This window comes from Paenibacillus vandeheii (assembly GCF_030433635.1).
In the GTDB taxonomy this organism is placed as follows: Bacteria; Bacillota; Bacilli; order Paenibacillales; family Paenibacillaceae; genus Paenibacillus; species Paenibacillus vandeheii.
The window spans coordinates 1-52322 of record NZ_JAROCD010000025.1; the positions used below are offsets into that span (position 1 = coordinate 1).

47 protein-coding genes, 1 tRNA gene, 1 other RNA gene and 1 riboswitch are annotated in these 52322 nt (G+C 46.8%); of the genes, 37 read left to right on the plus strand and 12 right to left on the minus strand.

All coding sequences use genetic code 11. The features are described 5' to 3' along the window. Positions 1–395 precede the first annotated feature (395 nt). From guaB to serS, 5 genes are all read left to right on the plus strand, one after another. Positions 396–1853: an IMP dehydrogenase gene (gene guaB, locus P5G61_RS30595; RefSeq protein ID WP_024628817.1), complete on the plus strand. Its 1458-nt coding sequence runs from the start codon at positions 396–398 to the stop codon at positions 1851–1853. 422 nt (positions 1854–2275) lie between these two features. Further along, entirely contained in the window at positions 2276–3664 is a 1389-nt protein-coding gene (locus P5G61_RS30600) for a D-alanyl-D-alanine carboxypeptidase family protein (RefSeq protein WP_435874310.1), read from the plus strand. Positions 3665–3908: 244 nt separating this feature from the next. Then, entirely contained in the window at positions 3909–4790 is an 882-nt protein-coding gene (pdxS, locus tag P5G61_RS30605) for a pyridoxal 5'-phosphate synthase lyase subunit PdxS (protein ID WP_301249907.1), read from the plus strand. Positions 4791–4807: 17 nt separating this feature from the next. Then, positions 4808–5398 (plus strand): pyridoxal 5'-phosphate synthase glutaminase subunit PdxT, encoded by a 591-nt coding sequence (gene pdxT, locus P5G61_RS30610; RefSeq protein ID WP_301249908.1) that lies wholly within the window; start codon positions 4808–4810, stop codon positions 5396–5398. A gap of 260 nt (positions 5399–5658) precedes the next feature. Then, a complete protein-coding gene (gene serS / locus P5G61_RS30615; protein ID WP_063567620.1) occupies positions 5659–6942 on the plus strand; it encodes a serine--tRNA ligase in 1284 nt (427 codons plus the stop codon). A 153-nt stretch (positions 6943–7095) separates the two neighbouring features. On the opposite strand, the gene P5G61_RS30620 is transcribed toward serS, so the two are convergent. Then, entirely contained in the window at positions 7096–8925 is a 1830-nt protein-coding gene (locus tag P5G61_RS30620; RefSeq protein ID WP_301249909.1) for a YheC/YheD family protein, read from the minus strand. Positions 8926–9151: 226 nt separating this feature from the next. On the opposite strand from P5G61_RS30620, the gene P5G61_RS30625 reads away from it, so the two are divergent. The 5 genes from P5G61_RS30625 to P5G61_RS30645 all read left to right on the plus strand — a co-directional run bounded on the left by P5G61_RS30625 (position 9152) and on the right by P5G61_RS30645 (position 11520). Then, positions 9152–9240 (plus strand) — tRNA-Ser (locus tag P5G61_RS30625). Positions 9241–9433: 193 nt separating this feature from the next. After that, a complete protein-coding gene (locus P5G61_RS30630) occupies positions 9434–9775 on the plus strand; it encodes a hypothetical protein (protein ID WP_024628811.1) in 342 nt (113 codons plus the stop codon). A 25-nt stretch (positions 9776–9800) separates the two neighbouring features. After that, entirely contained in the window at positions 9801–9977 is a 177-nt protein-coding gene (locus P5G61_RS30635; protein WP_173405207.1) for a hypothetical protein, read from the plus strand. Positions 9978–10001: 24 nt separating this feature from the next. Next, positions 10002–10154, plus strand: coding sequence for a small acid-soluble spore protein P (locus P5G61_RS30640; protein WP_024628810.1), 153 nt, complete (start codon positions 10002–10004; stop codon positions 10152–10154). A 271-nt stretch (positions 10155–10425) separates the two neighbouring features. Beyond that, positions 10426–11520, plus strand: a complete 1095-nt coding sequence (locus P5G61_RS30645) for a hypothetical protein (RefSeq protein ID WP_301249910.1) — start codon at positions 10426–10428, stop codon at positions 11518–11520. 84 nt (positions 11521–11604) lie between these two features. Here the strand turns inward: P5G61_RS30645 and P5G61_RS30650 are convergent, their stop codons facing one another. Both P5G61_RS30650 and tadA read right to left on the minus strand, forming a co-directional pair. Then, positions 11605–12174: a GNAT family N-acetyltransferase gene (locus P5G61_RS30650; protein ID WP_301249911.1), complete on the minus strand. Its 570-nt coding sequence runs from the start codon at positions 12172–12174 to the stop codon at positions 11605–11607. Between the two features lie 34 nt (positions 12175–12208). Continuing rightward, positions 12209–12709: a tRNA adenosine(34) deaminase TadA gene (tadA, locus tag P5G61_RS30655; protein WP_301249912.1), complete on the minus strand. Its 501-nt coding sequence runs from the start codon at positions 12707–12709 to the stop codon at positions 12209–12211. A gap of 334 nt (positions 12710–13043) precedes the next feature. Between tadA and P5G61_RS30660 the strand changes: the two genes are divergently transcribed. Together P5G61_RS30660 and rluF are read left to right on the plus strand one after the other, a co-directional pair. After that, the gene (locus P5G61_RS30660; RefSeq protein ID WP_301249913.1) at positions 13044–15383 is read left to right on the plus strand and encodes a PAS domain S-box protein; all 2340 of its coding nucleotides are present in this window, start codon (positions 13044–13046) and stop codon (positions 15381–15383) included. Positions 15384–15401: 18 nt separating this feature from the next. After that, positions 15402–16103, plus strand: a complete 702-nt coding sequence (gene rluF / locus P5G61_RS30665) for a 23S rRNA pseudouridine(2604) synthase RluF (protein WP_301249914.1) — start codon at positions 15402–15404, stop codon at positions 16101–16103. Between the two features lie 138 nt (positions 16104–16241). On the opposite strand, the gene motB is transcribed toward rluF, so the two are convergent. Both motB and motA read right to left on the minus strand, forming a co-directional pair. Further along, on the minus strand, positions 16242–17057 hold the full coding sequence (motB, locus tag P5G61_RS30670) for a flagellar motor protein MotB (protein ID WP_079345542.1): 816 nt from the start codon (positions 17055–17057) through the stop codon (positions 16242–16244). Further along, entirely contained in the window at positions 17044–17844 is an 801-nt protein-coding gene (gene motA, locus P5G61_RS30675; RefSeq protein ID WP_024628803.1) for a flagellar motor stator protein MotA, read from the minus strand. The genes motB and motA overlap by 14 nt, the downstream gene beginning before the upstream one ends. 234 nt (positions 17845–18078) lie before the next feature. Here motA and P5G61_RS30680 point away from each other — a divergent pair, with 234 nt between their 5' ends. The 3 genes from P5G61_RS30680 to rbsK all read left to right on the plus strand — a co-directional run bounded on the left by P5G61_RS30680 (position 18079) and on the right by rbsK (position 19953). Next, entirely contained in the window at positions 18079–18372 is a 294-nt protein-coding gene (locus P5G61_RS30680) for a hypothetical protein (protein WP_024628802.1), read from the plus strand. Between the two features lie 252 nt (positions 18373–18624). Further along, positions 18625–18921 (plus strand): 4a-hydroxytetrahydrobiopterin dehydratase, encoded by a 297-nt coding sequence (locus P5G61_RS30685; protein WP_079345544.1) that lies wholly within the window; start codon positions 18625–18627, stop codon positions 18919–18921. A gap of 45 nt (positions 18922–18966) precedes the next feature. After that, positions 18967–19953, plus strand: a complete 987-nt coding sequence (gene rbsK, locus P5G61_RS30690) for a ribokinase (protein WP_301249915.1) — start codon at positions 18967–18969, stop codon at positions 19951–19953. 327 nt (positions 19954–20280) lie between these two features. Here rbsK and P5G61_RS30695 read toward each other — a convergent pair whose 3' ends face one another. The 5 genes from P5G61_RS30695 to P5G61_RS30715 all read right to left on the minus strand — a co-directional run bounded on the left by P5G61_RS30695 (position 20281) and on the right by P5G61_RS30715 (position 25389). Further along, complete coding sequence (locus P5G61_RS30695; RefSeq protein WP_192272313.1) at positions 20281–20640, minus strand: c-type cytochrome; 360 nt, start codon at positions 20638–20640, stop codon at positions 20281–20283. Between the two features lie 149 nt (positions 20641–20789). Then, positions 20790–21284 (minus strand): GNAT family N-acetyltransferase, encoded by a 495-nt coding sequence (locus P5G61_RS30700; protein ID WP_301249916.1) that lies wholly within the window; start codon positions 21282–21284, stop codon positions 20790–20792. Between the two features lie 397 nt (positions 21285–21681). Next, the gene (locus P5G61_RS30705; RefSeq protein WP_024628797.1) at positions 21682–22152 is read right to left on the minus strand and encodes a C40 family peptidase; all 471 of its coding nucleotides are present in this window, start codon (positions 22150–22152) and stop codon (positions 21682–21684) included. A gap of 3 nt (positions 22153–22155) precedes the next feature. After that, a riboswitch (cyclic di-AMP (ydaO/yuaA leader) is annotated at positions 22156–22293 on the minus strand. A 251-nt stretch (positions 22294–22544) separates the two neighbouring features. Continuing rightward, positions 22545–23387, minus strand: a complete 843-nt coding sequence (locus P5G61_RS30710; protein ID WP_301249917.1) for a hypothetical protein — start codon at positions 23385–23387, stop codon at positions 22545–22547. Positions 23388–23397: 10 nt separating this feature from the next. Next, entirely contained in the window at positions 23398–25389 is a 1992-nt protein-coding gene (locus tag P5G61_RS30715; RefSeq protein ID WP_301249918.1) for a M1 family metallopeptidase, read from the minus strand. Between the two features lie 100 nt (positions 25390–25489). Here P5G61_RS30715 and P5G61_RS30720 point away from each other — a divergent pair, with 100 nt between their 5' ends. Then, positions 25490–25993: a YwhD family protein gene (locus P5G61_RS30720; protein WP_024628794.1), complete on the plus strand. Its 504-nt coding sequence runs from the start codon at positions 25490–25492 to the stop codon at positions 25991–25993. Between the two features lie 137 nt (positions 25994–26130). On the opposite strand, the gene P5G61_RS30725 is transcribed toward P5G61_RS30720, so the two are convergent. Continuing rightward, positions 26131–28209 (minus strand): transglycosylase domain-containing protein, encoded by a 2079-nt coding sequence (locus tag P5G61_RS30725; protein WP_301249919.1) that lies wholly within the window; start codon positions 28207–28209, stop codon positions 26131–26133. 412 nt (positions 28210–28621) lie between these two features. Between P5G61_RS30725 and speE the strand changes: the two genes are divergently transcribed. From speE to argS, 7 genes are all read left to right on the plus strand, one after another. Further along, positions 28622–29449 carry a polyamine aminopropyltransferase gene (gene speE, locus P5G61_RS30730; protein WP_024628792.1) on the plus strand — a complete coding sequence of 276 codons (828 nt, stop codon included), beginning with the start codon at positions 28622–28624 and terminating at the stop codon, positions 29447–29449. A 15-nt stretch (positions 29450–29464) separates the two neighbouring features. Further along, positions 29465–30334 carry an agmatinase gene (gene speB, locus P5G61_RS30735; protein WP_024628791.1) on the plus strand — a complete coding sequence of 290 codons (870 nt, stop codon included), beginning with the start codon at positions 29465–29467 and terminating at the stop codon, positions 30332–30334. 924 nt (positions 30335–31258) lie between these two features. Continuing rightward, on the plus strand, positions 31259–32446 hold the full coding sequence (locus P5G61_RS30740) for a WD40/YVTN/BNR-like repeat-containing protein (protein WP_301249921.1): 1188 nt from the start codon (positions 31259–31261) through the stop codon (positions 32444–32446). Between the two features lie 216 nt (positions 32447–32662). After that, positions 32663–34144, plus strand: a complete 1482-nt coding sequence (locus tag P5G61_RS30745) for an alpha-N-arabinofuranosidase (protein ID WP_301249922.1) — start codon at positions 32663–32665, stop codon at positions 34142–34144. A gap of 4 nt (positions 34145–34148) precedes the next feature. Then, positions 34149–34442, plus strand: coding sequence for a DUF6171 family protein (locus P5G61_RS30750; protein WP_301249923.1), 294 nt, complete (start codon positions 34149–34151; stop codon positions 34440–34442). Between the two features lie 265 nt (positions 34443–34707). Beyond that, positions 34708–35133, plus strand: coding sequence for a YwiB family protein (locus tag P5G61_RS30755; protein WP_094939610.1), 426 nt, complete (start codon positions 34708–34710; stop codon positions 35131–35133). Further along, positions 35130–36809 (plus strand): arginine--tRNA ligase, encoded by a 1680-nt coding sequence (gene argS / locus P5G61_RS30760; RefSeq protein WP_301249924.1) that lies wholly within the window; start codon positions 35130–35132, stop codon positions 36807–36809. Before P5G61_RS30755 ends, argS begins: the two co-directional genes overlap by 4 nt. A 132-nt stretch (positions 36810–36941) precedes the next feature. Here argS and P5G61_RS30765 read toward each other — a convergent pair whose 3' ends face one another. After that, on the minus strand, positions 36942–38096 hold the full coding sequence (locus P5G61_RS30765; RefSeq protein ID WP_301249926.1) for a S8 family peptidase: 1155 nt from the start codon (positions 38094–38096) through the stop codon (positions 36942–36944). A 464-nt stretch (positions 38097–38560) separates the two neighbouring features. On the opposite strand from P5G61_RS30765, the gene rpoE reads away from it, so the two are divergent. The 14 genes from rpoE (at position 38561) to P5G61_RS30835 (ending at position 52046) form a co-directional block, all read left to right on the plus strand. After that, entirely contained in the window at positions 38561–39136 is a 576-nt protein-coding gene (rpoE, locus tag P5G61_RS30770; RefSeq protein ID WP_301249927.1) for a DNA-directed RNA polymerase subunit delta, read from the plus strand. A gap of 490 nt (positions 39137–39626) precedes the next feature. Continuing rightward, on the plus strand, positions 39627–41231 hold the full coding sequence (gene pyrG / locus P5G61_RS30775) for a CTP synthase (RefSeq protein WP_301249928.1): 1605 nt from the start codon (positions 39627–39629) through the stop codon (positions 41229–41231). A gap of 219 nt (positions 41232–41450) precedes the next feature. Next, positions 41451–41837 carry a response regulator gene (locus tag P5G61_RS30780; RefSeq protein ID WP_301249929.1) on the plus strand — a complete coding sequence of 129 codons (387 nt, stop codon included), beginning with the start codon at positions 41451–41453 and terminating at the stop codon, positions 41835–41837. A gap of 260 nt (positions 41838–42097) precedes the next feature. Beyond that, positions 42098–42952, plus strand: coding sequence for a class II fructose-1,6-bisphosphate aldolase (gene fba, locus P5G61_RS30785; protein ID WP_024628780.1), 855 nt, complete (start codon positions 42098–42100; stop codon positions 42950–42952). A gap of 149 nt (positions 42953–43101) precedes the next feature. Further along, positions 43102–44355: a UDP-N-acetylglucosamine 1-carboxyvinyltransferase gene (gene murA, locus P5G61_RS30790; protein WP_301249930.1), complete on the plus strand. Its 1254-nt coding sequence runs from the start codon at positions 43102–43104 to the stop codon at positions 44353–44355. 469 nt (positions 44356–44824) lie between these two features. Further along, positions 44825–46150: a transcription termination factor Rho gene (gene rho, locus P5G61_RS30795; RefSeq protein ID WP_301249931.1), complete on the plus strand. Its 1326-nt coding sequence runs from the start codon at positions 44825–44827 to the stop codon at positions 46148–46150. Between the two features lie 99 nt (positions 46151–46249). Beyond that, on the plus strand, positions 46250–47524 hold the full coding sequence (locus tag P5G61_RS30800) for a radical SAM family protein (RefSeq protein ID WP_301249932.1): 1275 nt from the start codon (positions 46250–46252) through the stop codon (positions 47522–47524). Positions 47525–47627: 103 nt separating this feature from the next. After that, positions 47628–47825, plus strand: coding sequence for a 50S ribosomal protein L31 (gene rpmE, locus P5G61_RS30805; RefSeq protein WP_024628775.1), 198 nt, complete (start codon positions 47628–47630; stop codon positions 47823–47825). A 149-nt stretch (positions 47826–47974) separates the two neighbouring features. After that, positions 47975–48242: signal recognition particle sRNA large type (gene ffs / locus P5G61_RS30810), an RNA gene on the plus strand. A gap of 173 nt (positions 48243–48415) precedes the next feature. Beyond that, positions 48416–50176 carry a DNA polymerase III subunit gamma/tau gene (gene dnaX / locus P5G61_RS30815; protein ID WP_301249933.1) on the plus strand — a complete coding sequence of 587 codons (1761 nt, stop codon included), beginning with the start codon at positions 48416–48418 and terminating at the stop codon, positions 50174–50176. 48 nt (positions 50177–50224) lie between these two features. Further along, positions 50225–50536, plus strand: coding sequence for a YbaB/EbfC family nucleoid-associated protein (locus P5G61_RS30820; protein ID WP_024628773.1), 312 nt, complete (start codon positions 50225–50227; stop codon positions 50534–50536). A gap of 34 nt (positions 50537–50570) precedes the next feature. Beyond that, entirely contained in the window at positions 50571–51170 is a 600-nt protein-coding gene (recR, locus tag P5G61_RS30825; protein WP_301249934.1) for a recombination mediator RecR, read from the plus strand. Positions 51171–51464: 294 nt separating this feature from the next. Next, the gene (locus tag P5G61_RS30830) at positions 51465–51740 is read left to right on the plus strand and encodes a DUF2508 family protein (RefSeq protein WP_301249935.1); all 276 of its coding nucleotides are present in this window, start codon (positions 51465–51467) and stop codon (positions 51738–51740) included. A 36-nt stretch (positions 51741–51776) separates the two neighbouring features. Continuing rightward, positions 51777–52046: a pro-sigmaK processing inhibitor BofA family protein gene (locus P5G61_RS30835; RefSeq protein WP_301249936.1), complete on the plus strand. Its 270-nt coding sequence runs from the start codon at positions 51777–51779 to the stop codon at positions 52044–52046. Positions 52047–52322 lie beyond the last annotated feature (276 nt).

Here is a 52322-nt window from a genome sequence, read left to right on the forward strand (position 1 = left end):
TTGGACCGCAGGGTCCTGGGAGAGTAGGACGCCGCCAAGCAAAGAACCACTGCCGATGTTATTCGGTGGTGGTTTTTTATTTGTTTTAAGGAAGAAAATTAGAATTAAATATTAGTTTAGATACAGTTAACGATCTGGTTTAACCTAGGTAAAGGCTACTCATATGGAGTGGCTTTTTTATATATAAAATGAACCTGTCCGTACGAGAAATACAGTTGTATGCATCAGGCAATACACCTAATATAACCAGGGAGTTTCCCTTGACAGTCTAAATAACGCTTTGCTAAGATGGCAATAATAAATTTTTCAGAAAACGTATTTTCGGCATAAAATACAGCCTGGGATCTTCGGGTTTTGGACCGTAAAGCTGAGCAAACATAAGGAGGAACGCCCGCGTGTGGGAAGATAAATTTGGTAAGGAAGGTTTCACCTTCGACGATGTACTGCTGGTGCCCCGGAAGTCCGAGACACTGCCTAAAGAAGTGGACGTATCTGTTCGTTTGAGTGACAGCGTAAAACTGAATATTCCTTTGATTAGTGCTGGTATGGATACTGTTACTGAAGCGACATTGGCTATTGCGATTGCCCGTGAAGGCGGTATTGGTATCATCCATAAAAATATGTCTGTTGAGCAGCAAGCGGAGGAAGTGGATCGGGTTAAACGCTCGGAGAGTGGCGTTATCACCAACCCGTTCTCATTGACAGCGGAACATCTGGTTTCGGATGCAGAATCGGTTATGGCGAAATATCGTATTTCCGGTGTACCGATTGTCGAAGGAGATCAAAAGCTTGTGGGTATCCTGACAAATCGTGACTTGCGTTTTATCCACGACTTCTCCATTAAAATCAGTGAAGTCATGACTCGTGAGAATTTGGTTACTGCACCTGTAGGTACTACACTGCAAGAAGCAGAAGGCATTCTCCAGAAACACAAAATCGAGAAACTTCCATTAGTAGATGAGTCCAACACACTGAAAGGCCTCATTACCATTAAAGATATTGAAAAAGCAATTCAATTCCCTAACGCAGCTAAAGATGCACAAGGACGTTTGCTGGTTGGTGCAGCGATCGGAATTTCCAAAGATACCTTTGAACGTGCTGATGCATTGGTTCAAGCTGGTGTTGACCTGATTACAGTAGACTCGGCACATGGACATCACATTAACATCATTGATGCGGTTCGTCAGCTGCGCGAGCGTTTCCCTAACCTGACGATTGTTGCAGGTAACGTTGCTACAGGCGACGCAACTCGTGAACTGATCGAAGCAGGAGCTTCAGTTGTCAAAGTAGGAATTGGTCCAGGTTCTATCTGTACTACTCGTGTAATTGCTGGCATCGGTGTTCCCCAAGTAACAGCAGTATACGATTGTGCAAATGTAGCACGTGAATATGGCGTACCGATCATTGCTGACGGTGGCATCAAGTACTCTGGTGAGATTACCAAGGCTCTTGCTGCAGGAGCTCATGCAGTTATGCTGGGAAGCTTGTTTGCAGGTACGGCAGAAAGCCCGGGAGAAACGGAAATCTTCCAAGGACGTAGCTACAAAGTATACCGTGGCATGGGTTCAATGGCTGCGATGAAACAAGGAAGTAAAGATCGTTACTTCCAGGATGATGACAAGAAACTGGTTCCGGAAGGAATCGAGGGACGCGTTGCTTACAAAGGACCTTTATCTGATACCATTCATCAGTTGATTGGTGGTCTTCGCTCAGGTATGGGATACTGTGGTACAAGCAGTTTGGAACAGCTTCGTAATAACACTCAATTCATTCGTATTACAGGTGCGGGACTTCGTGAGAGTCATCCGCATGACGTACAGATTACAAAAGAAGCACCTAACTATTCGTTGTAATCCGCATTGTGTTAATTATTTCCAGGACGGGCTTGGCGATTTTCGCCGGGCCTGTCTTTTTTTGCGGATACCCCTGTGATAGAATAGAACAAGCGGTAATGATCCTTTATGGATTAGGGCGTTGCGGCGGTTTTTTGACGTGAGTCTATGAAACTGCTTCTGACAATGAATTTGGATTGATAGAAAAAGGCTGCCCAGCTAGAAAAGAAGCGCGGACGTCCTTTTACATAAGCATTTCATTTAATGCTAACTAAGTGACAATCGATACGAATTTTAGGAGCAATGACATTGCTCTTTCGATACAGCGCATATACGACACATCTCACACATCATCTCCACCTGTTAGGGACTAAGAAAATATTGCAGCTCAAGCTGCACTGAAGCACACAAGAGAAGCTTCGGACCGAAGGGAGTATTCATCATTGAAAGCAAAACAAATGAATAAGAAAAAACGTCAAATGCTCAAAAAAAGCGTAGCCTCGGTTATGCTGATTAATATGCTCTGCATGTCTGCGGTAATGCCTGTTATGGCTGCTGCCAACGATTCCGGCCAGGTGTTGACCGCGGCGGCTACAACAACGAAGACTGAAAAGGCCGTGAACATTCCTTCGGTAGACACACTGGGACTCGATGTTAAATCAGCCGTGCTGATGGAGGCTTCAACGGGCCAGATTCTACTCGATGTTAATGCGGATAAAGCTATGCCGCCTGCCAGCATGACCAAAATGATGACAGAGTATATCGTGGCTGAGCAAGTTAAGCAAGGAAAGTTTAGTTGGGATGACGTTGTCACTGTAGGTGAAAATGCAGCCAAGAGTACAGGTTCGCGCATTTTCCTGGCAAAAGGTGACCAGCATACGGTCAAGGAGCTATACATTGCTATGGCCGTAGGTTCTGCTAACGATGCCACGGTTGCTTTGGCTGAATATGTTGCAGGCTCTGAAGAAGCTTTTGTGAAAATGATGAATGATGAAGCGAAGCGTATGGGAATGAAAGATAGCTATTTCATCAACTCCACAGGTCTGGATCGTGCGGATATGCCTGCGGATTTCCGTCCAACTGAAGATAAAGAAATCGTTATGTCAGCACGGGATGCGGCCATTTTGTGCAGATATATCATCATGGACCACCCGGACTACAAAGATTTTACAACGATTCAATCCTACAAATTCCGTCCCAATGATAAAGATCCAATCATCAACTATAACTGGATGCTGGAAGCGAATAAAAATATCACCAATTTCAAAAGCTATGCCTACGAGGGTCTGGACGGGATGAAAACAGGCCATACCACGAACGCAGGGAATAACTTTACAGGAACGGCTGAACGTGATGGCATGCGTCTGATTAGTGTGGTTATGGGTACGGATTCAGAGCCGGCGCGTTTCAGAGAAACGAAGAAAGTACTTGATTATGGATTCAACAACTTTGAAGTTAAACAGGCGGTTGCTGCCAAAACTAAAGTCACAGGCTGGGAAGCTGTACCTGTGAAAAAAGGGACGGAAACGACTGTACCTGTAGTGACGGATAATGCTGTTAGTTTCGTTGTACCCAAAGGTACTCAAAACCTGGACGTGACATTTAAAGCAAATGTAACTGAAGCTGATAAACTAGTCGCTCCAATCAAGGCCGGAACCAAAGTTGGGACGGTTACTTATACGTATAAAGCGGATGGAATCGAACCTCAGGAGAAGACAGTGAACCTTATTACCGCAGAAGAAGCTGAAAAAGGCGGTTGGTTCCGTCTCTTCTTCCGTGCAGTAAAAGATTTCTTCGTTGATCTGTTTGATGGCATCAAAAACCTGTTCTAATAGGCAAAGGCTCCAAGAGAACAGGACAATATGGCATTTTTAATATTGTGTCGATGGTCCATTGACAAAATACAAGTAATTCCGACTGAATGGATTGTATATTTACAATTTTTCCGGTAAAATATCAAGTTAGAATTCTACGTATGGATCAGCTAAAAAGTCTATTGTTCTTCTACCTGACATTAGAGGTTTCACATCCTGTTCTTGGACAAGATTGACACATACATTACGGGGGGCTTGGAATATGGAAACGGGAACATCACGCGTTAAAAGAGGTATGGCTGAAATGCAAAAAGGTGGCGTCATTATGGACGTTATGAATGCCGAACAAGCTAAAATAGCTGAAGCAGCAGGTGCAACAGCAGTTATGGCATTAGAGCGTGTTCCTTCTGATATTCGTGCAGCAGGAGGAGTAGCCCGTATGGCGGATCCAACCATTGTTGAAGAAGTGATGAAAGTCGTAACCATTCCTGTTATGGCTAAAGCGCGGATTGGACATTATGTTGAAGCCAAGATATTGGAATCCCTAGGAGTGGATTACCTTGATGAGAGTGAAGTTCTGACTCCAGCTGATGAAGTATTCCATATCGACAAACACGAGTTTACTGTACCGTTTGTATGTGGCGCCAAAGACTTGGGCGAAGCGTTGCGCCGGATCGGCGAAGGAGCTTCCATGATTCGTACCAAAGGAGAACCGGGAACAGGAAACATTGTCGAAGCCGTTCGTCACATGCGCTTTATTAATGGTCAGATTCGTAAAGTAACCAATATGTCCAAGGACGAGCTCTATGCCGAAGCGAAGAACCTGGGCGTTGCATATGAGCTTTTGCTAGATGTACATGAGAATGGAAAGCTGCCTGTAGTTAACTTTGCAGCTGGTGGCGTAGCGACTCCTGCAGATGCTGCACTTATGATGCACCTGGGCGCAGATGGTGTATTTGTAGGCTCAGGGATTTTCAAATCGGACAGCCCTGAGAAATTTGCACGTGCCATCGTAGAAGCGACAACGCATTATACAGACTACAAACTGATTGCTGAAGTGTCCAAAAACCTTGGGGCACCGATGAAAGGTATTGAGATTTCCAAACTTGCGCCTTCCGAGCGCATGCAGGACCGCGGTTGGTAAGAGAAGGGGAATTGCATATGAAAATCGGCGTTTTAGCACTTCAAGGGGCAGTCACAGAGCATATTCGTAGTATTGAACGGGCCGGAGCAGAAGGATTGGCTATCAAACAGGTTCAGCAACTTGAGGAGCTGGATGGGCTGATTCTTCCTGGCGGTGAGAGTACCACGATTGGCAAACTAATGCGCAAATATGGTTTCATGGAGGCCATTCGGGCATTCGCTGCTGAGGGTAAACCAGTGTTCGGAACCTGTGCTGGTTTGATCGTTATGGCTAAACATATTGCAGGACAAGAGGAAGCTCATCTGGAGCTGATGGACATGACCGTATCCAGAAATGCATTTGGACGGCAGAGGGAAAGCTTTGAAACAGATCTTCCGGTTAAAGGTATTGAGGAAACGGTAAGGGCTGTGTTCATTCGGGCACCTCTGATTGAGAGTGTGGGGAACAAGGTAGAGGTTCTTTCCACTTACAAGGATGAGATTGTTACTGCTCGCCAGGGGCATCTGCTGGCTTGCTCCTATCATCCTGAACTGACAGATGATTATCGACTGCATGCTTACTTCGTAGACATGGCCAGATCGTATAAACAGTCTGTACAGAACCAATAGTGAATGATATACAACCTATGATCTGCCGGTATACCAGATCAGTCCTTCAGAGGCTCACAAGGCTTGCTGGTGCGGTGCTGTCTGGTCGGATGCCTGATGTTGCCCGTATTTAAGCGGGAATCGCAGCGTAGGGTAGCGCCGGAGGCCATAGGTTGTTTTTTACCAATAAGGAATGATAAAAGTTATGCGGAGCCGCAAAGCTATGGAATGGACAATAAGGAAGGTTTCTACTTTGTGGTGTTATTTAGGAGGAATATCTAGTGCTTGATGTGAAAATATTGCGGAATGAGTACGCACGTGTTGAAGAAGCGTTGACGAAACGTGGCAAATCGCTGGATCTAATCGCTGGGTTCACGGACATGGATGCCAAGCGTCGCGAGTTGCTGCAGGAGAGTGAAAACCTGAAAAGTCGCCGGAATACGGTATCCGGAGAGGTTGCCAAGCTTAAAAAGAGTGGCGAAAATGCAGACGAGTTGATCCTTGAGATGCGCGAAGTATCCGATCGAATCAAAGCAATGGATGAAGAAGTGCGTGAGTTGGAAGTGAAGATCAACGATCTGACTATGGCGATTCCGAACATCCCTAACGAGAGTGTACCTGTTGGTGCGTCCGAAGATGATAATGTGGAGATTCGTCGTTGGGAAGAGCCTAAGTCGTTTTCCTTTACACCAAAAGCACACTGGGAAATCGCACAGGATCTCGATATTCTTGATTTTGAAGCGGCTGCCAAAGTAACAGGATCCCGTTTCACCTTTTATAAGGGGCTTGGTGCACGTCTGGAACGTGCCTTGATTAACTTCATGATGGATCTCCACAGTGATCAGCATGGGTACGAAGAGATTTTGCCACCATACATCGTAAACCGGGACAGCTTGTTTGGAACGGGTCAACTGCCGAAGTTCGAGGAAGACCTGTTCAAGCTGAAAGATACCGAGTATTACTTGATACCTACCGCTGAAGTTCCGGTAACGAACTATCATCGCGAGGAGATTCTGAATGCAGATCAACTGCCGAAGCACTTTGTAGCGTACAGCTCTTGTTTCCGATCCGAAGCCGGTTCTGCTGGGCGGGACACACGCGGCTTGATTCGTCAGCACCAGTTCAATAAAGTGGAGTTGTTGAAACTGTCTTCTCCTGAAACCTCTTATGAGGAATTGGAGAACATGACACAAAATGCGGAACGTGTGCTTCAATTATTGGGACTGCCTTACCGTGTTCTGACGTTGTGCACGGCAGATATGGGCTTCACCTCTGCGAAAACGTATGACATTGAGGTTTGGTTGCCGGAAAGCAATACGTATCGTGAAATTTCGTCTTGCTCCAACTGCGAAGACTTCCAGGCACGTCGGGCCAATATCCGCTTCCGTAGAGAACCAAAAGCGAAACCGGAATTTGTTCATACCTTAAATGGTTCAGGACTGGCAGTAGGGCGTACAGTAGCTGCTATACTGGAGAACTACCAACAAGAAGATGGAACAGTGGTTATTCCTGAAGCACTGCGTCCTTACATGGGCGGAGTCAGCGTGATCGCACGTCGTTCCTAAGCTATTCAATTAAATGAATGAAAGAAACCGTCTCCTGACAAATGGAAGTTCAGAACTTTCCATTGGCTAAGGAGACGGTTTTTTTGTTAGGTAGGGTTATGATTATTTTGTACAACGCAGCCAAGTACGCATGACCATGTTGTAAATGTAGAACTAACGCAAAGAAAGAGTAAACGGAATCATATGTTGTGCGACTTCAAATTCCCTGTGCGTTGAATCGATTTTGTTCATGTTGACTTCAAAAATCCAAATCTCACCCAGCGAATCAATCCCTACATCAATGGCCAGCTCGCAGAGTCGCTCCTTTACATGGCCTGCAATATGATCAGCCGCCATGGTCGCCATCCGTTCCAGTCTCATCAGCATGACTTCTTCCTTATTAGGAAACTCATGACGAGAAAGGCAGTCCCATGTCGTAAATGTACGAAGTGAACCGGCGTCGTTTACCACCTTATACTCGCTAGGGGTAGAGAGGAAAGGGAAAGCGGAAATGAAAGACCATTCCCCGCTTCCGTTCCGGACCAGATGCAGTCTTATATGATAAGGAAGTCCGTTCCGGGTTTCGCTATGAATAAACTTTTGAATAATAAATCCTTTTTGGGCTGCATGCATGGAAATCAGTTGCCCGAACTCCTCACCATTCATTTGATGAACATGCTCATGAGTCTTTACGGCGAAGCCTTCCTGTTCATGCTGAACGACAATGATTCCGCTGCCGAACGAGCCTATCGAGGGTTTAATGATAGAAGTCCCGTAAGTATCGATGAAAGCCAAAATCTCACCAACGTTTTCAACGGTAGTATACGTGATCAGATGCGAACTAAGCTCTGCATGATTTTGAAGTATTTCAAAAATTTCTTTCTTGCTAAAGGAACCTCCGTTTCGTTCATCGGTGAAAGGTATATGTCTTAAAGCCTCGTATACATCACTGTAATTTGTATTTCCACGTGCCTTCAATCGGTCATAGACCACATCGGGGAAGGGACAGTACCGAGCTTCCCACTCCCCGTCCTCCAGGACATACCCTTTGATATAGCGCAATTCCGCATGAACATCGTGTGGAGAAAAATAATAAAACACTGCATTACTCCATTTTGCTGAATAGGCACAGGCATCCGCGAGTTGCTTATCATTGGGGTCATTGGTAAGCATGGCAATAACGGGATGGGGTGTTAATTGCCCTGCTTTGGCTACATAGTGAGCATATTCAATCGTTCTTGCTGCTCGAACCTGTTCATGAGACGGTGTTGGGGGGCTAATATTGGCATCCACGAAAAATATTCGGCCTCCCGGAGTCACGATAAAATCCGTACCAAGCTCATCGATAAGAAAGGAATACGAACGGTTGATTGTCTCTGCTATACGAATAGCAAGCCGCTCCATCTCACGACTGATCCGGTCTGCTTGACTTGGGAATAAACGATAGAGCAGATCAGCGGCATCCTCAATGCGGCCACCTTTACTTATATTGCTGATGATGGAGTCCGTATTTCCAGTGCGGGCATACATTTTGGTCAGGGCCCATCGTCCCGTTCCATCACGCTGAATATGTATTCGGAAATCAATAACTTCTCCGTGAACATCCAAATAAGCAAGAAATTGATCCGGATCCTGCAAGCATTCTGTCGGAATGAGGAAATCTTTGAAGAGGGGCTTCAATTTCTTCTGAATGTCGTATTTTCCATGAATCAGAAATGTTGTAAAGGGGACCCTCCGGCGCAGCCAGTCCTCACATTCAGGTCTGTTCTGACCAGGCTCAGGTGCTTCATTAAGCACCACATCAGGGAGGGGGACGTTCCTTTGTACCCATGAATTTCCTTCTCGGAAGGTACCATGAATCACTTCCTGTTCCACATCAATGTGACTTGCATCAAAAAGGAAAACATGCGCACCTTTTTTCATTCCCTCCGAGATCAGTTCGCTGATTCGTTCCTCAGGTAAGGAGTTCAAAGGGTCATTGTTCCGATATACACCTATAAACAATTCATCACCCCATCATGAAAAAGTCTAGATTCAATTATACAGGGCATGGCTGAACAGATTCTGAACAACAATTCCAATCGTAAGGACAGCGCGTTTATCTTTACTTGGTAGGGGAAATCCTTTCTTAATAAAATTGGATATATAAATTCTTATAAAAAGGTTGCTTTCTGGCATACAATTATGTTATGATCAATTTCGTTGGCAAGTTTATAAAAGTTAATGTCCTGGAGAGGTACCGAAGCGGTCATAACGGGGCGGTCTTGAAAACCGTTAGGGGGCAACTCCACGTGGGTTCGAATCCCACCCTCTCCGCCATACTACAATTATGATAAGGATCTGAGCGATACGCTCGGGTCCTTTTTTGCATTTATTTTTACATCCTGCGCAGTTGCATATGCGCTGTATTGCCAGAGCGTGTTTACGACAGAAAATCAGTTTGTTTCAATATCCATGTGATGCATAAAAATATCCGAATCGCCGCATTTTATATAAGAGTGGAGGTGGTAAGATGAACCGCGAATTAAACATAGATCAGACGGAGCTTGTAGGTGCTTGGCAGGAAAGATTGCCTGAAGTTCTAAATGTCGGAGATCGGGCTCAGGTTATGGCTGACGAGGCCGATCAGCAGGCCATTCGAATTCACATCGCTACAGCGGGACACCAGATGTACTCTTTTGATTTCAAGTGTGCCTATGTGGATTCTCGTGAAGTCAGCGTGCAGCTGATTGATGTGGAACGTGATGGCAGGACGACGGATGAACGGACAGAGCCCATTCAGGAATTGGCTCAGGATTACACGCGTCATATTCATGAATGTGCCCAGTCGTTGCAACCCAAAACCAGACAGTAGGTAGACGTCAAAGGAGTGGTAATACGTGAGCAAAGCCAAAGCTGGAACTGATAAAAACTTGCAAAATGTAGTCGCCGATCTGGATCAGATACCTGTGAATAGTCACCATGCCCAACAGATTCAACAGGACTCGAATGACCGTCGGCATCAGGATTCCATGAATCATGACAAAACGGAAGATATGGACCCGTCCCATTCCTAATCCAAACGAAAAGGGGGGAACAACATGAGCAAACCCAAAACAACACCTGTACCTGAAGCCCAGGCCGCTGAGCAACATCGAAAACCTGAAAAGCATTCTTCCATGCAGGAACCGTTGTCAGGCTCCAAAAAAGTGAAAAATCAGAACCATGTGGATCATAACAATCCTCAGGGCTAGGTTAAATAAAGGAAAGATCATTCCTTTCTTTAGCACATATTAAAAATGCATAACAATTCCTATAACTCCGGTTAACAAACCGGGGTTTTTGCGCGTTCATACATGAATCAAAGGAGCGCACCCTTTGATTCTAAAGCTTACATAGGTCTTTGTAGCCAATTTAGAGAGTAAAGCTCACAAATTTCCCAAATCGTGTTTCCGTTTCAGAATAAATGGTATATCATTGATATTGAATTATTTTTTTGGGGTTATCACGAGAGGAGAGAAACAAATGACTAAACGTATGGGGGCGCTTCTTCTTACGTTGCTGTTAACCGTATCTATGGCACTGACAGCATGTAGCAGCAAGCAAGAACCGAAAGAGGCATTGAAGACGGCGGCAGCCAATGCTTCCAAACTGACTTCGTATGAGATGAGTTCTAATTTCACTATTAATGAATTGAGCTATAAAGCTGCAGACGAGTCACAGCAGGATCCAACGATGTCTCAGTTTATGAGCATGCTGAAGGATGCCCAGTTGAATGTAACTGGCGTATACCAAAGTGAGCCAATGCAAACCGAAATGACGGTAGGCATTGAACTTAAGGGCGATATGGGTATGACATTTACCATTCCAATGGTTATGACCGCTGAGAAGTTATATGTTAAGGTGCCAAGTATTCCGTTCTTCCCGATTCCGGAAACGGTTGTTGGTAAATTCCTGGAGCTGGATCTGAAAGAACTGGCTGAGCAAGAAGGAACGGAATGGAACCCGGATGCTATGGATGCCGCGAAAACACAAAAGCTGAGCAATGAAGTTATGGATGCGGTTCTGAGCGAGTACGATCAGGATAAATTCTTTAAAAACCTGGATGTGAAGGATGCACAGCTTCCTGAAGGTTTGGATGCCAAGCAAGTCGTTCAATTTTCGGTCAACAATGACAATGTGAAAGAAGCCGTTACTGTTCTGGTAACCAAAGCTTTGCCAAAAGTACTGGATATCATCTCTAAAGAAGAATACCGTGACATGTTGCAAATGAGTCAGGCAGATATCGACAAAGCCAAAGAGGATTTGAAGATCACTGAAGCAGATCAAGCTGAAATGGCTAAAGATCTGGACCAATTGAAAGACACACTGACCATTAACCAGTTCCACATTGATTTTGCTTTAGACAAAAAAGATTTCCCAGTATATCAAAAAATGGTTGCTGATCTGTTGATTAAACAGCCTGATACCAAGGATGAAGTTAAGCTTGCATTCACAGGATCAAACACATACACCAAAATTAACGAGAAGCCAGCTTTCAAAATCAATATTCCTACTGGTGAGGACGTTATAACAATGGATGAGTTTGAAGAACTAATGAACGCATCTTACGGATATTAATTCTCCGATTCATTCGTTAAAACAAAGAGCCGCTGACCTTAGGGTCGGGCGGCTCTTTGTTTTTTGTTGCCACGGTCTGTTCAATTACTGTAACGATTCGCCCAAGTCCTCGGCAAGCACGGCGTAGATCTGATGATCCTGATACGCTCCGTTAATTTTGAGATATTTACGAGCAATGCCCTCAGCCTGAAAGCAGTTTTTCTCCAGGACACGTTTGGAACCAGTATTGGATAACAGGATGGCCGCCTGAACACGATTTAATTTCAAGGCACGGAAGGCGTAGGATACAGCGAGCTTCACGGCTGCTGTCATTCGTCCACCGCCCTGATAGTCTGGATGGATAAAGTATCCCATATCAGCATAATTGGCCACGCCCTGAACGACATTGTTCAAGCTAACCTGGCCAATAAGAACACCATCATCGATTGTGAAAATTCCGAATTGATACCCTGTTCCTTCCTCTGCCGCCTGCATTCTATCCTGAATACGTCTGGTTTGCGTATGCAGCGTATAGAATTCATCATCGCGGATAGGCTCAACAGCTTGGTAGGGAAGACGTGTGATTTGAATAAGAGCAAGATACGCTTCTGTATCTTGTGAAGTAAGTAACCGGAGACTTATTCCTTTTGGTGTGTCGTACAGTGTAAGCGGCATGGATTGCCCTTCCTTTCCTGATGGATGTCAGATTCTATTTTTTGCGTAAACGCCGGAAAAACTGAGTCAGCATGGTGGAGCACTCCGGTTGCAGAATGTCAGTAACCACTTCGGTTCGGTGATTAAAACGAGGTTCCTGCAATAAATTCATCAGCGTTCCTGCACAGCCGGCCTTGGGGTCAGCGGTACCATATATGACTCGAGGTACTCTGGATTGCACAATGGCACCTGCACACATGGGACAGGGCTCCAGTGTGACGTACAGACTGCAATCCAGCAGTCGCCATGCACCGATGGCTTCACTGGCCTGCCTTATGGCGACCATCTCCGCATGTGCTGTGGAATCAAGTGTTGTTTCGCGCAGGTTATAACCACGTCCAATAATGCGGTTATGTTGAACAATTACAGCCCCGATGGGTACTTCACCAAGTGCTTCTGCTTTGGATGCTTCAGCAATAGCTTCACGCATCCAGTGCTCATGTTGAGCCTCCTCCGAGAGATGCGAAAGATCAGGTTGGAGAACGTCATCCTTCATTAAAATATAAAACTCCTTCCAAAGAGCATTTGTGCGGCGAACAAACATTCGTTTGTTAACATGTTGTGTATAAGTCTGTGGATAACTAACGAGTTGCTCACATAGTTATGAACATACTATCCACATGCCTGTGGATTTGTGTATAATTTTTAGTGGTTATTCCCATTGTAGGCATGGAAAAGACAAAATACAATGGAATTCGCGTTTTTCAGCCAAACGGTAACTTTTGGACGAGGGTCAATTATCCTTTTCAAATAGACAGACAACAGTTATGATGGATATAGGTTTTGCCATATATCGCCAGAGGGTACAAGCCGAGAGGTGAACGAAAAAGTTGTCTATTAAAACGAAATTATCCATGATTATGTCGTGCTCGGTGCTCGTCATATTAGTTTTGAATATAGCACTGAGTTATTATACTACAGAAGAGAATTTAAGGCAGGATAGCGAAAACAAGATGGTGCTTACGGCCAAACAGATTGCAATTGCTGTCGAACAGAGTCAGTCCAGTTCAGAATATGTAAAACGACAGATTGGGAACAATCTGTGGTTGGCCTCTGTAATGGCAGCGGAAGAATTGGACCCGGATATTCATAATATCACAAATGAAGATCTGGTTCGCATGAGAGAAAAAGTCGGGGTCTCCCATATTTCGTTGATGGAGCAAACGGCTGATGATATTGTCGTTACCCGGTCTTCCGATCCAAAGGAGATTGGATTGTCTACCAAATCCATGACGTATTGGTATCAGGCATTTAAACAGCTTTTTGAAAATCATCAGGTTACGATTTCACAGGGACAGAAATTGGACCATTTTTGGTCGGATGGATTCGAATACTCTACATCAAATCCGTCAGATGTTGATATCTGGGGTTACTATCATGATGGGAAGAGAAATTACATAATCAATCCCTTCTATAATAATGCCGCTGTAGACAGCTATGTGAAGATCTCTGGTCCAGACGAGATTTTGAATAAGATTCGTGAAGTTAATCCATCGATTCTGGAGATTACAGGCATCAACCCGTTGACCTTCGGCAGCTCAAGCATGAGCAATGACGGAAGGGATACGAACCACAGCAAGCTAAACAACAGGCCTATTCGTTTCGGTACATATCAATATGGTACCGCAGAAGAGGATCACAAGGCGGTTGTACGGGCAATTCGTACTGGGCAGAATGTATCCTTTGTCAGTGAAACTCATGAACAAAAGGTACTCAAAAGCTTCATTCCTATATTTACTCCAAATGAATCATCTTATGTGATCAGTATTGTCATGGACTATAAGCAAATATCCTCCATGGTATCTGAACAGCTGGTTAGCCATGCCTCGATTTCACTTGTGTTGCTGGAGATTGTGATCTTTGGCAGCTATTTGCTTGCGGGCTATATTACGCGTCCTATTCAATCTATTTTGGGCAAAGTGAATGATGTGGCTGACGGTCATTTTGACTTCCGTCTGAAAGTGAGAAGGAAAGATGAACTGGGCCAATTAGCCAACCGTATTAATGCCATGATTCGTAATTTGGGGCATTATACGAATCGCCTGAAACAGATGTATGAAGAAAATCGGGCGGTAAAAGAGCATTTGGAATCGATCATTAACCAAACGGCAGACGCGATTCATATTACGGATCTGGATGGAAATGTATTGCGGGTGAATCGTGCCTTTGAGCAGTTGTACGGATGGCGCAGTCGTGAAGTTGAAGGCCGCCAATTGAAGATTATCCCTCCTGGCGCTGAAGAGGAGATGCGAGAGCAGCATGCCCAGTTGATTGAGGGCATGTCCATTACCTCTAATGAAACGACATGGATGAAGAAGGACGGCAGCCGTGTCGAAGTTAGCGTGAGTACAGCACCAGTCCGGGATGAAGCAGGCGAGATTACAGCACTAATTAGTGTATCCAGAGACATTACAAGCCGTAATCGTATGGAGGAGCTGCTCAGACGTTCCGAGAAACTGACGACGGTAGGCCAGCTGGCAGCCGGGGTTGCACATGAGATACGTAATCCGCTTACAACGCTGCGTGGCTTCCTCCAGCTCCAACAAGAGACGAATAAGCTTAATCATCGTCACCTGGATTTGATGCTATCCGAGCTGGATCGAATTAATCTCATTGTGGGAGAGTTTCTGATACTGGCGAAACCACAGGCGGTTCATTTTCAGGAACGGGATATTCGCTTCATTCTGGGAGATGTTATATCATTACTGGACAGTCAGGCGCATCTGCATGGTGTGGAATTTGTACTGAATGCTTCATCCGACTCGGCTATGGTACACTGTGAAGAGAACCAGTTGAAGCAGGTCTTCATTAACTTGTTGAAGAACGGCATGGAGGCTATGCCAGACGGAGGCAATATTCGAATTAAACTCAATCATGACGAAGAGAATAATCGGGTTCGGATTGAAATCAAGGATGAAGGCACTGGAATTCCAGAAGAACTGATGCCTAAGCTGGGGGAACCGTTCTTTACAAGCAAGGAATCGGGTACAGGGCTTGGCCTGATGGTCAGCCAGCGCATTATTCAATCACATAAGGGCATGATGGATATCAAAAGCGTCATGAACAAGGGGACGACCGTCATTATCGACCTGCCTGCTTCCCAGCAGCAACCGGAGAGTATAGAGGAAGAACATAAGACGGACAATGAACTTACAGACGAAGAGAACTAGACGAGGTGAGATTACCTTTTGCGTATTAATAAATTTATCAGTGAAACAGGTTTTTGTTCCCGTCGGGAGGCCGACCGATTGGTGGAAAGCGGAAAAGTAACGATTAATGGAGTGACGGCAGAACTGGGCAGTCAAGCAGAAGATGGTGATGATGTTCGAATTAATGGTCAACCCATTAAGGAAAAACGCAGACACGTATATATTGCGCTCAATAAACCTGTTGGAATAACGAGTACAACCGAGCGTCACATTCAAGGGAATATCGTTGATTTTGTAGGGCACAAAGAGCGCATCTTCCCGATTGGTCGTCTGGATAAGGATTCGGAAGGTCTGATCCTGATGACCAATGACGGAGATATCGTCAATCGAATTCTAAGAGCCGAAGGGCGCCATGAGAAAGAATATATTGTGACCGTGGATCGTGCAGTAACGCCAAGTTTCTTGAGAGGCATGAGCACAGGTGTCAAGATCCTTGGCGAAATGACGTTGCCTTGTACGGTGACTCGCATATCAGATCGGGTGTTCCGCATTATTCTGACGGAGGGGAAAAACCGTCAAATACGCCGGATGTGCAGTGCATTTGGCTATGAGGTTCGGAAGTTGAAGCGGATTCGAATTATGAACATTCATCTTGGCGAACAGGCCACAGGCACATGGAGAGAACTAACGCCCGCAGAAAAATCGGAATTAAGCAGTCTCCTGGACTATACGATGGAATAAATAATAATTAAATGATTGTCAAAGCGCTGCTTCCCACAAGGAAAGCAGCGCTTTTTGATATCAGTGGATAGAAAAAAAGTCACTCTCCTGTGAAGAAGGAGAGTGACTTAAGCATGAGCTTGCACAACGAACGCCCCGTTAGTTACCTTGTTCAACTGCTTTCACGGACGTGTTGTTACTCTGGTACTTCCGGATAATTGAAACTTCTACCCGACGATTCTGAGCTCGTCCAGCTTCAGATTGGTTGCTAGCGATCGGGTGATACTCTCCATAACCACTAGGTGTGAATTTCGCTGGGTCCAGCGTCTCATTTAATAACAGAATTTTGAGGAAATTCAGTGCTCGATCGGCACTTAAATCCCAGTTATCCTTATATTGGCTGTTCGAAATGGGAACATTATCAGTATGGCCGGACACAACGACTTCATATTCCGGGAATTCCTGCAACATGCTAGAGATGGCTTTGGCCAGTGAACGAGACTCGGGCTTAACATCAGCCCGGCCTGAGGAGAACAGGGCGTTATCACTGATCGTGATCTTGAGCTCAGACTGATTCAGCTTGGTATTCAGCTGGTCGGAAAGGCCATTTTTCTGAATATATTGATCAAGCTTCTTCTTGAGTTTCTCCAGATCTTCCTGTTCTTTCTGAGCCATCTGCGCATCTGTAATCTGAGCCGGTGTCTTCTTGATATCTTCAGGCTGCTGTTTGTTTTTGCCCAAATCTGTAGTGGAATCTGTAGGGTTCATGGAGGTATGATCCAGTACACCCGAACCACCGTTCAATGCGCTGCTCAGAGCTGAAGCCATCTGTTCAAACTTCGTTGCATCTATAGAGCTCATAGAGAATAGTGTGATAAACAGAGCGAGCAACAACGTCATCAAGTCGGAGTAGGGAAGCAGCCAGCTCTCGTCTATATGTTCTTCATGCGGTTCGTGTTTTTTAGCCTTTTTCACCTGATGAGCCCTCCTTCTCTTCCAACTGTCTACGTTCGGAAGGTGTCAGGAATACAGATAATTTTTGATTAATGGCAATGGTGGATACACCGGATTGTATCGATAACAAGCCTTCGACCATCATCAGCTTGATTTCCATCTCTTTCTTGGACATCCGCTTCAGTTTATTGGACATCGGATGCCATAACACGTAACCGCTAAAGATACCGAGAAGTGTCGCGATAAACGCCGCTGCAATCGCATGAGAGAGCTTTTCCATATCACTGAGATCGGCAAGCGCTGCGATGAGACCTACAACGGCCCCGAGTACCCCGAGCGTTGGTGCATACATCCCCGCTTGGGCGAAGATTAAGGCACCGCCACGATGGCGCTCTTCTGTAGCATGAATATCTTCCATGAGTACATCACTTACAAATTCCTGATCATTGCCGTCAATAATCATACGCATACCGCCGCGCAGGAACTGATCATCAATATCTTCGACTTTCGATTCAAGTGCAAGTAAACCTTCACGGCGGGTGGTGGAAGCCCAGTCCATAAATGTGCCGATTAGAGAAACACGGTCAATCAGTTGCTGCTTTTTGAACAGTACCCCGAATAGCTTGGGGATTTTTTTAACTTCAGACATGGGAAATGCCATGAAAATAGTTGCTGCCGTACCAACAAAAATAATAACGTAGGCTGCCGGGTTGTTAACCAGGTTGATAAGGGGTGCACCCTTCAGGAACATACCCACTACAAGTGAAACCAGCCCTAAAACTAGTCCGATAATCGTTGAAATTTCCATCATACACCTCATCCATGAGATAAAATTGAATCCTTTCAAGCGGCTTTATTCGGGCTTCCGGACGAACGTTACACCGCAATCCGTTTAATGTTAGGCAACCTTGAGGGTTGCAGAAACAGTTAAAACGGTCATGTATAGTATTTATCGACCAGATGGCCTTTTTTTTTAAGGGTTATTTTCAGGTATAATAAGAACAAATCTGCTCCTTAGGGGCTAAACAGGAGTGAAAAGTCAATGGGCGTAAAGCATGGACGGGATTATGAAGGAATATTGACAGATTTGACACAGGCTATAGGCCGAATACCGGACCGCTATGTTTTCTTTGAGATGGATGAGGAAGAATGGTCACGCCTTGGTGTAACAGAGCAACTCGAAGTGGATGAGGCATTGGCGGAAGATCTGTTCTATGCGCTGGGTGAGGAGTCTGTCATTCCGGTAGGAAGTGGAGTTGTCATTCATGACAAGGATCAGCACCGAATTCATATCTTAATTGGTGAAGAAGAGCTGACTTTTGTACCACTCATTTAGTATGCTCCTATAAGATATTTGGCATGGGAAACGGGGTTGGAGAATCTCCCTAAAGCCTTATGGTTAGTGGATCTAGCGCCATTTGTACTATTGGAATTTGAGGCTTTTCCGTGGTAAGATGATAGTCATGAAACGGGCCAACCGCAGGGCGGTGGACCTATGCGTTTGGGTTGCTGTGGTAGCACCAAAGGTTTTGATGGCACCGCGGACAGCTGTCTGTGATGAGCCATCATATGGGGAGGAAGATAACGTATGGTTTTTTCGCAAGAGGAAGTCGAAGCTCATCTGGGAAGGCTGGAAGGCTGGGAACTGGAAGAGGGACGATGGATTGTCCGCAAGTTCGTATTTTCCAACTACATGAAAGGGATTGCATTTGTGGACGAGGTCGCAGCGATTTCAGAAGCATTCAATCATCACCCTTTTATTACGATTGACTATACAACGGTCACGCTACGTCTCACATCTTGGGATGAAGGTGGCATCACATCTGTAGATATTAAAGAAGCAGAGCAATATAACGAGGCGTTCGAGAAAAAGAGGTCGGAATAAACTGGCGCGGTTATCATCGCACTACCGGAAGTGAGTGAAGCATACATGTCAGACGATAATCAGAACAAACCGCTTATTACTGTCGTAGGCAGCCTTAATATGGACCTGGTGGTGAAGACGGACATCATTCCCGAGGAAGGGGAAACGGTGAGCGGGGAGGAACTGCACTATCTGGCCGGAGGTAAAGGTGCCAACCAAGCGGTGGCAGCAGCACGACTTGGCGGACAGACAACGATGGTTGGTGCGGTAGGATCGGATGGTTTTGGTGAACGCTTGCTGCACAGTCTAACGGAAAGCGGGGCGGTTGCCTCACAGGTCCGCATTCTGAATGATACGGTTACAGGTACGGCCTCCATCTGGCTCTCCAAAGGAGATAACCGGATTATTGTCATTCCTGGAGCGAATGGGCGGGTAGTGCCTGCGATGCTGGAAGAGGCGGATACGGTAAAAAGCCTGACTGCAGCCGCAGCGGTGCTGCTGCAGCTGGAGATCCCGCTGCCTGCGGTCACCCGCGCCGCCCAACTGGCGGCTGAAGGCAGCGCATTGGTGGTGCTCAACCCGGCTCCCGCGGTGCCGGGTCTGCCCCAGGAGCTGCTGCGGTGCGTCGACGTTGTCACGCCGAACCGCAGCGAGCTCGCCGTGCTTACCGGCCGGGATGAACTCCGGCCGGAAGACGTAGATGCTGCGGTCGCAGAGCTCGCCGCATCCCTCGGGGCCGCTGTCGTCACGACGCTCGGCCCCGAGGGGGCTGTATACGCGGCGGCGCCTGGCGGCCGCGTACAGGCAGGGCGTGCCGGCGCGTGCCGTGCGCCCGGCTACGCCGTAAGCGCCGTCGACACGACCGGCGCTGGCGATTGCTTCAACGGCGCGCTGGCGGTAGCCCTCGCGCGCGGAGAGACGCTGGACGCGGCGGTAAGCTTCGCCATGGGCGCAGCCGCGTTGTCCGTGACGAAGCTAGGCGCCCAGTCCGGGATGCCGTCCGCACGTGAAGTGCAGGCTTTCCTTGCCGAGCAGAAGGCAAAGACGCAGTAAGCCATTCTTCTTTAGGATGAATAATAGGCGGCAGAATAAGCTCATGCAACGGGAGTAGCCATTGCGCCGCATGTTTTCACCGAAGCTTTCTCTACACGCTGAACAAGTGAATATGACCAAGAGGCTCTTACTTTCCCGGCAAGGGAGAGTGAGAGCCTCTTCTCTGTAGAGCATCGATAAACCCAGTAATCCTGTGATATGGTTGACTAGGTTATGCGTCCAGCGTCAACATGGGTTAGAGCATGCGTTAAAGTGCAGGAGGTGATTGAAGCCACCCCGCTATACATGCTTGCAATCTGTCTTAACTTTTCGCCTTAAACGATGGGATTACTTCTTCTCAGCCAGCCACATCGCAACATTCGCGATTTCTTCATCCTTCAACTTATCTTTGAACGAAGGCATACCGCCGCTTTTACCTTTGACAATGGTCGTATAAATCTTCTCCACATCGTCCTGGCTTCCAATCTTCTGCAGACTAGGGCCCATGCCCCCTTGAAGCTGATCACCGTGGCAGGTAATACAATTTGCTTTGACGAGTGTCTCAGCCTGTCCTGCATCCATGGTAACTTCCGGCATCGTCGGTTTCGCTTCTTCTGCAACTTCCTCTTTCCCTGGAAGCGTAAACATTAGTACAATAGCTAAAGCGCACGCTGCAAAAAATACCCCGCTCATGATCCATTTGTGCATCCCTTATGTCCCCTCCAGAATGAAAGATCATCTAACCTGAAACTATCCATATCATTATAACGGAACCTGTAGTTACATCATAGCATTTTGTGGTAATTTTTTGAACTAATCACATAACCGGGACTTTTTAGTGCCATTTTATGATTTATTTATCCCCGAGGACCTTCATAGACCATGCAGTAAAAAGGTTTCAAACCGCTCGGTGTCTGTCGTTCGTATGTATCCTGCGTAACAAATCCGGCCTTGAGATAGACACGAATGGCCCGTTCATTCCAGGTCAGGACTTCCAGATCAATTTCGTTTGCCGGGTTCCGGCGAATCGCTTCCTGCACAATGGCCGAGACAAAAGCCGTCCCCAGACCATGTCCACAGCGTTCGGGATGCATACCAAGCCCGATGCGGGTGACACCTTCAAGTGGGAAGTATTGAGCGAAACCCCAAATTTGATGATCCTCTCCCAACACCACTGCATATTGTTCCTTCCGTAGCTGGGGATCTCCGAATTCCACTTCGAGTGCTTTCATCTGCTCCCAGGGTAGCCAGCTATAAATATTATAAGGCGGATCATACTGCCAATCACAGATGAGCTCCGCATGTTCTTCTTGCATGGGCACAACGTGAAACGTCACAGGGGCTTTATCCATACAACTGCACGCTCCTCTCATTGTGAACAAGCTATACTGATTTTAATTTGTCCAATAGCCTAGATATGTCATTCCATATCTATCTTGTTTTCACTCTACAAAAGAGGCGTTCATTTGGCAAGTCCTTGTTATTGAAAAAAAGTGAAACAAAAGTTCCGGTAATTTCGTTTATATTATAGTGGGATGGGTAAAAACATTATAAGAGCACGGACGAAGCAATGCAAAATAGCCCTAAAAAAGTAAAGTTAGGTTAGATAGCTTATCCCAAAATACTTTTGATGGAAACGAAGCACAAAAAAACCGCCGGATACATTCCTGCGGAGAATGTACCAGACGGTTCTATTATGCTTCGTTACAGTAGTGTTATTGTTACAGCATGACGTTGCTCAGCTTGTCCCTAGTCGATGGCCAATGTCTCATATGCGTCCGTGCTCATAATGCGTTTAGCGCCAACATAGCGGTTAGCCCAATAGCTTTCACTTAATGCGCTGATTGTAACTCCTTTGGAAGAAGAGGAGTGTGCAAACTTTCCATCTCCTACAAAGATCCCTACGTGCGAGACCCCTTTGCCCGTTGTATTGAAGAATACCAGATCACCTGGTCTCATTTCCATACGGGATACTGAATCGCCCATGTCGAATTGCGAACTTGATTGGCGTGCCAGATCAATGCCCAGCTTGTCGAATACATAACTTGTAAACCCAGAGCAGTCAAAGCCGTTAAGCGTTGTTCCTCCGCTTTTGTATGTAGTTCCCATTGCTGAATCAATGACTTGGTCCATTTTTGAATCTGCGAATGCGCTGCCTGCTCCAAGCGATAATGCGAATGTGAGGCTAAGTACAGCTGCGGTTAGTTTCTTCTTAAACAAAAGATATACCCCTTCCAATGCCTGCGAGGTTAGCTTAAGGATTCGGTTGAAGGTCCCCTATGATCCCTCTGTTGCAAGATCAATTCACCCATAACTGGTTCCCCCGCTTCCCAGGTGCTAGGAATTTGGCTATGCTAGTTGTGCACCTGCGAAATCAAGAAATGACGATTAAATTTTAAGTAGTTACAAATATGAAGGTAAAGATTACAAAGTTGTTACTAAAAACTCACTGCGATTATTGTAACAGAGGTATATCACTTTGGCAACGTTTAGCAACAAAATTAGCAAAAAAAACCTCGACCTTTGACGGGGAAAGGTCGAGGTTTGCTTGTTTAACGGCATTTGATGAGCTTAACTTTACATAGAGATGGTAACAATTTTAACCGTTCAATTTATTCCTTGACCGAGTTGGACTGCCATAACCGGAAATGGGCGCATATTTTCCACAGACTCAGCAAGCACCGGGCAAGTGGGTACGTTTGTTGTAGTATAAGGCCGGTTAAGCCTGTTACTAACCATGAAGCTGAGGTAAAGGCACCAAAGACCAACAGATGAAGACCGCCCAGCAGGGTCGCAATACCGATCAGGGTGATGGTTTGGCGCAGAGCAATCCATAGGGCCTGGAACGTACCACGCGCTCCACCTTCCCCGTCAGGAGCCGAGACCCCAAACTGCATGTAGAGAAGGGCATGATGTATTACCCACCCGTATACAATCCAACCAGCAACATAGGGAATACCCGGCAAGAGCAGTTGGAGGGAATGAAAGCCATCCATAAAGATGGAATAGAGCTTCGGTGCGAGCCAATAAGCCGGCAGCAGCAGCAATACGGTTCGAATCGTGTGAAGCAACAGCATCGGTTTCCACAAATTTTTGATGCCGCGAATGAATGGAACGCGCTCTTCCGAATGATTAAAATGCTGGAGCGAGTAGAGCAGCCCTGCCTGAATGAGCGGGCTAATTAGCATCCGCAGCAGCAGCATAGCTCCTAGAATCCATAAATAGCGATGGACCTCCGGGTTCGTTGACAGACCAAGCTGGCTCTCCATTTTGAATAGAATCGTACTTAGCTCCCCGGCATCAGGTTCAGGATAACGCAGGAGAAGCGGGACTACAGCTGACTGTACCATCCGATAAAGAAAGTATCCCCATATTAATTGATAGAGAAATAAGAGTGCCGCAATGAACATATGCTGACGGACGAGAAACCAGCCTTCACGTATTTTCGCTTTCACTGTATCCACCTCACCATGACAGACTTCCGAATATAGCTTCTATAAGTTTGGTTGCGCTCATGCTCCAGCGGGATTTGGTTGGCTCATCCAGTCCGGCTTTCAGAAAATTGTTCATATGATGGTTCTCCAGCACGATCGTGTATAGCGGATCAGTCATCGCCCAGGAAACCGGGGAAGTGTAGGTCAATTTGTAGGTAATGCGCTCCTTGCTACCATCCCATTCTTTCGTCATGGTTTTCCCATCCTCGAACATAATTCGAACAGGCACCTTCGTATATTCACTGCCTTTTTTCTGCACTGTAACCGACGACTCGTACAAGGTTTGACCATCTTTCAGAACGGGAGTGACCTTGATCTTCTCCACTGCAAAGTCAGCCATGCCGTCTCCGTACACGTATTGTTCAAAATAATCCGACCAGGACGTGCGGGTCACTTGTTCCACGACCTTTTGAAAATCAGATGAAGTAGGGTGTTTGAAGCGGTATTTCTTCACATAGGTCGAGAGAATGCGCTCCATCGTTTTAGCACCAACCTGCTGCTCGATCCCGAGTAATACAAGCTTGCCTCTTGTGTATACGTTGGCTGCATAATGATTCTGGGAATCAAACTTCCAGGAGTCTTGTGTCAGTGGAGCTGGGGAAGTAATGAGACCTGATTGTACGGGCAGATTCGGGATAAGTCCGTATTCCTGTTCCATCAGTTTGTCTTCCGCATAGGAGGTGAATCCTTCGTCCAGCCAAGCCTCTTCAAATTCATTACTGGCGACCATACCGTAAAAATACTGATGTCCAATCTCGTGCACAACCGTTCGTTCCAGATCGTAACCAGGGGCGGAATCATCCGCACCGAAGGCAGTGACCAAGGTAGGGTATTCCATTCCCCCTGCACCATTCCCCGATTTGGGCGGGACAACGATGGACAGTGTAGAATACGGATAAGGGCCAAACCACTTGCTATAATTGGATAGTGCTGCTTTGGCTGCATAGAAATAGCGTTCCTTCAGATCCTCATGAGCAGGGTCGAGGTACAGCTTGATTCGAACGCCAGGCACATTAGGAGCAGAGAAGGGCTCTTCCGCATAAACAAAATCAGGTGAGGCTGACCAGGCAAAATCATGTACATCATCGGCATAGAACTGATAGATTTTTTCGCCGTTCTTCACCGCAGCTTGTTGGGTTGGGAATCCTGTGGCAGCCACCTTGTATGTTTCCGGTACCCGAATACGTACACTATAGATGCCGAAATCTGCATAAAACTCTGAATTGCCATGATACTGATGCAAATTCCAGCCTTCGGACGTTCGACCTCGTGTGCCAACTGGCTCATATACGCTAAGTTTAGGGAACCATTGACCTGCCATAACAAAGTTATCTGCTGTTCCCATGCGGGCAAAAATTTTCGGCAGCTTGACCTCAAATCGGGTGTGAAGCGTGATGCTTTCACCGGCTTTAACGGGTTTGGGCAGCCGTACCTTAATGAGGGTAGTATCTTTCATATTTCCGTCATCCGGCTGCACATATTGCATCCGATGCAAGAGGGAAAGCCCGTCCTCTGTTTTCATTTCTGTAATATGCATGGAACCATAACCGTCCGTGGGCATAACATCGCCGCGAAGCTTTCCCCCGGATTCTTTCATAAAGGTGGTGTCGGCAGAAGAGAAGGCGTTGGGATACATGTGAAAATAAAGCTCACTGACGGTTTTCTTGCCTGGATGTGTCCAAGTTATCGTCTGAGTCCCTTGTAAGACATTTCCGTCTAACAGCTTCACATCCATGTGATATTCCACTACGCGGTTGCTGAACACTTCAGCGGTAGGTGTCTGTATACTTTCTGGAGATGTTTGGGTTTTGACGGGTGCCGTAGGCTTGCCCGATTCCGGGGCGAGCGCAGGCAAGTCAGAATGAATGGAGCGTGTGGTACCCAGACCAAGCCATATCCCCCCGGCAATTACACACAGGGCTATAATTGCGGTGAGCCAGCTCTTGGCGCGTCGTGGAATCATCGTTAAATACCTCCCGTTGACAAGCATCTACAGCATGTATATGTTTGCATTGGGGCGATTATTAGTTAAAATATTTGTATCAACCCTTGGAGGCTATAAAATGGACCAAAACGAGCAAAACGGCAAAAAACAGATTGCCTTGAATATCGTTAGTGCAAAGAGCAAACACAAAGGCTTCGGTGCAGGCTCCATCGATCTGAACAACCTGTCTCCAGTTATTATTGATAACGGAGAAGCTAAGATCGACATTGGTGCAATGCATGCGAAGAGTAAGGTAGAACGCAACATCAAGTTCTCGACCAACCGTGAGGACGTACCCAATGGACGCCAGGTATGGCTGGTATGGGTAGCTGTGGACCGTAACGAACAGGGGCAGCTCTATGGCGGAGCAACCGCGTGTGAGATGTGGATTGATACAGAAGCACGTCGTGGATGGAAACTGCTTGCCGATCATGTGAATCGTATGGATTATGCCATGAAGCGTCGGTTCATGCTGGATGGTCTTGGACCGGAGGATCGCGCAGCACTCAAGAAACTGCTGATTACTCATAACGAAGAATGGTGGAATGCTTCTCCAGATGAATTGAAAGAAGCGCTCGCCTAATTCATGTACAAAGCCGTTCAAAAAAAGAAGCAAAAGCCCCGTGACCGAGATGATCGGTTCGGGGCTTTTGCTTTTGTGCTGAAACTGGAATTTTTGGAGTGACGTAATTGCGTCATTACGTATTTACGTCACTTTGGTCATTCCACCCACCAGCGTTTGAAATCCTTCCACCATGAATGCTTCTCTTCCTGTATTCCCTGCTGGTTCTGCACTTCGCGACTGTTTTTATCATCCTCTGAACCCGAATCGTCTGAAGCGCTGCGACAGACCTCGGTCGGTTCTGTGCCATCAATAAAAACTTCCAACCGTTTCTCGGCGCAGCCATTGCCAGCCAGTTTACCGGATTCGGGATCGATGTATACACTGACAACATTATCCGGTACGGTGAAGATCTTCGGTGGAACACTGGCAAGAGCCTGTTCCGTGAACTGGGCAAACATAGGTGCTGCACGACGCCCGTCGGATGTGGAGATGGCTTTGCCTTGATCGTAACCGACCCAGACAGCCGTGGAGAGCTCTGGGGTAAAGCCAACTAACCAGGCATCCGTATTCGTTGTCCCCGTTTTGCCAGCGACAGGCCGTTTAATGGTTGCAGATACCCGATTGCCTGTTCCGCCATTTTCGAACACACTCTCCATCAACCGTGTTAATACATAAGCAGCAGCGGGTTCAACGACCCTCTCAGCCTTGGTCTGAGGTGCTTCATAGATTACTCGTCCTGCGGCGTCCGTCACTTGCAGAATGGCTACAGGAGGTGTTCGCTGTCCACCTGCGGCAATAGCGGAGAATGCGGAAGCCATCTCCAGAGGACTAACCGGTGAGGTTCCGAGTGCAAGGGAGGGTACCGGGCTCATATTACTCGTAATCCCTAGATTTTTGGCCATCTTCACCACTTGTTCAGGTCCGATCTGCATAATCGTATTTACCGCGTAGATGTTGTCCGAAGCGGCGATGGCCTGTCTCAGATCAATCTCGCCTAAATACTTATCCCCGAAGTTGCCGGGTTTATAGGTCTTGCGATCATTGTCATAATGAAACAGGGTTGGCTCGCTTTTAAACATGGAAGCACTGGTGAGCTGTTTGGATTCCAGGGCAGCCAGATACATAATCGGTTTAAAAGCAGATCCTGGCTGGCGTGTAGTTGCCAGCACATGGTTAATCTGATTGGTGCGATAATTTTTGCCACCCACCATCGCTTTGATGTATCCGGTACGGGGATCGATCGATACCAGAGCGGTTTCCAGCTCGCTTTTGGCGTCCATACCTTTGGCTACGGCGTCTTCCGCTGCTTTTTGTACGCGTAAATCCAGCGTGGTGTAAATGTTCAATCCTCCATGATCCAGCATCGCTTCACTGATTCCCAGCTCCTTGACGGCCAGATTCCGGATATAATCGCGGAAATAGGGGGCGCTTTCCACGGTTTTGCGTTCACTTTCCGGCTTGAACGAGAGCATCTCCTCATAAGCCTTATCAGCTTCCGCTTGCGTAATTTTGCCGATGTCAGCCATGGCGTTCAATACAACCTTCTGCCGGTCCTTGGCGTTCTTCATATGATTATAAGGAGAATAGTAAGTCGGACCCTTTGGAATTCCTGCAAGCATGGCACTTTCGGCGAGTGTCAACTGTTTGGCCGATTTGCCAAAATACATCCGCGAAGCCGCTTCGATCCCGTAGGCACCATGACCATAATAGATTTCATTCAGGTACATCTGCAAAATTTCATCTTTGGTATATTTCATCTCCAATTGTGCCGTGTACATGGCTTCCTTGGCTTTACGGGTCCATGTTTTTTCATGGGACAAATACAAATTACGTGCGAGCTGCTGAGTCAGTGTACTTGCACCCTGAGACATCTGCATATGTTCCAGATTTACGAGTACAGCCCGTCCCATTCCTCGGATGTCGAAGCCGACATGATCATAGAATTTGCGGTCCTCTACAGCAAGTGTGGCGTTAACCAAATCAGGTGAGATATCTGCCAACTGCACAGGTACCGAGTCTTTGCCCCCTGCCGAGAAAGTGGCAATGACTTCGCCCTGGCTGTCCAGCAGCCTGGAATTGCGATCCGAGTCGGCCAGAGGCAGGCTGGTGGCATATAGGTAGACCAATCCTGCTGCCGTGGCGATTAGGCCGAGAATAGCGAGCAGAGCCAGGCTTTTGATAACTTTCCATATGCGGAACCCGCGTTTGCGGGTCTTTTGGCTTGGTTGGGTCATGGAACGGGCTCCTTTCTTTTCTTTCCAGTATGGGAATTCAGTGACACGGATATTCAATCCACCCGTTTAACGGTTTAAAATATAGCTTTTTTGCAGAAAAAACCGTTTTGCAGTATAAACGTCAATCGCGTATAATGCAAAAGGGTAATGAAAGATAACAGTTCGGTACAACCTACAACAGGCAAGGAAGGTCGAACAGTACCATTGTCAGTGATTCTTTGATCAGTCAGACGCTATGTACGCTCTGGTCAATTTAATCTATATAATGTAGTGAAACGCGGACCTTTCCCGCAGCTAGCAACCATAACGCTGTATAGCGCCGAACGCTGGACGTGCTTGGGCGAACCGACAGCGCACCCGCGCTTTGTCAGGTATGGCTGATCATTAACTTTACGGAAAGAAGGTAGAGATTATGGAATTGTGGTTTACGGAGAAACAGACCCCCGCATTCGGAATCACCGCGAAGATTAAGCAGACCTATGTAAGCGAAAAGACGGATTTTCAAGATCTGGCTATGGTAGAGACCGAGGAATTCGGCAATATGTTGCTGCTTGACGGCATGGTGATGACTACGGTGAAAGACGAATTCGTTTATCACGAAATGGCGGCTCACCCTGCGCTAAACACACACCCGAATCCGAAAAAGGTGCTGGTTGTCGGTGGCGGTGACGGCGGAGTTATCCGTGAAGTTATTAAGCACGCTGCTGTAGAAAAAGCAGTTCTCGTCGAAATCGACGGGAAAGTGATTGAATATTCCAAAAAGTATTTGCCTGAAATCGCCGGTAAGTTGGACGAGCCTAACGTTGAAGTGCTGGTGAACGACGGCTACATGCATATTATAGAGCATAAAAATGAATACGATGTAATCATCGTTGACTCCACAGAGCCTGTAGGTCCGGCTGCTCCGCTGTTTGAGCGCGGTTTCTACCAGGGCATCTATGAAGCGCTAAAAGAAGATGGGATCTTCGTTGCTCAAACGGACAACCCATGGTTCAAAGCGGATCTAATTCAAAAGGTAAACAAGGACGTTAAAGAAATCTTCCCTATCGTACTTGTGTACGGTTGTAATATCCCTACGTACCCAAGTGGTCTGTGGACCTTTACAATGGGTAGCAAAAAACATAATCCGCTTGAGGTGGACGAGACGCAGATTCCAGAGATGGATACGAAATATTACTCTCCACGTCTGCACAAAGCGGCGTTTGTTCTTCCTAAATTCGTGGAAGATCTTACGAAATAAGGAGGAAATAATCAGATGAAGTTGGATCAAGCTTATTCAGGTAACGTGTTTATTTGCAGTTCGGAGGACTATGAGAACTCCAAAGCGGTTATTTATGGTATGCCGATGGATTACACCGTCAGCTTCCGTCCAGGGTCCCGTTTTGGTCCTTCCCACATCCGTCAGGCGTCGGTTGGACTTGAAGAGTACAGCCCTTACCTGGATAAAAGCATTGTGGATATGACATACTTTGACGCTGGGGATCTGCTTTTGCCTTTCGGTAATGCAGGACGCAGTCTCGAAGTCATCGGAGAATATATCGGTGGCCTGCTGGCGGACGACAAATTCCCAATTGGTCTCGGCGGGGAACACCTCGTCACTTGGCCTGTCATTCAGCAAATGTACAAGAAATATCCGGACCTTATCCTGATTCATATTGATGCACATGCGGACCTTCGTGAAAACTATGAAGGTGAGCCGTTGTCCCACTCGACGCCAGTGCGTAAAGCAGCTGAATTGATGGGCGGCAAAAATATTTATCAGTTCGGTATTCGTTCCGGTTCCCGCGAAGAGTTCCAATTCGGGCGGGAGAACATCAACTTCTATCCGTTTGAAGTGGCAGCTCCGATGAAGGAAGCTCTTCCGAAAATGGGTAACCGTCCGGTATACGTTACAATTGATATCGACGTGCTTGATCCGTCTGCGGCTCCGGGTACAGGAACAGCAGAAGCGGGCGGTATTACGTCCAAGGAACTGCTTGAAGCCATCCACATGATTGCAGGATCAGATGTAAATGTAGTGGGTTGTGATCTGGTGGAAGTGGCACCAATTTACGATCCTACGGAACAGACACAAATTGTGGCTGCGAAGATGATCCGTGAAATGCTGCTTGGATTCGTGAAGTAATCGCAAAATTACAGCGTCCTCTGTCTGCGTCAGGTTGAAGCCTGCGTAGGAGAGGGCGTTTTTTTTTGGGGAAAAGGAATCCAGTTAAACGAACTTAACTGAATTGAACCTCATATCTGGACTGTGTTATACTAACTACAAAAGTATTCAGTAATATATTCGTTGATATATTACATTCGTGAAGTATATGGTGATCGGGTTCGACCATATACTAAAAAAGAGCCTTCACCGCTCGAACGGTAAAGACTCTTAGGACCCGAAAGGCTGTGGATTGCCACGGCGCGCTAGAATTAAATAATGCTATTCAAGCGAAACCCACCGTTAGGCGCCAACCTTATGAGGTGGGTTTTCGCTTGCAATTCAAGTCCATAACATCGATTATAGCACGTACGTTCCCATACCTCTACCATTTGTTGTATATATAAATACACCCGTGTGTCATGCGAAAAGGCTATTCGGGATGACTCTATCTTAATATTTATGTATAATATGGAAATAGAGGGAAGGGGTTATGTTATGCATGCAATCCGGGCTCAATTGAGTATGTATCCCAAATGGTTTATAGCGGTACTTATGATATTTGCCATCAATCTGATATTAACAATGACTTTGTTCCTCAATTTAACGTTAATACTGGCTAATCTCGCCATGTTATATGTTGCCTTTAGCATCAGGACACTTAAATACAATAAATTGCATTTTGTCCTATGCCTTGTTTTAAGTATCACATTTGTGATTATTGCATTTCAGACATATCCCATTTAAATCGGCTCGTAGTAGAGATTAATGATGAACCACTCATGCCCATGAGATAAAAAATGTGGGCATGAGTGTTTTTTTTATTGCAATAATGTCACGCGGGATAAACAAATTGTTACGTTAAATCCTGCAAAATGGGGTAAAACCATAGAAGGAGGTGTCACAATGACAACAAAGAGCAGAATGACATGGAAACGGATCGGCGCACTCGCATTATCGGTAACGCTGGCTTGGGGACTTGGTCCGGTACATACACTACCAGGAGCTAACGCTGCGTCCTCCCCAACGTGTGGAAGTGGAGATCATGGATTAACAGCTACGTTGAAAAAGGGCAGTGGTGTGGAAGACCAACGACTGCATTTTACGGATATCGACTTTTTAAACAATACAACCGGACGGGCTGCTGGCGAGGGATTCCTGATCGGTACCTCGAATGCAGGCTGTACATGGCAGTCCATTTATACCGGTCAATGGCAGTTCACACAACTTGATTTTCCGAATAATGTGAATGGATTTGCATTGGCTCAGGTGAAGAATTCTCCTACGACGTATCTCATCCGCTCAACAGATGGTGGATCACACTGGACAAGGATGGATATTGGTGGCTTACAATTTAAGCGAATTGATTTTCGTACTAAAAATGAAGGCTTTGGGTACACCTATAATGGGGCTTATATGACGAAAGACGGCGGTGCAACATGGAGCCCCATCTCTACACCAGCCAATACACGCGGAGCTGTGTTCACGACAGAGAAGCAAGGTTATGCGATTGTAGTCGCTCCTGGCTCGGGGTACCGAATCATGCAGACTAGTAATGGAGGCAAGAACTGGACGCAATCGCTGAAGGTAACCTCAACAACGTGGAGCGGTGGAGATATATACGCAAGCGGTAACCAGGTATGGGCCCTTCTATATGGCGATGCGGGCATGTCCCAGCAGTCGTATTCTCTCTACGCGAGCGGGAATGAAGGCAAGAACTGGAGACAGGTCTTCGCCCAATCTACAGCAGGTGGTGGTCCGGCTCCAGGTGCAAGCAGCACAGGGAACGGAAAAGGTCCCGCAGAACCAGGGGGGCACCCAGGGAACATGGCGTTGATCGGTAATCAGACGGCCTATCTCTCAGGAGGATCACCTGCAGCAGGCAAAGTAGGGATTGGACGTTCTTATAATGCAGGTTCCACGTGGAAAAATATTGACCTGAAAGATCCAGGTTATAGCTCCCGCATTTCGTTCCCTTCTGCCAAAACAGGTTGGCTCGTCGTAACAAGCGACAATTCTCCTGCGATTTATGAGACGACAGATGGCGGAACAACATGGAATCAAAAAATATTGTTGCCCGCTGAAAACGAGTAATTGGCGTCAGGTCATGGAATAATTTCAAGACAATTTCAATCTAAAAGTGTATAAATCTTAACGTATTTGGCCTGATGAGGCCGACATGAACAAACAAGCCCTTTCCGGATTTAAACCGCCGGAAAGGGCTTGTTTATTCTTAAATAAAAACGGTTGAATCCTGTTCACAAACACGTTATTGTAAGCGATAACAACACTTTTTGGGAGGTTGAAATTATGGTTGATGTTATTTTAAAGACGGATTCGGAACAAGGATTAATAAATCGCAATATATATGGTCACTTCTCAGAGCACCTGGGGAGATGTATTTATGAAGGGCTGTGGGTAGGAGAGGATTCACCTATTTCGAATACAGAAGGTATACGGAATGACGTGCTGAAGGCACTGCAAAAACTTCATATTCCCGTACTTCGTTGGCCTGGTGGTTGTTTTGCCGATGAATATCATTGGAAAGATGGCGTAGGTCCAAAAAGTGAGCGCACCCGCATGATCAACACACACTGGGGCGGGGTAGAAGAGAACAATCATTTTGGTACGCATGAGTTTCTGAGATTGTGTGAGCTGCTCGGTACAGAGCCGTATATCAGTGGCAATCTGGGAAGTGGTACGGTGCAGGAGATGCAGGAATGGGTGGAGTACATCACGTTTGATGGAGAATCACCGATGGCGAACTGGCGGAAGAGCAACGGCCGTGAAGAGCCATGGAAGCTGAAATATTTTGGTGTCGGGAACGAGAACTGGGGTTGCGGTGGTAATATGCGTCCTGAATACTACGCAGATGAGTACCGTCGTTACGCGACATATGTACGTAATTATTCCGGAAATAAAATTTATAAAATCGCTTGTGGCCCCAACGACCACAACTACGACTGGATGGAAGTATTAATGCGGGAGGCCGGTCGTTTTATGGATGGAATTAGCCTCCATTATTACACCATTCCAACAGGTGAGTGGGCGGATAAAGGTGAGGCTACAGGATTTGGAGAAGCCGAATGGTTCACAACGTTGAAAAAGACGCTATATATGGAAGAGTTACTTGTGAAGCACTCCGAGATTATGGATAAATACGACCCTGAGGGCAGAGTCGGTATTATCGTGGACGAGTGGGGAACGTGGTATAACGTTGAACCGGGTACGAATCCGGGATTTCTGTACCAGCAAAATACGATGCGCGATGCCGTACTTGCCGGAATTAACCTTAATATTTTTAACGCACACAATAAAAGAGTACAGATGGCCAATCTGGCACAGATCGTTAATGTTCTCCAGTCGCTCGTTCTGACTGAAGGAGATAAGATGCTGCTTACGCCTACATATCATGTGTTCGATATGTATCAGGTGCATATGGACGCACAGCGATTGGAGCTGAACTATGAGAGTCCTGGATATACATTTGGGGACGAGACCATCCCTCAACTAAGTTTGTCGGCTTCTCGCAGCAATGATGGAATTATTCATGTGACAGCGTGTAACCTTAGTCATACGGATGAGCTTGAAGTGGTCTGTCACATCGAATCAACGGATGCTGCTTCTGTATCGGGACAGGTTCTACATCATGCAGATTATGGTGCGTTCAACACATTTGAACAGCCGGCTCGGGTTCAGCCTGCGGAATGGAAGGGTATTACACTCGAAAATAACAAACTGCGTTTTGTGCTGCCTCCGGCCTCTGTTGGAGTAGTCGCTGTAAAGGGCTGATCAAATGGAAGCATCTGTGACAGGTGGACCTATCGGAAAGCAGCAACCATGCAAGGGATGTAATGATCAATACGATGTTAAAATCAGTGAAGCCAAAATGGCGCGGCTGGTGGAGCTGGCCTCACGCTCGCGTCCGACAGTCGAGGATGCCGAGTATGAACGGCGTTTATCCATTTGCTCCAATTGTCCAGGGTTACAATACGGTACGACCTGCCGCTATTGTGGCTGTCTCGTACAGGTGCGCGCCAAGCTGGTAGAGTCGACCTGTCCGTTTCCTTATGAGCCGCGATGGACCTGATCCAGAACGTATTTCTTTATTAATGAAGCAAGGCAGAGCTGCACTTTACAGGTGTGGCTCTGCTTTTTTTGGCGCTGATGGGCAAAAACTCTGAATTTGGATTTGAATTGAGCGGGTGAACTGGATATAGTTATACAGTAGAGTGTAGGATAGCGAGCTATCCGGGAATATGAGCGCGTATAGCGGCACAACAATACAGGAAGGGCTGTTCTCACCGGCCGTGCCTGATTTTGCGTCGCCTCGAATATAATGGAGGTTAACATTCATGTCGAACATGCGACCGGTTCAGATCCGGCTGCACAGCCGTTATGAAGGTGAAGATGTACTGCAGGAAATGCAGGGTGAAGCCGTGTTGAAAGGATCTGTGCTCTATGTACGGTATGAAGAACCACAGACCGGACCCGAGGGCGGTATTACCCGAACAACATTGAAGCTGGGCGGACAATCCATCAAGATTATACGTCATGGCGAGGTGGAATCGGAGCAAACGTTTGAACTAAACCGCAAGCTCCCTGGTTTTTACCGCTCGCCGTATATGTCGTTTGCCTTGTCCACGCATACACAGGAGCTGGAACTTTCCATTCAGGGATTGAGCGCACGCGCAGCGTGGAGCTACGACTTTTACCGCTTTGACGAAGAATCCGGACATTTCGCGATTAGTTTGCATATACAGGAGGAACCAATTTCATGACACGTAATCCATTAGATACGATTAACGAACGGGTAAGTACAGCCATCGGCAATGCCATTGTGACTGCTGGCATTGTTGCGCAGGAGGACCTGCCGACCATTACCCTTGAAGTACCACGCGAGAAAACACACGGCGATTTGGCGACCAATGCCGCTATGCAACTGACCAAGATTGCCAAGCGTAATCCACGCCAGATTGCGGAAGAGATTATTGCCAATCTCAATCTGACTGAAGCTGGAATCGAGAAGGCGGAAATTGCCGGACCAGGATTCATTAACTTCAAATTGGACAAGAGCTATCTCTATCCTGTGCTGGGGCTTGTACATGAGCAGGGTGAGAATTATGGAAGAATCAATGTGGGTGAAGGGCGCAAGGTCGAGATGGAGTTTGTCAGTGCGAACCCGACAGGCAGCCTGCATCTGGGCCATGCGCGTGGAGCGGCTGTGGGTGATGCGCTTTGTAACATCCTCGACTATGCCGGGTATGATGTAACACGTGAATACTACATTAATGATGCCGGTAACCAGGTATTTAACCTGTCGCGCTCCATTGAAGCTAGATATTTGCAAGAACTGGGCCAAGATGCAGAGATGCCGGAAGACGGTTATCACGGTGAGGATATCAAAGGATTTGCCAAGGAGCTGGTAGCCGAGAAGGGCGATTCTTTGCTGTCCATGCATCCGGGTGACCGTGCTGCCTATTTCCGTGACTTCGGTTTGGAGAAAGAGCTGGACAAGATCAAACGTGACTTGAATCGCTTCCGTGTCAATTTCGACATCTGGTTCAGCGAAACTTCACTGTATGATAACGGAGAAGTGCTGCGTGTGCTTGACGAATTGCGTGATCGTAATGAAATCTATGAGCAAGACGGAGCAACTTGGTTGAAAACCATGCAGTATGGTGACGACAAAGAGCGCGTTTTGATTAAAAATGACGGTACGTACACGTACCTTACGCCAGACATTGCTTATCACCGTGATAAATATGCGCGTGGATATGACACCATGATTAACATCTGGGGAGCGGACCACCACGGCTATATTCCACGGATGAAAGCGGCTATGCAAGCACTGGGCAACGATCCGGAGAAATTGGTCGTGTTGATTGCACAGATGGTGAGCTTGTTCCAGAACGGCGAGAAAGTGAAGATGTCCAAGCGTACAGGCAAGGCAGTAACGATGGAAGATCTGATGGACGAAGTAGGCATCGATGCCATTCGTTACTTCTTCACCATGCGCAGCATGGATTCTCATCTGGACTTCGACATGGACCTCGCAATTTCGACGTCTAATGAAAATCCGGTATTCTATGTACAATACGCTCATGCTCGGGTATGCAGCGTGTATCGTCAGGCAGAAGAGCAGGGCATTGAGCTGTTGCCACTGGCACAGATCGACCTTTCGAAGCTGACAACGGAACATGAATATGACCTTCTTCGCAAAATGGGTGAACTGCCTGAGGAAATCGCGACTGCGGCTACGGGATATGCACCGCATCGTATTGTTCGTTATGTATATGAACTGGCATCCATGTTCCACAGTTACTATCGTGCAGAGCGCGTCATTACTGAAGACGCGGGACAAACCCAGGCGCGTCTGGCGCTGATCGGTGCTGTACGCACCGTCATCGCAACAGCGCTTCGTCTGGTGGGCGTATCCGCACCGGACAAAATGTAATTCAAGCCTTGGCGGTGCTCAGCCGCCCTATGGCTTTGGCAAAAAGTCTCCATGCACCACGCCTGCAATGCAGCGTGGACATGGAGACTTTTTGCTGTGCCCGCGGCCATGGTTACAGGCCAGAGGCACTCCTTACCCTCCGCCCTCCTGCATTAGCTTGAGGGCGTCAATCTCGCCACCGCGTATTTTGCTCTTCGCGGTGGAGGTCTTGCGTGCGCGCAGCGGAACGGTCGAGCGCTTCACGAGCGTTTTGATCTCGGCTGGCGACAGGCCGGGATGCTTTGCAAGCAGGAGCGCTATGGCGCCACTGACGTGCGACGTCGCCATGGAGGTGCCGCTCATCTCATGGTGCTTGCCTTGCACCCAGGAGGAGACGATTTTGTCCCCTGGCGCATATACATCGACGAATGCGCCTCGGTTACTGAACGAGGCAATCCGCCGGTTTTTGTCGGTTGCACCGACCGATATCGTTTGCTGATAACGTGCCGGATAATCAATGCTGCGGCGTTTGCCGTCATTTCCTGACGAAGCGACAATGACAATTCCGGCCTGATACGCACGGTTCACGACATCAAGTAATGCTTTGCTGCGCGTTTTCATGCCGAAGCTCATATTGATAATATCGACCCGGTTGCGAACACACCAGTCAATGCCAAGCACGATGTCTGACACGAAGGCCGAACCATTATGGTCGAATGCCTTCACCGGATAGATCAGCGAGCGAGGAGCTACACCGATCATGCCTGCCGTACTATTAGCTGCGGCAATGGTTCCGGCAATATGGGTGCCATGACCGTTATCATCATGAGGAAGCATACTGCGATTTAACAGATTGATTCCGCGTGCAAGCGAATAGCGAAGATCCGGGTGCTGATAATCGGCACCTGTGTCAATTACACCGATTTTTATCCGGTGTCCTGTGGAATCGGACCATACTTTGGGAGCGCGAATCTGTTTTACGCCCCAAGGTATGCCCTGAACGCTGCTCGGTTTACTGTGTAGCGCGGTGGCATGTAATGAAATGGACGCATCTTCTTCTACCGTAATGTCATCGCTGTAGCGGTATAATTCTTCTGGGTTATGCACCGGGGCGATAATGGAGCGGGCCAGCCGGGAGGAGCGGACCGCACCAAGATCAGTAAATTCATTCCTCATCCGCGACAGTTCTACGAGGCAGGCTTCATATTGCTTCGGTTTGGCGAACCGGATCAGGTATCGCCGCCCCTGTTCTGGTTCGGGACGTTGTATTCCTTCAACCAATTGATGTAGAAAACCAGTATAGTCCATAATGGGCAGCCCCCTTCGGGATGAACATGCTGAGGTATTCTATGAATGCGTTCATCCCGCCGCATGGGGAACCTGCCCTTTTTTTACAAAAACACATTCTCTTCGTGTCAAAACGGGCGCAGGGACATATGATGGATAGAGGGCTAGAGGGCTCTTGCGGGGACCCTGGTGAGGAGCGATCCTTCAAGGGTATACAGTCAGAAGGCGGAGGGGGACTCCGTCTTTTTTAGTTGATGCCGCCATTTTTGACCTAAAGATGATGTGCCCGCCAGTTAGATGTCTCTTACGGTCTGTATATTGCTCGTTTAAAAGTCGCTTCTTGGAATTATGAGACATCCATACATAAAAACTTGCTTTTTAACGCTAAATAGGTTTTACTTAGGTTTGTTAATGGATATGTTATACGTAACGTTCCAGTTCGTAGGGATATAAAGTGAATTATGTGTGAGAGGAAGTGTCTGTCAGTGAGTACCTCGCTCAATTTGAAAATTGATAAAGAAAAGGTCAGAGAGATTCCTTTAGTGGACCTCGCCTTTATGGTGCTGAAAGCGGCCAATACGCCGTATTACTACCGTGATTTGATGAATGAGGTAGCTAAACAGCGCGGAATGACTGATGAAGAAATCAACGAGTTTATCGCCCAGCTATATACCGAGATTAATATCGATGGCCGTTTTGCTTGCGTCGGTACGAGTCTGTGGGGCTTGAAGCGCTGGTATCCGGTAGCTGGATCGGAAGATACCATGACGGGTGCGAAGCGTCCGCGCATTATCAACGATGAAGACGATGATCTGGAAGATGAGGACTTCGGCGAAGAGGAAGAAAGCTACAACAGCGACGAAGACTTCGATAATTCTGATGATGATCAGGACGAAGATGATGATGACGATGATGATGACGAAGACGACATCTTTGACGAAGAAGATAGCGATGAAGAAGTTCTGGTTGAAGATGACGATTTGGAAGAAGAAGACCTCGATGAAGACGAAGAAGAAGAGTCTGAAGACGAGGCTGAATTTGACGACGATTCCGATAAGTAACCGTCATTTTTGACATCGATAGTTTACCCGTTTTCCCCGGATAGTCAACCTTGACAGCAGACGGGGTAACGGGTAAACTATTGCATGGGCTTATGAATGAGCGACAAAATATTTATGTTTTTTATAAAAGTGCCCCGTGTCCTGCGGGAGTACTTTTTTTGTATTTTTAGAGGCAGAATTTTGCAAAATGATTTGAATTCCGATGCTCCCGGCCAACAATCCGTGGTCTGTTTTTGTATATCCAAATCACCAAATTCATTGATACAATGATCTCTTTTTGGGACAGGTCTGGATAATGGCTTCCGGAAGGTTTGCACCATTCTACGCTGTAGAGCAACGTTGTTTACAAAAGGTCTTCGCATGAAAGAGCAGTTCGCAGATGCAGGGAATTTCTGCCATTGCTCTTTTTAACGATGATTACCTGGGAAACGGGTTACGATAATACCATATATCGCCTGAATTCCGTACTTATATTAGGAGGGTAATAATAGTGACAAAGTATATTTTCGTGACGGGCGGAGTTGTGTCCTCCCTGGGCAAAGGGATAACGGCTGCCTCGCTGGGCAGATTGCTGAAAAACCGAGGGTTGAAGGTAACCATTCAAAAATTTGATCCATACATCAATATCGACCCGGGAACAATGAGCCCTTATCAGCATGGTGAGGTGTTTGTAACGGATGATGGCGCGGAAACGGATCTGGACCTTGGCCACTACGAACGTTTTATTGACATCAACCTCTCCAAAAACAGCAACGTCACGACTGGTAAAGTATACTCCTCCGTCATCAGCAAAGAACGGCGCGGGGAATATCTGGGCGGAACGGTACAAGTCATTCCACATATCACGAACGAGATCAAAGAGCGTGTATTCCGCGCAGGACGTGAAGCGGGTTCGGATGTCGTTATTACGGAGATTGGTGGTACGGTGGGTGACATCGAGAGCTTGCCTTTCCTGGAAGCTATTCGTCAAATCAAGAGTGATGTAGGTCGTGACAACGTCATGTACATCCATGTAACACTTATCCCTTACATTAAGGCTGCTGGTGAAGTGAAAACCAAACCAACTCAGCACAGTGTGAAGGAATTGCGCAGCATCGGAATTCAGCCAAACGTTATTGTTTGCCGTACAGAGTATGAGCTTTCCAAAGACATGAAAGCCAAGATCGCTCTCTTCTGTGACATTGATGAAAATGCCGTGGTGGAATGCCGTGATGCAGACACATTGTACCAAGTGCCCTTGAATCTGCGTGAAGAAGGTTTGGACGAGATCGTGGTAAACCACCTGAAGCTGACTACTCCTGCACCGGATATGAGCGAGTGGGAAGGGCTGGTTGACCGGATCAACAAGCTGCAGCACACAGTGGAGATTGCCATTGTAGGTAAATATGTAGCTTTGCATGATGCTTATTTAAGTGTTGTTGAATCCTTGTCTCATGCAGGATTTGCATCCAATGCTGATGTGAAGATCCGCTGGATTCACTCCGAAGATATCACGGATGAGAATGTAGGCGATCTGCTGCATGGTGTAGGCGGAATCCTGGTACCTGGCGGATTTGGTGATCGGGGTATCGAAGGTAAGGTATCTGCGATTCGTTATGCCCGTGAGAAACAAATTCCGTTCTTCGGTATTTGCCTGGGTATGCAGGTGTCTGTTATTGAATATGCACGTTCCATCGTTGGTTTGACTGGAGCGAACAGCTCCGAGATCAATCCGGCTACGGAGTTCCCGGTAATCGACCTGTTGCCTGAACAAAAAGATATCGAAAACCTGGGTGGTACAATGCGTCTGGGTCTGTATCCTTGTAAGCTTCAGGAAGGTTCCCTGGCAATGGCTTGTTATGATGATGAACTGGTCTATGAGAGACACCGTCACCGGTACGAGTTCAACAATGAATACCGTGAAGCGATTGAAAAAGCCGGTCTGGTTATCTCGGGTACATCCCCGGATGGACGTCTGGTTGAGATCGTGGAGCTTCCGGGACACCCATGGTTCCTGTCAGTACAATTCCACCCGGAATTCACTTCCCGTCCGAACCGTCCACAGCCGTTGTTCCGTGAGTTTGTAAAAGCTTCTCTGGAGAGCGTTGGAAAATAAGCACTGATTATTAAGCTATAAATAAAAGGATGTTCTTGGCAACCGATAAGGATGCCGGAACATCCTTTTTTAATATGTCGAGATAAGAGAAAATGGTTTTTGGCATTTTGGGATGCAAGCAGGATTTCAATAGGGGAGGTAGAATACTTATCATGACGACTATGGGATTGTTATCCAGATTCAGACGTACATGCTTTCCTAATTCTAGGAGGTTAATCAGTGGAAAATAAAAAAGTGTTGATTGTCGATGACCAGAATGGTATTCGAATCCTGTTAATGGAAGTGTTCAGCAGCGAAGGATATAATACGTTCCAAGCGCCTAATGGGAAGATCGCCCTGGAGATAGTAAATAATGACAAGCCTGATCTTGTACTGCTTGATATGAAGATTCCTGGAATGGATGGCCTGGAAATTCTGAAACATATTAAGGAAATTGATCCGGACATCAAAGTCATCATGATGACGGCTTATGGTGAGCTGGACATGATCAAGGAAGCTACCGATCTTGGAGCGCTCATGCACTTTACGAAACCGTTTGATATCGATGAAATGCGAGTGGCAGTCAATATGCAGCTTCGAAATGATGCTGCGAATAAGTGCAGCTGAATCCTGTGGATACAGGATTTTTTTGCGTGTGAAGCTTTGAGAGTCTGTGAGTGGGCATGAAGGGTATTTCAGTCTGGTATCCGGGGAATATTGGAAATGGATACGTCATCATGCGGTGTCTATGAAAACTGTGCTGCAAAGCACAGCATTTTTGCAAATGCTTGTTTAGTATTTGACATGGGATGTGGTATAATAAGCCCGTATGTGATTTCGGCTAAAAACCATAGACACAACCCAACACCCCTAGGAGGATTGAAACCATGCCATTAGTATCCATGACAGACATGTTGAACAAAGCACTCGAAGGAAAATATGCAGTTGGTCAATACAACATCAATAACCTTGAGTGGACTCAAGCGATTCTTGCTGCTGCTGAAGAAGAGAAATCCCCAGTAATCTTGGGCGTATCCGAAGGCGCAGCTCGTCACATGAGCGGTTTCTACACAGTAGTTAAAATGGTAGAAGGACTCATTCACGACATGAAAATCACCGTTCCAGTTGCGATTCACCTGGACCACGGTTCCAGCTTTGACAAGTGTAAAGAAGCGATCGATGCTGGATTTACATCCGTAATGATCGACGGTTCCCACCACTCCATCGATGAAAACATCGAAATGACTAAAAAAGTTGTTGAATATGCACACGCTAAAGGTGTTTCTGTAGAAGCCGAAGTAGGTACTGTTGGTGGACAAGAAGACGACGTTATCGGTGGCATCATGTACGCTGACCTGAACGAGTGTGTACGTATCGTTAAAGAAACAGGTATCGACACATTGGCTCCAGCTCTTGGTTCCGTACACGGTCCTTACCATGGCGAGCCTAACCTGGGCTTCAAAGAAATGGAAGAAGTTCGCGATGCAGTTAACGTTCCACTGGTACTGCATGGTGGTACAGGTATCCCTAAACATGATATCGACAAAGCCATTTCCCTGGGTACTTCCAAAATCAATGTGAACACTGAGAACCAAATCTCGTTCTCCAAAGTGGTTCGCGAAGTGCTTGCAGCTAAACCAGATGCTTACGATCCACGTACGTTCATCGTACCAGGCCGTGATGCAATCAAAGAAACCGTTAAAGGTAAAATTCGCGAGTTTGGTTCCAACAACAAAGCGTAATTTGTCTTTACCAGTTCCATACTGTGTAAGTGGAAAGAACACCGCCTAGCCGGTGTCTTTCCATTTTCACGCCTTATTTCTACATCGAAAGCCAACAGCACGTATTGCCGTTAACCGGCTGCAAAACACGTAGGGGGACATTAAGCTTTATGGAAAAATTAATGATTAGTGGCGGACGTCCGTTACAGGGAACTGTAACTATAAGCGGCGCCAAGAACAGCGCCATCGCGCTTATTCCTGCAGCATTGCTTGCCGAGTCAGAAGTCGTGCTGGACAACCTGCCGCTTTTGAGTGACGTGGCGGTTTATGCAGAAATTTTGGAGGAACTCGGAGCTCGTGTACACTGGGAAGGCAGTCAGATGAAGATCGATCCTTCCGATATCAAATCCATTCCGATGCCGAATGGTCCCGTGAAGAAGCTTCGTGCTTCGTATTATATGATGGGAGCACTGCTTGGGCGTTTTAAAGAAGCAACTATTGGTTTACCAGGAGGCTGCAACTTCGAGCCTCGTCCGATTGATCAGCATATCAAAGGGTTTGAAGCGCTTGGCGCAACCGTAACGAATGAACATGGCTCCATTCATTTGCATGCCAAAGAGCTGCGCGGAGCAAAGATTTATCTGGATGTAAGCAGTGTAGGTGCAACCATTAACATCATGCTGGCGGCTACTCGTGCCAAAGGCTCTACAATTATCGAAAACGCGGCTAAAGAGCCTGAGATTATAGATGTAGCAACACTTTTGAATTCAATGGGTGCCAGCATCAAGGGTGCCGGTACCGAAACGATCCGTATTGAAGGTGTGTCGGAGCTTAAGGGTTGCCGTCATTCCATCATTCCAGACCGGATACAAGCGGGCACGTATATGATCGCTGCGGCTGCGACGCGTGGCGACGTTCTGATTGACAATGTGATTCCCAAACATCTGGAGGCTTTAACGGCAAAGTTGTTGGAAATGGGCGTTGGCATTGAAGAACTTGACGAAAGTATTCGTGTCATTGGCAAACCGAGCTACAATCATGTAGACGTTAAGGCGCTTGTCTATCCAGGTTTTCCGACGGATTTGCAGTCCCCGATGACCAGTGTGTTGACACAGGCAGCGGGTGTGAGTGTCCTGAGCGACTTTGTATATAGCAACCGATTTAAGCACGTTCCTGAATTGGTACGCATGGGCGCAAAGATCCGTGTCGAAGGGCGCTCAGCTATTATTGAAGGCAGTGCTTTGAATGCGGCCAAGGTAAAAGCATCTGATCTTCGCGCTGGTGCAGCGCTGGTGATCGCAGGTCTCACCGTCAGTGAAGGTGTGACCGAAGTGACGGGCGTTGAGTTTATCGATCGTGGGTACGATCATCTAGTAACCAACCTGCGTCTGCTAGGTGCGGATGTGTGGCGAGAAACGGATTAATTCCGTATTGAATGGCGAGTTTTACGGCATTAAAGTGATTATTTTTACAGAACTGCATATCCTTTCAGTAATTGGGCAAACCTGTTTTAATAGAGTTCTCAGTCTCTCCGGGATAAGACGAAATGTTCCAGTTTCCTTTACCGGAGGGTCTTTTTTTGAGTCAGACTTCATATGGCTGTAAGAACATCATTTCCTTTTCCCCAAACCCCGGTTTTGTTTGAACTGCGCTCCATAGCCGGTCTGCCCGGATCGAACGCCTCATGTATTCGTGTTCACTCACTAGCGGATCTTGCCGAAAGCTGGCCATCCCGCCCGGAAACTTACACTCAAAGACAAGTATTTGCATTATAACGGTTACATTCCGTACAATGGACAGAAGAGAATTGCAGAACGATGCTGCTCTTATAGCCGGAACATCAAGCGAAACTATCCATTTCACGGACTTATTAATTGAATAGGTGGTTATTATATGGATCTACAAATTTCCGATTTGGAAGAAATGAAACTAACGGACCTCTACAAACTGGCCAAAAAATATCAAATTCCTTACTACGGCACATTGAAAAAGAAAGAATTGATCTTCGCCATATTACGTGCACAGGCTGAACAGAGCGGATTGATGTTCATGCAAGGTGTGCTCGAAATTTTACCTGAAGGCTACGGATTCCTTCGTCCGATCAATTACCTGCCAAGTACGGAAGACATCTACATCTCAGCCTCACAGATTCGCAAGTTTGACCTAAGAACAGGTGACCTCGTATCAGGTAAGTGTAGAACACCTAAAGAAAACGAGCGATACTTCGGTTTGCTGCAAGTCAACGCTGTTAATGGTGAGAATCCATCGGCGGCTGCGGAAAGACTTCACTTCCCGGCATTAACCCCATTGTACCCGCAGAAGAAACTGGTTCTCGAAACATCCCCCAGCCATTTGTCCACACGCATTATGGATGTGCTCGCCCCGGTAGGACTCGGACAGCGCGGATTGATCGTAGCACCTCCCAAAGCGGGTAAAACACTTCTCCTCAAAGAAATTGCCAACAGCATCTCAACCAACAACCCAGAAATTGAACTGTTTGTCCTGTTGATTGATGAACGTCCGGAAGAAGTTACGGATATGTCCCGTTCGGTTAAAGGGGAAGTTGTGGCTTCTACATTCGATGAGCTGCCAGAGAACCATATCAAGGTTGCGGAATTGGTGCTTGAACGTGCGCTGCGTCTGGTTGAAGCGAAAAAAGATGTCGTTATTTTGCTGGATAGCATTACGCGTCTTGCTCGTGCATACAACTTGGTCATTCCACCGTCCGGACGGACACTTAGTGGAGGTATTGACCCGGCAGCATTCCATCGCCCGAAACGTTTCTTCGGTTCTGCACGGAATGTAGAAGAGGGTGGAAGCCTGACGATCCTGGCTACAGCATTAATTGATACGGGATCACGTATGGATGATATCATTTATGAAGAATTTAAAGGTACGGGTAATATGGAGCTTCATCTGGATCGCAAGCTGGCAGAGCGCCGTATTTTCCCGGCTATCGATATTCGTCGTTCCGGTACACGTCGCGAAGAAGTGTTGCTGAGCAAGGAAGAGCTTGATACAATCTGGGCGATCCGTAAAAACATGAACGATTCCCACGACTTTGTCGAAGGCTTCTTGAAGAAACTGCGTAATAGCAAAACGAATGCTGAGTTCTTGGCGGCATTTGATACAGCTGGCAACAGTCCGACCAGCAACTCCGGATCGACTACGACTCGGCGCTCGCCAAGACAGACTGCGGCGTCTGGTACAACTACCTAGAATTACGTCGTTGATTTAACTCAAATGGTGCAGCGTTGCTGCTGGATTCACAATATACTCGTCGTTTGGCTTTAACCTATTAGATGTGAGGAGAACATCATGTATTTAGTATACGCAGATGAAAAAGGTAATGTATTTGATCATCCTTCCCTGTACGGGCTTGCCCGCAGTGGAGATATGATCGTCGAAATTATGGAAGATGAGTTGATTCCTCTGCCGGAAGGTGCAACATTGGTTGGATTGCCGAGTACACGTCCGATTGGTATGGACCCGGATACTGGCGAGATGCTGCCAATGCCTAATGACACACAGGCGGTTGGGGCTCTGCTTCCGCAAGGATTCACTCGGTTGTGTCTGCCAGGGTATGTAAAGACGGATAAGGAGTACAAACTTCCTTTGTTCGGTTACTCGGCTGTCGTGTGGAAAGATGGTGAGTTTTACGTCACTGCCCGGATGTCGGATCATCCAGATCAATGGAATCCGCTGAACTGTGATCGGGATGATGTACGTGCGGGTGTTAAACGTTTAACGAAGCAATATCCCGAAAACCGACTCTATACCCATTTGTCCAATTGTGCGCTCGGGTATGAATGTCTGACTTCGTCCAATACCTTCCTGAATCGTTGGGAAGGTGGCGTTCCGGTATCTTATTCCTGTAACGCAGGCTGTTTCGGCTGTATTTCGGAACAACCGGATGATAGTGGCTTCGTTTCCCCGCAGACCCGGATGAATTTCCGTCCACGTGTAGACGAAATCGTTGAAGTGATGCTGGAGCACTTAAAGACGCCGGAATCGATTATCAGCTTTGGTCAGGGTTGCGAAGGCGAGCCTTCCACGCAAGCCAAATTGATTATTGAAGCCATCCGTGAAGTGCGCTCCATAACCGACATGGGATACATCAACATTAACACCAATGCCGGTTTGAGCGATCACATGAGAGGTATTGTTGATGCAGGGCTTGATCTAATGCGTGTAAGTACAATCAGTGCACTGGATGACCACTATAATGCTTACTACAAACCTCGTGGATATACACTGGCCAATGTAGAAAAATCGATGAAATACGCTGCTTCCCAGGGTGTATATACGTCGATCAACTATTTGATCTTCCCGGGAGTAACGGATCGTGAGGAAGAGATTGAAGCGATGATTGAATTTGCTCGCAGAACCGATTTGCGTCTTATTCAAATGCGTAACCTCAATATTGACCCGGAGAGCTATCTGGAATTGATTCCTCCAGCTCAAGGTGATATTTTGGGTATGAAGCAAATGCTTGAGATTTTTGAGGAAGAGCTGCCTGATGTCGTTATCGGCTCCTATACGCACGTTCCGCCAGCCGGAATGGCACGTCCCAAACGCCTGATTACCTCTTGACAATAATGGATTGCAACTGGCATTAGGCCGTGTTATAATCTTCGATGTTGTGCCATTTACTCTGGGTCCGCTTGAGGCTCAGGGCGGAAAGAGGTGAAAGGTAATGAAAGCAGCAATTCATCCTAAATACACGATTGGTCAAGTATCTTGCGCTTGCGGGAATACTTTTGAAACAGGTTCGGTTAAAGACGGACTTCGTGTAGAGATTTGCTCCGCGTGCCACCCGTTCTTCACCGGTAAACAGAAGTTTATCGATGCTGGCGGCCGTGTTGATCGTTTCAAGAAAAAATACGGAATCTAATTCAGCAATTCCCCGGGGATTGTCTGACTATTACATCCAAATCACCTCTGCCGTTCCGGCAGGGGTTTTTATATGTTTTTATGTGATTGTATTGCTACCCTGTTCGCTCTGGTTGCAATTTAGACAACCTTACGTTATACTATTTCTTACCGTGCTAGATGGGGAGGTAGCGGTGCCCTGTAACTCGCAATCCGCTACAGCGAGGTTGAATTCCTGCTAGAGGTTTTGTCGATGTGAGGTTTGGTCCCTTAACGTGGTGTTGACGGTTGGGTCCTCCGCAATGAGTACTCATGAACCTGGTCAGGTCCGGAAGGAAGCAGCCATAAGTGAGATCACTCTTGTGCCGGAGGGTCGCCTAGCCCGAGCTGTTGTTAAGGGGTGCCGCTTGGATCGCAAATATCGATAGCAGGTGCACGGCTTACCATTTAAATGTAGAGACCTTTGCAGTTGTATGTATGCAGAGGTCTTTTTGATATGTCTAAAAAAACCAAGCATGATGAGTCAGATAAAGTTTGGATTCACCCTGGAATATAGTATAATGGGGGAACGACAAAGGACTCGAATGCGAAGTGGAAGGAAGGTAACGCATCATGGAGCATATCGCGTTATACCGGGCTTGGCGTCCCCAGTCGTTTCAAGATATGGTGGGACAACAGCATATTATTCAGACCTTGCAGAACGCGATTCGTGAACAGCGGACTTCCCATGCCTACTTGTTTAGCGGGCCCAGAGGAACAGGGAAGACAAGTGCGGCCAAAATTTTGGCCAAAGCTGTAAACTGCGAACGCGGGCCTGCGCCTGAGCCTTGTAACGAGTGTGAAGCTTGCCGCAGGATTACGACTGGCGCTGTGATGGATGTGCAGGAAATTGATGCCGCATCCAACCGTGGCGTTGAAGAAATCCGCGATCTTCGGGAAAAGGTGAAATACGCCCCGACTGAAGTCCGGCAGAAAGTGTATATTATTGACGAAGTGCACATGCTGACGACAGAGGCATTCAATGCGCTGCTCAAAACATTGGAAGAGCCTCCGCCACATGTGATGTTTATTTTGGCAACAACAGAACCTCATCGTCTTCCGGCAACGATTATTTCTCGCTGTCAGCGATTTGATTTTCGCCGGGTATCCCTGGAAGAACAGACAGCACGACTTACGCTGATTTGCGAACAGGAAGGCATGGAAGCAGATCAGGACGCACTCCAGTATATCGCCCGCCTGTCTGACGGAGGGATGAGGGATGCACTCAGTGTCTTGGATCAGATCTCTTCCTTTACAGATGGAAGGGTGACCTATCAGCAGGTTATGGATATGACCGGAGGCATTCCTTCTGAACAGTTTGCAAAGCTGGCTACTTCTCTCCTCAAGGGTGATGTAGGTCATATCTTGCAAATGATCGAAGGGTTTATGCATGAAGGCAAGAGTGCGGACAAGTGCATGGAGAATTTACTTTATTATTTCCGTGATTTGCTTATGATTAAGATGGTGCCGGATGCAGATAAACTGACGGATCGGGTGCTTAATCCCGAGTCTTTCCGTGATATGGCGGAATCATTCACCAAGGAACAGCTGTTTCAGATGATTGATACCCTTAACCGGTACCAGAGCGAAATGAAATATGCAGTACAACCGCAGACATTGTTTGAAGTAGCTCTCCTTAAACTGTGCAGCATTCCGGCACAAGGGGCGACATCGGGTCAGGTGTCAGGTTCGGTTGGTACGGCTCCTGCCGTATCCTCGCCAGTGGATGGTGGGGAGATCAACCGATTGAAGCAACAGCTTGCTGAACTGGAGAAAAAGCTGGATCGTGCGCTTAAGGGTGGTTTGTCTGGGGGAGAGGCTGCATCAAATGCTCCTTCACGTCCAGCAACAAGAGCTCCGGTCTCGAGAGGCAATTCGCCGGCGAAGCTACCTGCACAGCTCGATCAGTATGTTGCGCGTAAGGGATCTCCTGAGTTTGTGGAGGTCAGCAAGAAGTGGGGGCAGATCCTGCAGCGCGTAAAAGAAGAGAAAGTAACCGTTCACGCCTGGTTTATGGATGGTGAACCGGTATCCCTGCTGGAAGACAATGTTCTGGTGGCATTTAAGAACAACATCCACCGTGAAACTACGGAGAAGCAGGCTAATCGCGAAGTGATCGAACGGGTGCTGTCTGAACAGCTTGGACGTTCAGCGCGTCTTGTGACGATGATGCTCAAAGATTGGACCGGAGCGATGGAAGGAGCTACTGAAACGCCAAAGGAGGACTTTAAGCTTGAACCTGAGCATGAAGACGGCGGTTCAGGCAGCAAGCAGCCTTGGATTGATGAAGCCATCCAGCTCTTTGGTGAGGACCTTGTAGTGATCAAAGAATAGATATACATGCGCCTGGCGCGATAACTATACCAAAGGAGATGAATAATCATGAACAACATGAACCAAATGATGAAACAAGTGAAGAAAATGCAGGAGCAAATGCTGAAGGCACAGGAGGAGCTGGCGGACAAAACAGTCCAAGGTACTTCTGGTGGCGGTGTTGTAACTGCTGAAGTTAACGGACATAAAAAATTGCTGGCAATCACAATCAAGCCAGAGGCGGTTGATCCAGAAGATGTTGAGATGCTGCAGGATCTGGTTATGACAGCAGTTAATGACGCAATGACCAAAGCTGATGAAATTGCGAACCAGGATATGGGTAAATTCACAGGTGGCATGAAAATTCCGGGATTATTTTAATTTAAATTGATCCTATCAAAGGAGACGCGATCGATTGTATTATCCCGAACCGATAGCAAAGCTGATTGACGCCTTTACCCGTTTGCCGGGTGTTGGTCCCAAGACGGCCGCGCGACTAGCTTTTCATGTGCTTAACATGAAGGAAGATGACGTTATTGATTTTGCCAAAGCACTCGTCAGTGTGAAGCGGAATCTTCATTACTGTTCGGTGTGCTGTAATATTACGGATACTGATCCTTGTCGGATCTGTCAGGATAAATCCAGAGATGTCTCGGTAATCTGTGTAGTCCAGGATTCCAAAGATTTGGTGGCTATGGAGCGTACCAAGGAATTTGACGGATACTATCATGTGCTGCAGGGTGCGATCTCTCCTATGGAGGGGATAGGTCCGGATGATATCCGTCTGAAGGAACTTTTGATTCGTTTAAGTGATGAACGGATTAAAGAACTGATTCTGGCTACAAATCCGAATATCGAAGGTGAGGCAACGGCAATGTATATTTCCCGTCTTGTCCGTCCGTTTGAGATATCGGTGACTCGGATTGCCCATGGATTGCCTGTTGGGGGCGACTTGGAGTATGCGGATGAAGTGACTCTTTCGAAGGCGCTGGAAGGGCGCAGGGAAATGAGATAGCTGTACGTGCTGCTTGATGAGAGTATGTACTTAAAATGATTTAATTTCCTAAACAAAAGAATAGATGAGTTGGATAACTTAGAGAGCCCTTTAGGCTCTCTTTTTTTGTTCTAATACTTATTTTAACGTTGGGATCTGTGAACTCTCTCACTTCTACTGTTGTATGGATATGAATTCAAAGAATTGCGTTGACATCATATTAACTATTCATTAAATTATTTGGCTCAGTTCTAAGTTTGTCCTTTCCCTGATATGTATGAGAATATGCTGTGCTGATCAGGAGGGGGAGGGCTTATGTTGATATGGCGAAATGTAAGAAGATCGGTGGAGAAGCGTGAAAGATTGCTGAAGGAGATGGAAGAGGACCAGATCTATTCCGATATTCAGAAAGCCAAGGCGGAGTGGGAACGGGCGGTCAGGCAGTTTGAAGAGGCGCAAGGGGAGGACGAAATTGATTATGCGATCTATGTATTGGAAGCTGCAGAGCGTAAATATCAGATCCATTTAAAGCGGGCTAAGCGTATGGGGGTCAAGAGGGCGGTTATAGGTGATCGAGGGATGGGAATGTAGGTGAAGGTATCATATTAAAATTTGGGGGTGCTGAATATGAAGAGTCTTATATTAGGAAGTGTGCTTATTGTGTCGTTACTAGGGTTGGCTATCATCTTGTTTAGAAAACGGATTGGGCTATCCTTCTTTACATCATTCGGAATACATTTGGTATTCGCTGCGGTGGGGATATATGTCGTTAATTATTCAGGTTGGATCACCGGCACCTACATTCCATTGAACCCTGCTACAATAGGTACTGTAAGCATTCTAGGATTGCCGGGTGTGGGATTATTGTTGGGTTTGAAAATTTCTTTGTTTGGGTAGTTGACTCTCAAGATGTTTATATGGTACATTATATCTCGTTGCTTTGCTTGATTGGTTAAATGCTTTTGACGAAATGATTGAGTTCGCTAAGAACTTGAAAAAAGAATTTCAAAAAAAGCTTGACTGAAACAAATGAAGTATGGTATATTATAAAAGTCGCCGCTGAGAGAAAATGGTGACGAAAAAGCGAGAAAATTATCAAGTTTGATCTTTGAAAACTGAACAACGAGTGAGTAAACATTCTGCTTGCAGAATGAACGCGAAAGTTTGAAACAA

Excerpts from the sequence above, each read along its gene's own strand:
- pdxS (WP_301249907.1), top strand. The coding sequence starts at position 3,909 with ATGGAAACGGGAACATCACGCGTTAAAAGAGGTATGGCTGAAATGCAA.
- pdxT (WP_301249908.1), top strand. The coding sequence starts at position 4,808 with ATGAAAATCGGCGTTTTAGCACTTCAAGGGGCAGTCACAGAGCATATT.
- P5G61_RS30630 (WP_024628811.1), top strand. The coding sequence starts at position 9,434 with ATGAACCGCGAATTAAACATAGATCAGACGGAGCTTGTAGGTGCTTGG.
- P5G61_RS30640 (WP_024628810.1), top strand. The coding sequence starts at position 10,002 with ATGAGCAAACCCAAAACAACACCTGTACCTGAAGCCCAGGCCGCTGAG.
- P5G61_RS30645 (WP_301249910.1), top strand. The coding sequence starts at position 10,426 with ATGACTAAACGTATGGGGGCGCTTCTTCTTACGTTGCTGTTAACCGTA.
- P5G61_RS30650 (WP_301249911.1), bottom strand. The coding sequence starts at position 12,174 with ATGCCGCTTACACTGTACGACACACCAAAAGGAATAAGTCTCCGGTTA.
- tadA (WP_301249912.1), bottom strand. The coding sequence starts at position 12,709 with ATGAAGGATGACGTTCTCCAACCTGATCTTTCGCATCTCTCGGAGGAG.
- motA (WP_024628803.1), bottom strand. The coding sequence starts at position 17,844 with ATGGAAATTTCAACGATTATCGGACTAGTTTTAGGGCTGGTTTCACTT.
- P5G61_RS30680 (WP_024628802.1), top strand. The coding sequence starts at position 18,079 with ATGGGCGTAAAGCATGGACGGGATTATGAAGGAATATTGACAGATTTG.
- P5G61_RS30685 (WP_079345544.1), top strand. The coding sequence starts at position 18,625 with ATGGTTTTTTCGCAAGAGGAAGTCGAAGCTCATCTGGGAAGGCTGGAA.
- rbsK (WP_301249915.1), top strand. The coding sequence starts at position 18,967 with ATGTCAGACGATAATCAGAACAAACCGCTTATTACTGTCGTAGGCAGC.
- P5G61_RS30695 (WP_192272313.1), bottom strand. The coding sequence starts at position 20,640 with ATGCACAAATGGATCATGAGCGGGGTATTTTTTGCAGCGTGCGCTTTA.
- P5G61_RS30700 (WP_301249916.1), bottom strand. The coding sequence starts at position 21,284 with ATGGATAAAGCCCCTGTGACGTTTCACGTTGTGCCCATGCAAGAAGAA.
- P5G61_RS30715 (WP_301249918.1), bottom strand. The coding sequence starts at position 25,389 with ATGATTCCACGACGCGCCAAGAGCTGGCTCACCGCAATTATAGCCCTG.
- P5G61_RS30720 (WP_024628794.1), top strand. The coding sequence starts at position 25,490 with ATGGACCAAAACGAGCAAAACGGCAAAAAACAGATTGCCTTGAATATC.
- P5G61_RS30725 (WP_301249919.1), bottom strand. The coding sequence starts at position 28,209 with ATGACCCAACCAAGCCAAAAGACCCGCAAACGCGGGTTCCGCATATGG.
- speE (WP_024628792.1), top strand. The coding sequence starts at position 28,622 with ATGGAATTGTGGTTTACGGAGAAACAGACCCCCGCATTCGGAATCACC.
- speB (WP_024628791.1), top strand. The coding sequence starts at position 29,465 with ATGAAGTTGGATCAAGCTTATTCAGGTAACGTGTTTATTTGCAGTTCG.
- P5G61_RS30740 (WP_301249921.1), top strand. The coding sequence starts at position 31,259 with ATGACAACAAAGAGCAGAATGACATGGAAACGGATCGGCGCACTCGCA.
- P5G61_RS30745 (WP_301249922.1), top strand. The coding sequence starts at position 32,663 with ATGGTTGATGTTATTTTAAAGACGGATTCGGAACAAGGATTAATAAAT.
- P5G61_RS30750 (WP_301249923.1), top strand. The coding sequence starts at position 34,149 with ATGGAAGCATCTGTGACAGGTGGACCTATCGGAAAGCAGCAACCATGC.
- P5G61_RS30755 (WP_094939610.1), top strand. The coding sequence starts at position 34,708 with ATGTCGAACATGCGACCGGTTCAGATCCGGCTGCACAGCCGTTATGAA.
- argS (WP_301249924.1), top strand. The coding sequence starts at position 35,130 with ATGACACGTAATCCATTAGATACGATTAACGAACGGGTAAGTACAGCC.
- P5G61_RS30765 (WP_301249926.1), bottom strand. The coding sequence starts at position 38,096 with ATGGACTATACTGGTTTTCTACATCAATTGGTTGAAGGAATACAACGT.
- fba (WP_024628780.1), top strand. The coding sequence starts at position 42,098 with ATGCCATTAGTATCCATGACAGACATGTTGAACAAAGCACTCGAAGGA.
- murA (WP_301249930.1), top strand. The coding sequence starts at position 43,102 with ATGGAAAAATTAATGATTAGTGGCGGACGTCCGTTACAGGGAACTGTA.
- rho (WP_301249931.1), top strand. The coding sequence starts at position 44,825 with ATGGATCTACAAATTTCCGATTTGGAAGAAATGAAACTAACGGACCTC.
- P5G61_RS30800 (WP_301249932.1), top strand. The coding sequence starts at position 46,250 with ATGTATTTAGTATACGCAGATGAAAAAGGTAATGTATTTGATCATCCT.
- rpmE (WP_024628775.1), top strand. The coding sequence starts at position 47,628 with ATGAAAGCAGCAATTCATCCTAAATACACGATTGGTCAAGTATCTTGC.
- dnaX (WP_301249933.1), top strand. The coding sequence starts at position 48,416 with ATGGAGCATATCGCGTTATACCGGGCTTGGCGTCCCCAGTCGTTTCAA.
- P5G61_RS30820 (WP_024628773.1), top strand. The coding sequence starts at position 50,225 with ATGAACAACATGAACCAAATGATGAAACAAGTGAAGAAAATGCAGGAG.
- P5G61_RS30830 (WP_301249935.1), top strand. The coding sequence starts at position 51,465 with ATGTTGATATGGCGAAATGTAAGAAGATCGGTGGAGAAGCGTGAAAGA.
- P5G61_RS30835 (WP_301249936.1), top strand. The coding sequence starts at position 51,777 with ATGAAGAGTCTTATATTAGGAAGTGTGCTTATTGTGTCGTTACTAGGG.